The 56,988-nt window shown below is 44.4% G+C and carries 66 protein-coding genes (1 of these 66 only partly in view); 16 read left to right on the forward strand and 50 right to left on the reverse strand.

Translation table 11 applies throughout. The annotated features are described in order from the left end of the window. Positions 1–181 precede the first annotated feature (181 nt). The 3 genes from sipS to C1T29_RS13250 form a co-directional block, all read right to left on the reverse strand. Entirely contained in the window at positions 182–733 is a 552-nt protein-coding gene (gene sipS / locus C1T29_RS13240; protein ID WP_103749607.1) for a signal peptidase I sipS, read from the reverse strand. A gap of 333 nt (positions 734–1,066) precedes the next feature. Beyond that, positions 1,067–1,273, reverse strand: coding sequence for a zinc ribbon domain-containing protein (locus tag C1T29_RS13245; protein WP_003230483.1), 207 nt, complete (start codon positions 1,271–1,273; stop codon positions 1,067–1,069). 117 nt (positions 1,274–1,390) lie between these two features. Then, positions 1,391–2,698, reverse strand: a complete 1,308-nt coding sequence (locus C1T29_RS13250) for a VTT domain-containing protein (RefSeq protein ID WP_103749606.1) — start codon at positions 2,696–2,698, stop codon at positions 1,391–1,393. 640 nt (positions 2,699–3,338) lie between these two features. On the opposite strand from C1T29_RS13250, the gene C1T29_RS13255 reads away from it, so the two are divergent. Further along, positions 3,339–3,551, forward strand: a complete 213-nt coding sequence (locus tag C1T29_RS13255; RefSeq protein WP_014664471.1) for a spore germination protein — start codon at positions 3,339–3,341, stop codon at positions 3,549–3,551. Between the two features lie 139 nt (positions 3,552–3,690). Here C1T29_RS13255 and C1T29_RS13260 read toward each other — a convergent pair whose 3' ends face one another. Next, on the reverse strand, positions 3,691–4,122 hold the full coding sequence (locus C1T29_RS13260; protein ID WP_003223931.1) for a peptidylprolyl isomerase: 432 nt from the start codon (positions 4,120–4,122) through the stop codon (positions 3,691–3,693). A gap of 257 nt (positions 4,123–4,379) precedes the next feature. On the opposite strand from C1T29_RS13260, the gene C1T29_RS13265 reads away from it, so the two are divergent. Next, a complete protein-coding gene (locus tag C1T29_RS13265) occupies positions 4,380–5,252 on the forward strand; it encodes a DUF1002 domain-containing protein (RefSeq protein WP_069839189.1) in 873 nt (290 codons plus the stop codon). Between the two features lie 29 nt (positions 5,253–5,281). On the opposite strand, the gene lysA is transcribed toward C1T29_RS13265, so the two are convergent. The 23 genes from lysA to ansA form a co-directional block, all read right to left on the reverse strand. Then, the gene (gene lysA, locus C1T29_RS13270; RefSeq protein ID WP_103749604.1) at positions 5,282–6,601 is read right to left on the reverse strand and encodes a diaminopimelate decarboxylase; all 1,320 of its coding nucleotides are present in this window, start codon (positions 6,599–6,601) and stop codon (positions 5,282–5,284) included. A gap of 105 nt (positions 6,602–6,706) precedes the next feature. After that, the gene (gene spoVAF, locus C1T29_RS13275; protein ID WP_095431493.1) at positions 6,707–8,188 is read right to left on the reverse strand and encodes a spore germination protein SpoVAF; all 1,482 of its coding nucleotides are present in this window, start codon (positions 8,186–8,188) and stop codon (positions 6,707–6,709) included. Next, positions 8,139–8,750, reverse strand: a complete 612-nt coding sequence (gene spoVAEA, locus C1T29_RS13280) for a stage V sporulation protein SpoVABEA (protein WP_103749603.1) — start codon at positions 8,748–8,750, stop codon at positions 8,139–8,141. The genes spoVAF and spoVAEA overlap by 50 nt, the downstream gene beginning before the upstream one ends. A gap of 7 nt (positions 8,751–8,757) precedes the next feature. Next, positions 8,758–9,108 (reverse strand): stage V sporulation protein AE, encoded by a 351-nt coding sequence (gene spoVAE, locus C1T29_RS13285; RefSeq protein WP_014664475.1) that lies wholly within the window; start codon positions 9,106–9,108, stop codon positions 8,758–8,760. A gap of 1 nt (position 9,109) precedes the next feature. Then, on the reverse strand, positions 9,110–10,126 hold the full coding sequence (spoVAD, locus tag C1T29_RS13290) for a stage V sporulation protein AD (RefSeq protein WP_095431491.1): 1,017 nt from the start codon (positions 10,124–10,126) through the stop codon (positions 9,110–9,112). Positions 10,127–10,138: 12 nt separating this feature from the next. Beyond that, positions 10,139–10,591, reverse strand: a complete 453-nt coding sequence (spoVAC, locus tag C1T29_RS13295) for a stage V sporulation protein AC (protein WP_003223947.1) — start codon at positions 10,589–10,591, stop codon at positions 10,139–10,141. Positions 10,592–10,603: 12 nt separating this feature from the next. Then, positions 10,604–11,029 carry a stage V sporulation protein SpoVAB gene (gene spoVAB, locus C1T29_RS13300; RefSeq protein ID WP_003230463.1) on the reverse strand — a complete coding sequence of 142 codons (426 nt, stop codon included), beginning with the start codon at positions 11,027–11,029 and terminating at the stop codon, positions 10,604–10,606. Next, on the reverse strand, positions 11,019–11,639 hold the full coding sequence (spoVAA, locus tag C1T29_RS13305) for a stage V sporulation protein SpoVAA (protein WP_040083772.1): 621 nt from the start codon (positions 11,637–11,639) through the stop codon (positions 11,019–11,021). The genes spoVAB and spoVAA overlap by 11 nt, the downstream gene beginning before the upstream one ends. 126 nt (positions 11,640–11,765) lie before the next feature. Further along, a complete protein-coding gene (sigF, locus tag C1T29_RS13310) occupies positions 11,766–12,533 on the reverse strand; it encodes an RNA polymerase sporulation sigma factor SigF (protein WP_095431490.1) in 768 nt (255 codons plus the stop codon). An 11-nt stretch (positions 12,534–12,544) separates the two neighbouring features. Next, complete coding sequence (spoIIAB, locus tag C1T29_RS13315) at positions 12,545–12,985, reverse strand: anti-sigma F factor (RefSeq protein ID WP_071580440.1); 441 nt, start codon at positions 12,983–12,985, stop codon at positions 12,545–12,547. Then, positions 12,982–13,335, reverse strand: coding sequence for an anti-sigma F factor antagonist (gene spoIIAA, locus C1T29_RS13320; protein WP_040082729.1), 354 nt, complete (start codon positions 13,333–13,335; stop codon positions 12,982–12,984). Before spoIIAA ends, spoIIAB begins: the two co-directional genes overlap by 4 nt. Before the next feature lie 95 nt (positions 13,336–13,430). Then, a complete protein-coding gene (gene dacF, locus C1T29_RS13325; RefSeq protein WP_040083771.1) occupies positions 13,431–14,600 on the reverse strand; it encodes a D-alanyl-D-alanine carboxypeptidase DacF in 1,170 nt (389 codons plus the stop codon). A gap of 154 nt (positions 14,601–14,754) precedes the next feature. Continuing rightward, positions 14,755–15,570, reverse strand: coding sequence for a purine nucleoside phosphorylase I, inosine and guanosine-specific (locus C1T29_RS13330; protein ID WP_071580439.1), 816 nt, complete (start codon positions 15,568–15,570; stop codon positions 14,755–14,757). A 12-nt stretch (positions 15,571–15,582) separates the two neighbouring features. Continuing rightward, positions 15,583–16,767, reverse strand: coding sequence for a phosphopentomutase (gene deoB, locus C1T29_RS13335; RefSeq protein ID WP_071580438.1), 1,185 nt, complete (start codon positions 16,765–16,767; stop codon positions 15,583–15,585). A gap of 159 nt (positions 16,768–16,926) precedes the next feature. Next, positions 16,927–17,817 carry a site-specific tyrosine recombinase XerD gene (xerD, locus tag C1T29_RS13340; protein ID WP_071580437.1) on the reverse strand — a complete coding sequence of 297 codons (891 nt, stop codon included), beginning with the start codon at positions 17,815–17,817 and terminating at the stop codon, positions 16,927–16,929. Between the two features lie 7 nt (positions 17,818–17,824). Continuing rightward, positions 17,825–18,052 carry a YqzK family protein gene (locus C1T29_RS13345; protein WP_014664484.1) on the reverse strand — a complete coding sequence of 76 codons (228 nt, stop codon included), beginning with the start codon at positions 18,050–18,052 and terminating at the stop codon, positions 17,825–17,827. A gap of 124 nt (positions 18,053–18,176) precedes the next feature. Continuing rightward, positions 18,177–18,626 carry a ferric iron uptake transcriptional regulator gene (gene fur, locus C1T29_RS13350; RefSeq protein ID WP_003223972.1) on the reverse strand — a complete coding sequence of 150 codons (450 nt, stop codon included), beginning with the start codon at positions 18,624–18,626 and terminating at the stop codon, positions 18,177–18,179. 112 nt (positions 18,627–18,738) lie between these two features. Then, positions 18,739–19,383: a stage II sporulation protein M gene (spoIIM, locus tag C1T29_RS13355; RefSeq protein ID WP_095431489.1), complete on the reverse strand. Its 645-nt coding sequence runs from the start codon at positions 19,381–19,383 to the stop codon at positions 18,739–18,741. 33 nt (positions 19,384–19,416) lie between these two features. Beyond that, positions 19,417–19,698: a hypothetical protein gene (locus C1T29_RS13360; RefSeq protein ID WP_231516496.1), complete on the reverse strand. Its 282-nt coding sequence runs from the start codon at positions 19,696–19,698 to the stop codon at positions 19,417–19,419. A gap of 88 nt (positions 19,699–19,786) precedes the next feature. Further along, entirely contained in the window at positions 19,787–21,106 is a 1,320-nt protein-coding gene (locus C1T29_RS13365; protein WP_040082725.1) for a malic enzyme-like NAD(P)-binding protein, read from the reverse strand. Positions 21,107–21,122: 16 nt separating this feature from the next. Then, positions 21,123–22,529, reverse strand: coding sequence for a malate-H+/Na+-lactate antiporter MleN (gene mleN, locus C1T29_RS13370; RefSeq protein ID WP_014664488.1), 1,407 nt, complete (start codon positions 22,527–22,529; stop codon positions 21,123–21,125). A gap of 141 nt (positions 22,530–22,670) precedes the next feature. Further along, complete coding sequence (gene aspA / locus C1T29_RS13375; protein ID WP_014664489.1) at positions 22,671–24,098, reverse strand: aspartate ammonia-lyase; 1,428 nt, start codon at positions 24,096–24,098, stop codon at positions 22,671–22,673. A gap of 44 nt (positions 24,099–24,142) precedes the next feature. Next, positions 24,143–25,132, reverse strand: coding sequence for an asparaginase (gene ansA / locus C1T29_RS13380; RefSeq protein ID WP_040082724.1), 990 nt, complete (start codon positions 25,130–25,132; stop codon positions 24,143–24,145). A gap of 181 nt (positions 25,133–25,313) precedes the next feature. Here ansA and ansR point away from each other — a divergent pair, with 181 nt between their 5' ends. Next, positions 25,314–25,664 carry an HTH-type transcriptional regulator AnsR gene (ansR, locus tag C1T29_RS13385; protein WP_014664491.1) on the forward strand — a complete coding sequence of 117 codons (351 nt, stop codon included), beginning with the start codon at positions 25,314–25,316 and terminating at the stop codon, positions 25,662–25,664. Positions 25,665–25,672: 8 nt separating this feature from the next. Here the strand turns inward: ansR and C1T29_RS13390 are convergent, their stop codons facing one another. Further along, on the reverse strand, positions 25,673–26,836 hold the full coding sequence (locus C1T29_RS13390; protein WP_095431488.1) for a TIGR00375 family protein: 1,164 nt from the start codon (positions 26,834–26,836) through the stop codon (positions 25,673–25,675). After that, the gene (nudF, locus tag C1T29_RS13395; protein WP_014664493.1) at positions 26,833–27,390 is read right to left on the reverse strand and encodes an ADP-ribose pyrophosphatase; all 558 of its coding nucleotides are present in this window, start codon (positions 27,388–27,390) and stop codon (positions 26,833–26,835) included. Before nudF ends, C1T29_RS13390 begins: the two co-directional genes overlap by 4 nt. Positions 27,391–27,463: 73 nt before the next feature. On the opposite strand from nudF, the gene mciZ reads away from it, so the two are divergent. Continuing rightward, positions 27,464–27,586, forward strand: a complete 123-nt coding sequence (gene mciZ, locus C1T29_RS13400) for a Z-ring formation inhibitor MciZ (protein ID WP_014664494.1) — start codon at positions 27,464–27,466, stop codon at positions 27,584–27,586. A gap of 63 nt (positions 27,587–27,649) precedes the next feature. Then, a complete protein-coding gene (locus tag C1T29_RS13405; RefSeq protein WP_014664495.1) occupies positions 27,650–28,570 on the forward strand; it encodes an aldo/keto reductase in 921 nt (306 codons plus the stop codon). 166 nt (positions 28,571–28,736) lie between these two features. Here the strand turns inward: C1T29_RS13405 and C1T29_RS13410 are convergent, their stop codons facing one another. Then, on the reverse strand, positions 28,737–28,961 hold the full coding sequence (locus C1T29_RS13410; protein ID WP_014664496.1) for a YqkE family protein: 225 nt from the start codon (positions 28,959–28,961) through the stop codon (positions 28,737–28,739). A 161-nt stretch (positions 28,962–29,122) separates the two neighbouring features. Between C1T29_RS13410 and C1T29_RS13415 the strand changes: the two genes are divergently transcribed. Next, positions 29,123–30,037, forward strand: coding sequence for an alpha/beta hydrolase (locus C1T29_RS13415; RefSeq protein WP_095431487.1), 915 nt, complete (start codon positions 29,123–29,125; stop codon positions 30,035–30,037). 42 nt (positions 30,038–30,079) lie between these two features. Here the strand turns inward: C1T29_RS13415 and C1T29_RS13420 are convergent, their stop codons facing one another. From C1T29_RS13420 to C1T29_RS13450, 7 genes are all read right to left on the reverse strand, one after another. Continuing rightward, positions 30,080–30,319: a YqkC family protein gene (locus C1T29_RS13420; RefSeq protein ID WP_014664498.1), complete on the reverse strand. Its 240-nt coding sequence runs from the start codon at positions 30,317–30,319 to the stop codon at positions 30,080–30,082. Positions 30,320–30,331: 12 nt separating this feature from the next. Further along, positions 30,332–30,655, reverse strand: a complete 324-nt coding sequence (locus C1T29_RS13425) for an iron-sulfur cluster biosynthesis family protein (protein WP_014664499.1) — start codon at positions 30,653–30,655, stop codon at positions 30,332–30,334. Then, on the reverse strand, positions 30,652–31,683 hold the full coding sequence (locus tag C1T29_RS13430; protein ID WP_095431486.1) for a bifunctional GNAT family N-acetyltransferase/GrpB family protein: 1,032 nt from the start codon (positions 31,681–31,683) through the stop codon (positions 30,652–30,654). Before C1T29_RS13430 ends, C1T29_RS13425 begins: the two co-directional genes overlap by 4 nt. Then, entirely contained in the window at positions 31,676–32,020 is a 345-nt protein-coding gene (locus C1T29_RS13435; RefSeq protein WP_069149822.1) for an antibiotic biosynthesis monooxygenase family protein, read from the reverse strand. Before C1T29_RS13435 ends, C1T29_RS13430 begins: the two co-directional genes overlap by 8 nt. 9 nt (positions 32,021–32,029) lie before the next feature. Further along, a complete protein-coding gene (locus C1T29_RS13440) occupies positions 32,030–32,500 on the reverse strand; it encodes a GNAT family N-acetyltransferase (RefSeq protein WP_069149823.1) in 471 nt (156 codons plus the stop codon). A gap of 183 nt (positions 32,501–32,683) precedes the next feature. Then, a complete protein-coding gene (locus tag C1T29_RS13445) occupies positions 32,684–33,022 on the reverse strand; it encodes a YolD-like family protein (RefSeq protein WP_014664503.1) in 339 nt (112 codons plus the stop codon). Further along, positions 33,019–34,257 carry a DNA polymerase IV gene (locus C1T29_RS13450; RefSeq protein ID WP_080478242.1) on the reverse strand — a complete coding sequence of 413 codons (1,239 nt, stop codon included), beginning with the start codon at positions 34,255–34,257 and terminating at the stop codon, positions 33,019–33,021. The genes C1T29_RS13445 and C1T29_RS13450 overlap by 4 nt, the downstream gene beginning before the upstream one ends. A 166-nt stretch (positions 34,258–34,423) precedes the next feature. Between C1T29_RS13450 and C1T29_RS13455 the strand changes: the two genes are divergently transcribed. From C1T29_RS13455 to C1T29_RS13465, 3 genes are all read left to right on the forward strand, one after another. Beyond that, positions 34,424–34,630 carry a YqzH family protein gene (locus C1T29_RS13455; RefSeq protein ID WP_095431485.1) on the forward strand — a complete coding sequence of 69 codons (207 nt, stop codon included), beginning with the start codon at positions 34,424–34,426 and terminating at the stop codon, positions 34,628–34,630. Between the two features lie 538 nt (positions 34,631–35,168). Beyond that, positions 35,169–36,401, forward strand: a complete 1,233-nt coding sequence (locus C1T29_RS13460; RefSeq protein ID WP_095431484.1) for an MDR family MFS transporter — start codon at positions 35,169–35,171, stop codon at positions 36,399–36,401. Between the two features lie 50 nt (positions 36,402–36,451). Then, positions 36,452–36,610, forward strand: coding sequence for a hypothetical protein (locus C1T29_RS13465; RefSeq protein ID WP_165394434.1), 159 nt, complete (start codon positions 36,452–36,454; stop codon positions 36,608–36,610). Here the strand turns inward: C1T29_RS13465 and C1T29_RS13470 are convergent. From C1T29_RS13470 to C1T29_RS13490, 5 genes are all read right to left on the reverse strand, one after another. Further along, complete coding sequence (locus C1T29_RS13470; RefSeq protein ID WP_095431483.1) at positions 36,607–36,993, reverse strand: VOC family protein; 387 nt, start codon at positions 36,991–36,993, stop codon at positions 36,607–36,609. The genes C1T29_RS13465 and C1T29_RS13470 overlap by 4 nt on opposite strands. 4 nt (positions 36,994–36,997) lie before the next feature. Next, positions 36,998–37,957, reverse strand: a complete 960-nt coding sequence (gene coaA, locus C1T29_RS13475; protein WP_003245966.1) for a type I pantothenate kinase — start codon at positions 37,955–37,957, stop codon at positions 36,998–37,000. A gap of 71 nt (positions 37,958–38,028) precedes the next feature. Next, on the reverse strand, positions 38,029–39,378 hold the full coding sequence (dsdA, locus tag C1T29_RS13480; RefSeq protein ID WP_103749602.1) for a D-serine ammonia-lyase: 1,350 nt from the start codon (positions 39,376–39,378) through the stop codon (positions 38,029–38,031). Positions 39,379–39,452: 74 nt separating this feature from the next. Beyond that, the gene (locus C1T29_RS13485) at positions 39,453–40,232 is read right to left on the reverse strand and encodes an SDR family NAD(P)-dependent oxidoreductase (protein WP_071580426.1); all 780 of its coding nucleotides are present in this window, start codon (positions 40,230–40,232) and stop codon (positions 39,453–39,455) included. 5 nt (positions 40,233–40,237) lie between these two features. Further along, entirely contained in the window at positions 40,238–41,197 is a 960-nt protein-coding gene (locus tag C1T29_RS13490) for an MBL fold metallo-hydrolase (RefSeq protein WP_103749601.1), read from the reverse strand. A 402-nt stretch (positions 41,198–41,599) separates the two neighbouring features. Here C1T29_RS13490 and proC point away from each other — a divergent pair, with 402 nt between their 5' ends. Next, positions 41,600–42,433: a pyrroline-5-carboxylate reductase gene (gene proC, locus C1T29_RS13495; protein ID WP_103032305.1), complete on the forward strand. Its 834-nt coding sequence runs from the start codon at positions 41,600–41,602 to the stop codon at positions 42,431–42,433. A 32-nt stretch (positions 42,434–42,465) separates the two neighbouring features. Here the strand turns inward: proC and C1T29_RS13500 are convergent, their stop codons facing one another. Then, on the reverse strand, positions 42,466–44,100 hold the full coding sequence (locus C1T29_RS13500; RefSeq protein ID WP_103749600.1) for a M20/M25/M40 family metallo-hydrolase: 1,635 nt from the start codon (positions 44,098–44,100) through the stop codon (positions 42,466–42,468). Between the two features lie 172 nt (positions 44,101–44,272). On the opposite strand from C1T29_RS13500, the gene namA reads away from it, so the two are divergent. Together namA and C1T29_RS13510 are read left to right on the forward strand one after the other, a co-directional pair. Further along, positions 44,273–45,289 carry an NADPH dehydrogenase NamA gene (namA, locus tag C1T29_RS13505; RefSeq protein ID WP_040082699.1) on the forward strand — a complete coding sequence of 339 codons (1,017 nt, stop codon included), beginning with the start codon at positions 44,273–44,275 and terminating at the stop codon, positions 45,287–45,289. Positions 45,290–45,398: 109 nt separating this feature from the next. Continuing rightward, positions 45,399–46,160, forward strand: coding sequence for an alpha/beta fold hydrolase (locus C1T29_RS13510; RefSeq protein WP_014664515.1), 762 nt, complete (start codon positions 45,399–45,401; stop codon positions 46,158–46,160). 43 nt (positions 46,161–46,203) lie between these two features. Here the strand turns inward: C1T29_RS13510 and rpmG are convergent, their stop codons facing one another. Beyond that, positions 46,204–46,353, reverse strand: coding sequence for a 50S ribosomal protein L33 (gene rpmG / locus C1T29_RS13515; RefSeq protein WP_003226511.1), 150 nt, complete (start codon positions 46,351–46,353; stop codon positions 46,204–46,206). A gap of 80 nt (positions 46,354–46,433) precedes the next feature. Next, positions 46,434–47,357 (reverse strand): ribonuclease Z, encoded by a 924-nt coding sequence (rnz, locus tag C1T29_RS13520; RefSeq protein WP_095431478.1) that lies wholly within the window; start codon positions 47,355–47,357, stop codon positions 46,434–46,436. A gap of 226 nt (positions 47,358–47,583) precedes the next feature. On the opposite strand from rnz, the gene zwf reads away from it, so the two are divergent. Further along, a complete protein-coding gene (gene zwf / locus C1T29_RS13525) occupies positions 47,584–49,053 on the forward strand; it encodes a glucose-6-phosphate dehydrogenase (protein ID WP_071580421.1) in 1,470 nt (489 codons plus the stop codon). Positions 49,054–49,181: 128 nt separating this feature from the next. On the opposite strand, the gene gndA is transcribed toward zwf, so the two are convergent. After that, positions 49,182–50,591, reverse strand: a complete 1,410-nt coding sequence (gene gndA / locus C1T29_RS13530; RefSeq protein ID WP_014664518.1) for an NADP-dependent phosphogluconate dehydrogenase — start codon at positions 50,589–50,591, stop codon at positions 49,182–49,184. A 109-nt stretch (positions 50,592–50,700) separates the two neighbouring features. Then, positions 50,701–51,945 carry a DNA polymerase IV gene (locus C1T29_RS13535; protein WP_014664519.1) on the reverse strand — a complete coding sequence of 415 codons (1,245 nt, stop codon included), beginning with the start codon at positions 51,943–51,945 and terminating at the stop codon, positions 50,701–50,703. 72 nt (positions 51,946–52,017) lie between these two features. On the opposite strand from C1T29_RS13535, the gene mifM reads away from it, so the two are divergent. The 3 genes from mifM to C1T29_RS13550 all read left to right on the forward strand — a co-directional run bounded on the left by mifM (position 52,018) and on the right by C1T29_RS13550 (position 54,071). Continuing rightward, positions 52,018–52,305, forward strand: a complete 288-nt coding sequence (mifM, locus tag C1T29_RS13540; RefSeq protein ID WP_087614861.1) for a membrane protein insertion/folding monitor MifM — start codon at positions 52,018–52,020, stop codon at positions 52,303–52,305. A 29-nt stretch (positions 52,306–52,334) separates the two neighbouring features. Further along, the gene (locus C1T29_RS13545) at positions 52,335–53,162 is read left to right on the forward strand and encodes a membrane protein insertase YidC (RefSeq protein WP_103749599.1); all 828 of its coding nucleotides are present in this window, start codon (positions 52,335–52,337) and stop codon (positions 53,160–53,162) included. Positions 53,163–53,342: 180 nt separating this feature from the next. Beyond that, positions 53,343–54,071, forward strand: coding sequence for a YqjF family protein (locus tag C1T29_RS13550; protein WP_071580418.1), 729 nt, complete (start codon positions 53,343–53,345; stop codon positions 54,069–54,071). A 44-nt stretch (positions 54,072–54,115) separates the two neighbouring features. Here the strand turns inward: C1T29_RS13550 and C1T29_RS13555 are convergent, their stop codons facing one another. The 3 genes in view from C1T29_RS13555 to mce are tightly spaced (at most 17 nt apart) and all read right to left on the reverse strand, a layout consistent with a single transcriptional unit that may run on beyond the window. Beyond that, positions 54,116–55,231, reverse strand: coding sequence for a tripeptidase T (locus tag C1T29_RS13555; RefSeq protein ID WP_003230352.1), 1,116 nt, complete (start codon positions 55,229–55,231; stop codon positions 54,116–54,118). A 17-nt stretch (positions 55,232–55,248) separates the two neighbouring features. After that, complete coding sequence (locus tag C1T29_RS13560) at positions 55,249–56,772, reverse strand: acyl-CoA carboxylase subunit beta (protein ID WP_103749693.1); 1,524 nt, start codon at positions 56,770–56,772, stop codon at positions 55,249–55,251. After that, on the reverse strand, positions 56,765–56,988 hold the 3' portion of the coding sequence (gene mce, locus C1T29_RS13565; protein WP_014664524.1) for a methylmalonyl-CoA epimerase. It continues 199 nt past the right edge of the window; 224 of the gene's 423 nt are visible here — the last part of the coding sequence; its start codon lies off the right edge, out of view — the gene reads right to left on this strand; its stop codon occupies positions 56,765–56,767. The genes C1T29_RS13560 and mce overlap by 8 nt, the downstream gene beginning before the upstream one ends.

Here is a 56,988-nt window from a genome sequence, read left to right on the forward strand (position 1 = left end):
TTTTTCATGAATAAAAAACCGTAAATTCTCGTAAATTATTAATATAACGATACATAACGGGAATATGTTTCACATTTCTGCAAAAATTTCTTTTCTATAGATATACGAATTTATGTTCTGGTTTTGGGGGATAACCGTAAAAAAGATATAAAAAAAGCAGCCCCAATGGGTCTGCTTGACTCTAATTTGTTTTGCGCATTTCGTTAAACGGGTAGAAAACAAACTTTGACGTACCCGCAATTTGTTTTTTTGTGAAGAGGCCAAGTCCGTTACGGCTGTCCATGGAATTTCGACGGTTGTCACCCATCACAAAATACTTGTTATCAGGCACTTTAACCGGGCCGAAATCATCGGTCAAATGTTTACCGGCCTGTTTCGCTCTCTTTTTATTAGCTGCCAAATAAGGTTCGTCCACCTTTTTCCCGTTGATATAGAGCTGGTCATTCTTCATCTCAACTGTATCGCCGGGAAGGCCGATAATACGTTTGACATAGTGAACATCATCTCCGTTTAACACGACGATGTCTCCTCTATCAAACTCGCCGATATATTTGACTGTCATATTAACAAAGACCCTTTCACGATCGTGAAGTGTAGGTTCCATGGATTCACCGTCAACGACATACGGCGCAAAAATAAAGTTACGGATGAGCAAAGCAAGAACGACAGCAATCACAATTGCTTTTGCCCATTCTAATATTGTTTTTTTCTTCGAAACATTTTCTGATTTCAACTGATTTCCTCCAATAAATAACGGTCTTCAATTTATGTTATCACGAATCGAAAAGAAATCCCATTAGGACCATTGAAGTGATTTTACAAACTGTTAATCTTCATCTTCTTCATGCCTATTTTTTCTTGTCGATCACAACCAGGCCTTCCTCAAATGTCGCTTGAGAAATTGAACTTCAACTTCATAGTTCAACATAACCTGGGCGGCATCAACGTCAGCATCCTTATCCTGCACAGGGACAGAGGTTACGGGCAGCTTATTTCACAGGTGACATAACAGGCATCCGTTTTGCTTTCATGATATGTTTAAATCAGTGAAGCTCGAAAAACATTGTCAGCCTCCAAAAAATAAATCCAATATATTCCCGGCCGTTGAAGACTCTTTATTATAAAACTCTGAATATCCGCAGTTCTTACAGTAAACCACTAAAAATCGGTTATGCTGCACGTCAAACAGCTTTGATAAACCCGTGCCGGTTGTGGCTATTTCTTTTTGTCCGGCTTCAGTGCTGCCGCATTTTATACAGCCTTTGTTGTCCATATATAGAACCCCTTTTCATACATCACGTTTGTTTTGATTTATTTTACTACAAAATACCAATCTCAATGAATCGTACAACTTTAAAGTTTTCTTAATTTTAATCACCCGTCCTACATACTAATCGGGTTCGTTTCTCAGCTTGCTAAATCTTCTGGAGAAACGGAAGAGCTCCATGACGAAAACATTCAAACTGAGCCAAACACCGCCGAAGGCGTAGCCCGCAACAACATCACTAGGATACTGTTTATGAAAGTACACACGGCTCAGCCCGATGAGGAACAAAACGACAAGCAACGATAAAAATGTAACAGTTTGCAGACGAGCTTTGTGAGAATGACGCACAAAGAGATAAGCGCAAAAACCAAAAATGACAAATGCCGTTAACGTCTGTTCGCTTGGAAACGGGTATAAGACATGACTTTCCAAAGGAGCATGGACAGGATGAAGGGAATGAAAGAGCCGCCTGATTCCCTCTTCATAAAGCTCTCCGCCAATGACTAGGAAAAATAAGAAAGAGAGTTCGATTTTCCGGTCTTGCCCTTTAAATACTGTCCAAAGAAAAGTTACAACAATAACGGCTAATAGAACATCTCTCGACGCAAAAGCCCCGAATACTGCCATCCAATACTGCCACTGTGAGTTAAAAAGAACTGTCACAACAAGTGTAACGATCGTATCAAACGGCTTAAATTCATTATTGATATAATTTTCAACCAAGCTTCCCATTAACAGCACAAACACCAAAAACAATAAAGCTGTGAACACGATCAGAAGCCTTAAACGGCGAAGGGTGTGAAATTGTCTTGCCCCCTTCACCAATCCCGCTATGATCAACTCTCTGATCTTGCTTTTTTGCGTCTTGACCAGGTAGAAAAGAAGGAACAGAATAGCAGCAAACAAACCCCCGATCAATACATACTTTTTGATTGCGGCATGAAACTGTTCCCAGTCCGGTCCGAGTAACTTTCCAAGTGAAATGAATGTGCCGGTCCAAAGAAATGCACCGCAATACGCATAGATGGCATACTGTCTAAATCGGATATGAGTAATGCCTGCAGCATAGCCGGCGACATGGCGCACACCTGGTATAAAGTAAGCAATAAGAAATAATTTGTTTCCGTAATGTGCAAGCCAGCGTGATGTTTTTTCCATCCTGTCCTTTCCAAAATGAATTCGTTCTCCATATTTATAAATGGCAGGGCCCAGTCTATACCCGATCCAATACGAAATGCTCACTCCCGCACAGCTTCCCAATCCTGCCGCTAACATGCTTAGCGCCCAGTTTAACTTATCTTGAAACACGAGAACACCCGCATAGCCCATCAGAAACTCTCCAGGTCCAGGTAAAGCGATAAGCTCTAACATTAACACAATAAACAAGACGGCATATCCATGCTGTTCAAGTAACCCCGTCAAAATTTGCATGTGTTTCTCCTTAACCTTTTTTGTCCTTTTATCATTCCCAATCCACTTTTGTATAATCAGCTCAATTTTCTTTTCAGTAGTTCCGACGGGATCTTATCTGGATAAAAAAAACGCAACCTATCCTTGTCCATACATATTGATGCAGATTGTTTGCCAAGGGCGGTTCTGGTCAACGTCCAAGTCAGGTGTTTGTTTGGTTTGAAAAATCTAACATATACGGTTAAGGGAGTGACTACCTTATCTCCCCCATGTTTTCATTTGAGGGTCATCATAGCAAATTATTAAATTTAGGAGAAACCGTTCTCTTACAAGAAAGGAACATCTTCAGCAAACGGGACATCACGGCTTCAGCATGCGTAATCACTGGTTTGAAGAGCCGCTTGTAATGTATATCTATTTGTAGTCAACCAGAAGTTGATCTTATTGCATTATCTAGAAAAGCCGCCATTTTCAGAGAGAATAAAAGCACAGACAAATACTTGGGTTTCGGGAAGCCTTAAAGAAGCTCTTTTTTATGCACATTTTTCAAAAACCGAAAAAAAGAGGCTTCATTTAAATATTTTTACCAATAAGTTTATGCTTATTGACTCTGGCACTAATACATATAAAAAGTAGAATAATATGAAAGGAGATTAATGGTATGATTGATTATCCTATTAATATAAACAACATTTCCGGCAACGGCGTAGTTAACGTAGGCGGCGCTTTTATGATCAGGCCATTAACTTTGTCCAAATCTGTGTTTGGCTCCGGAGGTTTAAACACAGGTATTGTTTTTGAAAATAACTTCGTAAGCAAGGCTAAAATGATTAATCATCAATTTACTGATCAGAACGTCACCAAAACTTTTTAATGTATTTATTTGGGGATTGAGAAACTCCTTCCTTTAACACCTGGTTTACCAACCGCCATCAGCATTCGGCGGTTTTTTATTGACCATTTTTGGCCAACAAAAAAGCTTCCTCTCTAAGAGGAAGCCTTTTGCCTGCCGATTAGCCTTCTACGCGAACTTCTTTCATGACATCGCCGTTAGACATGTTTTTCGCGAATTCTAATCCACTTGTTACTTTACCGAATACAGTGTGAACACCGTTCAAATGAGGCTGTGGCTCATGAACGATGAAAAATTGGCTGCCGCCAGTGTCTTTTCCGGCATGTGCCATAGAAAGTGCGCCCGCCTCATGTGTATGCGGGTTTCCTTCTGTTTCACATTTGATTGTGTATCCTGGACCGCCAGTACCAGTTCCGTGCGGGCATCCGCCTTGGCTGACGAAGCCAGGAATCACTCGGTGGAATGTAAGGCCGTCATAAAAGCCTTCGTTCGCAAGCTTTTCAAAGTTTGCGACAGTACCAGGTGCAGCTTCAGGGTAAAGTTCAAATTCAATTTTGTTGCCGTCTTCTAATAAAAAGTAACCTGTTTTCAATTGTATGCCTACTTTCTTTATTTTAATTTTCAAAGGAGATTATGTATGATAGGTTATAGCCTGTCTCTCCTTGTCGCGGCTATTATACCACACCTTTCGGGGGAAAACGAATCTCCCGGCTTTATTAAAAAATAAAAATGAAACCTGAATCTCTTTATCTCCGTCTAACCTAACGGAACTGTATTTTCATTATGATTCAGGTCCTCACTACGCAGCTCTAGCCAGCTGCATGTGAAGTTGAAGGAGGTCAAACTGCTTTGAAGAAAATTTGGATTGGAATGCTGGCAGCGGCCGTTTTGCTGCTGATGGTTCCGAAGGTCAGTCTCGCGGATGCCGCAGTTGGAGATGTCATTGTAACACTTGGTGCTGATTTGTCAGAATCCGACAAACAAAAAGTGCTTGATGAAATGAATGTCCCTGATAATGCCACAACGGTAACCGTGACCAATAAGGAAGAACATGAATATTTAGGAAAATATATATCGAACGCGCAAATCGGATCAAGAGCGATTTCTTCATCGTCCATAACGATTGCCAAAAAAGGCTCTGGACTGAATGTTGAGACACATAATATCAGCGGCATTACAGATGAAATGTACCTGAATGCGCTGATGACAGCCGGTGTTAAAGATGCAAAGGTGTATGTTACAGCGCCATTTGAAGTATCCGGGACTGCGGCTTTAACCGGATTGATTAAGGCGTATGAGGTTTCTTCCGACGAAGCGATCTCGGAGGATGTTAAGCAAGTCGCCAACCAAGAGCTTGTCACGACATCAGAGCTTGGAGACAAAATTGGTAACGAAAATGCGGCAGCCCTGATTGCAAAAATCAAAGAAGAGTTTGCTAAAAACGGGGTGCCTGATAATAAAGCTGACATCGAAAAACAAGTGGACGACGCAGCTTCTGATTTAAACGTCACACTTACAGACAGCCAAAAGAATCAGCTTGTCTCCCTATTCAATAAGATGAAAAACGCTGACATTAACTGGGGACAGGTCAGTGACCAGCTTGATAAAGCGAAAGATAAGATTACGAAATTCATAGAATCAGATGAAGGCAAAAACTTCATCCAGAAAGTCATTGATTTCTTCGTATCTATCTGGAATGCGATTGTATCTATCTTCAAATAAGAAAAAGCGCCGAAAAATCGGCGCTTTTTTTATTGCTTTACACTCGTTTTAAATGGCAGATCAAGTTTTACAATATCTTCGTATGTTTCTCGCTTCACGACTAAATGAGCCTCACCGTTTTCGACAAATACGACGGCAGGTCTCGGAATACGGTTATAATTGTTGGCCATGCTGTATCCGTAAGCGCCTGTACAAAAAACGGCAAGAAGATCGCCTTCTTTTACTTCCGGCAGGTCAATATCCCAAATCAGCATATCTCCGCTTTCACAGCACTTTCCAGCAATCGATACCGTTTTGTCATGCGCTTCTCCGATCCGATTGGCTGTCGCAGCTTCATATTTAGCTTGGTAAAGCGCAGGACGAATATTGTCGTTCATGCCTCCGTCTACTGCCACATACTGGCGGACACCCGGCACTTCTTTTTGTGAGCCAACCGTATAAAGGGTTGTGCCTGCGTCTCCTACGAGAGAACGGCCTGGTTCGATCCAAATTTCCGGGATATCAAAACCGTAACGGGAAGCATTTTCTTTCACAGCTTCGATAATTTTTTCGACGTATTCAGTGGCGTGAAGCGGTTCATCCTCTTCCGTATAACGGATGCCGAAACCTCCTCCTAGATTCAACACCTTGGATACAAATGAGTATGAATCTCTCCACTCGTCTAGTTTTTTGAAGATTTTTTCTGCTGCTAACACAAAACCGGCCGTATCAAAAATTTGCGATCCGATATGGCAATGGACACCCAGCAGCTGAATGTGTTCCGATTGTAGTACTTGTTCAATCGCCCGCTCAGTTTGTCCGTTATGAAGATCAAAACCAAACTTTGAATCTTCTTGCCCCGTCGTAATGTAGTCATGCGTATGCGCTTCTACTCCGGGCGTGATCCGAAGCAGAACATCGATGGAGTGTCCCGTTTCTTTACATAGGTCTTCAAGTAGCGCAATTTCATAGAAATTATCCACCACAATGCAGCCGATACGGTGCTCAAGCGCCATCCGCAGTTCTTCCCTGCTTTTATTGTTTCCATGAAAGTGAATGCGTTCTGCCGGAAAGCCTGCCGCAACAGCCGTATAAAGTTCTCCTCCGGATACGACATCTAAAGAAAGTCCCTCTTCCTCAGCGAGCTGAATCATTGCAACTGATGAGAATGCTTTGCTTGCATATGCCACCTGTGCTTTCAGCCCTGCGGAAATAAAAGCCTGCTTAAAGCTTTTAGCACGCTCACGTATTAAAGCCACATCATATACGTAAAGAGGTGTACCATATTTCCCCGCTAAATAGAGAGCATCCACACCTCCGATTTCTAAATGACCATGTTGATTTTGTCTGCTTGTGCCGTGTAAGAACAATGTCATTCCCTCTTTCTCCGCTTATGGATGAAAGGACAGTTTTATGGACTGTCCCTTCATAATTAAGACATACATTATCATACTCTTCAGTCAGTTTCAATGCGATTATGAATTGGTAGGCTGTCTTAAGCGATTTTTGGGGTGAACGATACTGGGCCTAACTTTTGCGCCAGGTTTCGCTGTGCGGACAAGAACCTGCCACAGCGCCTTTCCGTTAAAGGGAATCAGCGGCCATAAGTACGGTGTCTGAAGGGATTTGATGCTTGCCATGGCAATAATTAGCACTGTAAATCCAATAACTAGCCCTTTTATATGAAATAAGGCAACGAGTATCATGAGGACAAGGCGGCTCATTTTGTTTGCCAAGCTTAATTCATAACTAGGCGTCGTAAAGGTTCCAATCGCCGCAAGTGAGACGTACAGAATCACCTCAGGCGAAAAAAGGCCGACTTCAATCGCAATCTGCCCGATCAGAACAGCGGCAATTAAACCCATTGCTGTCGATAAAGCTGTCGGGGTGTGAATGGCAGCCATTCTGAGAAACTCGATTCCTAAGTCCGCTAAAAATATTTGCAGGATGATCGGGATATGCGTATCTTTATTTAAACCGATAAATTTCATATTGTCCGGGAGCAGATCAGGCTGAAGCACAAAGAGAAACCAGATCGGAAGAAATAAAGTAGAAGCAAGAATACCGAAAAATCTGACCCATCTTAAAAAGGTCCCGACTGAAGGCGCCTGCCTATATTCTTCCGCATGCTGCACGTGGTGAAATAAAGTCGTCGGGGTAATGATCACACTAGGCGATGTATCCACTATAATGACAACATGGCCCTCAAGAACATGATTCGCGGCCACATCCGGTCTTTCTGTGTAGCGCACGAGCGGAAAAGGATTATAGTTTTGATTAACAATGAATTCCTCGACAGTTTTGTCGGCCATTGTTAATCCATCGACATCAATGGATGCAACTTCCTTTTCCACGATCTCAACCAGATCCGGATCAGCTATATCTTCTATATAACAAATGCTTAAATCCGTCTTTGACCGCTCGCCAACTTTCGTCATCTTGACTCGAAGGCGTTCGTCTCTGATCCGCCTTCTGAGAAGGGCCGTATTGACGACGATATTTTCAACAAATCCGTCTCTGGCTCCCCTGACTACCTTTTCCGTATCTGGTTCTTCCGGATTTCTGCCCGGATAGCTCCTGACATCAATGATAAATGCGAAGCCTGCGCCTTCAACAATGACTGCGACGAGCCCGGACAGCACTTGGTCGGTGGTTTCATCCAAGGTTTTTACTTTTTCGACCTGGGCGTTAAGCAATCTGTTTTCGACGATATCTACCAGCTCATCAGGATCTTCTTTCCGATTGTTAATGGCAACAAGCTCTCTCATTAAATGAATAATATAAGCCGTATCGCATAATCCATTTAGATAGTAAAGCTGGATCTCTTTGTCTAAAATAATGAGCTTGCGAACACCTACATCATAGCTTGTCCCCATCCCGACACGTTTTTTGAAGTACTCTTCATTTTTAGCTGGATTCCGATAAACCCGAATTTTCTCTTCCTTGTGGTCCGCCATGATATCCGCTCCTTTCTAAAATAAACTCGACCGCTTTCATGGTGATTGGCGACCCTTTTGAGATATCGTCTTTTCTGCCCATTTTCCCAATATCCCCGATACCGACAATAAGCGGGAGATCAAGTTTATCAAGGCAATAGACAGTATCTCCACTCATTCTGTGGTCATCAAATTCTCTTTCCCCGACTTTATCGACGCCATATTCAGTTACTTCTCCATTGCGGTCAATGCTTACATCGACCCTGGTCCATTCAGCCTGATGTGTTTTTGACGCGACCGCAATCACACCGAGCACTTCAATAGACGGATGGGTCGCGACATAGGTCAGAGCGGCTTCTCCCGGACCCTCTCCTTGAAGGCCGGAGTCGTCAAACATGACAAATACAGGATCATACGGTGCTGAGGCGATCAGCTTGACGAGCTCGGCGCCGCTGCGGGTGGAGGGGTTTCCTTTCGATTGTGAAATACATCGGCCTCCTACTTTTCTTGCGGCGTATTCAATTGTTTTAGCGGCATACACATCCCCGTCTGTTACCAGTATGACCTTGCGTTTTGTTGTCATGTCGGCATTATCCTTTCGGTTTGAAAATAACAGCTACGATAAAAGCGAAGAGAATGGCGGCTGAGATACCGGCAGATGTCAGCTCAAAAATTCCCATGCCGATTCCGATAAATCCGTGTATATGCGCCTGATGCATGGCACCGTGCAAAAGACTGTGACCAAAGCTGACGATCGGAACGGTGGCGCCTCCTCCGGCAAATTCAATAAATTTATCGTAAATGCCGAAACCATCTAATATGGCACCGATTACAACGAATGTTGTCATGACATGAGCTGGCGTCAATTTGAAAATGTCCAAGAGCAGTTGGCCGACGATACAAATGGCACCGCCACATACAAAAGCCAAAAGATAATCCATGTTAAGATGCACCTCCTGCACGCTCAAATACAACCCCGTGGGCGATAGTCGGGATGCTTTCTTTTTGCTGGATCATCGTCGGGCTTAACAGCGCACCGGTCGCCACGACAAATACACGGTTTAATTTTCCTTCTCTCAGCTGCTTAAAAATATGAGAGTAGGTGACAACCGCTGAACAAGCACAGCCGCTCCCCCCGGCAAAGACCTGCTGATCCGGGGTATAAATCAGAAGCCCGCAATCATCATGCTTTGTGCCTACTGGATATCCATCTTCTTTTAAGATGTCTTTTACGATTGGAGAACCGACGCCTGACAGGTCACCTGTCAGGATAAGATCGTAGTCATCCGCTGTCCGGTTTAGATCTTTAAAGTGCTGCTTAATCGTATCAGCTGCAGCCGGGGCCATAGCCGATCCCATATCAAAAGGATCTGTAATTCCTAAATCAGAAACCTTTCCGACAGTCGCACTTGTGATTTGAATATCACTCGGTGTCTGACTGATGACAACTGCACCGCTTCCGGTTACAGTGGAGGTAGCAGTGTCCGGTTTTTGGCCTCCGTATTCTGTCGGATAGCGAAACTGTCTTTCCGCTGTTGCATTGTGACTGCTGGTAGCAGCGAGTGCCCTTTTGGCAAACCCGCCGTCAACTAACGCTGATGCGACAGCCACTGTTTCCATTGATGTTGAACAAGCGCCAAACATACAAAGAAACGGGATTTTTAAATGTCTTGCCACATAGTTAGCCGTCACGTTTTGGTTCAGCAAGTCGCCTGCCAGCAATAGATCAATATCATCTTTTGTCAGATTGTTTTTTTGAAGCGCAACATTTATAGCGTCTTCCATTAGCTGCCGTTCCGCCATTTCCCAGCTTTTTTGATTGCAATGCATTTCGTCATAGGTTTTATCAAATAAAGAGCCGAGCGGTCCGTCTTTTTCCTTTGGTCCTGCTGCCGTTCCTGCTGAGTTCACAAATAAGGGATGTTCAAATACCCAGGTTTGCTTTCCTGTTAATTTCATTTTCTTCTCCTCCTATGACATCAGTTTCTCAAAAGCAAACCGAATCATTCCAACGATGTATGCAGCAACAACTCCGAAAACAATAACATTTCCTGCCAGTTTAAACATATTAGTCGCTACCCCAAGCACTAATCCTTCGCTTTTATATTCAAGAGCGGCGCTTGCCATGCTGTTGGCAAATCCTGTGACAGGTACGGCTGAACCGGCGCCTGCGAATTGTCCGATTCTGTCATAGATGCCGAACCCTGTAAGCAGGGCAGAAATTAATATCAGCGTTGCAGCCGTTGGATTTCCCGCAGTTTTTTCATTAAAATCAAAAAAATGGATGTAGAAATTTTGCAGACCTTGCCCGATTGCACAAATCAGCCCGCCCACCAAAAAGGCTTTTACACAGTTCCAGACGTAAGGCGGCTTAGGCTGATATGTTTTTACTTTTGATTTGTAATTTTCTTTAATGTTTGTCATCTTGAAACCTCCTTATGAATGGTCAATAAAGTATAGCCAATGAAATAAAGATCCCGCGATTTTCCCAATCACGATGGCCATTAACAGAATAATGATTTTACTTCTGAGCCCGATTCGTTTTGCCAAAATCGGCAGGACATTTAAAACCTCTGTAAGGGCAGCCGCTAGCATCCCGACAAACAAACCTGCCAGAAGTCCAACCGGCACAGCTATCCATTTTGTCAGATAAAGATGATTCATATGAAGCGTCTCCCATCCCCCGCAAACCGCGCCAAGAATAACAGCCGCTTCATAAGCCTGGACAAATCTCATTGTTTTGGTGAGCTGCATCAGCCGCGGAATGATCCCCATTACGGTTAAAAAAGCAACGAAACCTGCCCCCACCGTTATGCCTCCGCCGAGCCCGACAAAAATAATGAACAATACACTAACGATCATGCAGATCCTTTATGGTTTCTTGATTCTCGTGCATGGCCACATATTGATCGAGATCAAGCTGATAGTTAAACATCTCAACCTCCAGCGGGCTGGGCTCTTCATTTAGGCGCTTTTTAAATATGTGGTTGAAAAACACGATCATCCCCAGTCCCAAACCGATGCTGTATGGGATTTGAAGCAAATATGGATAGTCATTCCTCTCTCCGGTTATGATTTCATATAGTGCGATATGAACATCTCTCATGCTTACATCCTCATGAAAGTTCATGATGGCAAGACACGATCCGATAAACAGAAGCAGCCAGACACCGATAAACAGAACCGTTGATAATTTCCGTTTTCGATACTGAATTTCAACAATGGCTTCTGCTCCGCCTACTGTTTGAACATCAAGTGTCGGATCTTGTAAGTGAATGGCTTTGAGGACCTGTATGATATCCAGAATTACGATATTTTTATCTTTTTCGCTCACTTGATAAAGCGGCATAGCCGAAAGTTTCTTTTTCAGCTGAAGCTGCCCTTCTATTTGCGCGGCATCTCCAACGGTAATGATATCCCCTGGATGTGCCAGCACCCGGTGGCGAAGCCGGATAAATATTCGTCGTTCCATCATTGATCACCATCTTTCGGTGGTTATATATGTAGTATGTGGTTCGATTTTGTTCTCATTCATCCGCTCGAAAAGACCATAAATTACCACGCTTTTGCACACAAAAAAGCTAGCCTGCACTGCAGACTAGCCATCCGTATGATCCATTTGAACCTTAATCTGTTTTAATATTTTCTTTTCAAGTCTGGAAACCTGTACTTGAGAGATCCCGAGCCGTTCAGCCACCTCGGACTGTGTCTGGTCCTTATAATATCTGAGATAAACGATTAATTTTTCCCTTTCCTCCAAATCGTTGATCGCTTCTTTCAGCGCAATTTTGTCAAACCATTTTTCTTCTGAGTTGTCAGCGATTTGATCAAGCAGGGTAATCGGATCTCCGTCATTTTCATAAACGGTTTCGTGGATTGAAGATGGAGCCCTTACCGCCTCTTGGGCCAGTACAACATCTTCTGCTTCAATCTCCAAATGGTCAGCGATCTCCTGCACCGTCGGCACTCTGCCCAGTGTTTTCGAAAGCTCATCCTTGGCGCGCCGAATTTTGTTTCCGAGCTCTTTTAATGACCTTGATACTTTTACGGTTCCGTCATCACGGATAAACCGCTGGATTTCTCCGATAATCATCGGCACTGCATACGTTGAAAAACGCACATCATAGGTTAAATCAAATTTGTCAACAGATTTTAACAGCCCGATGCAGCCGATCTGGAAGAGATCGTCAGGCTCATATCCTCTGTTTAAAAACCGCTGTACGACAGACCAAACAAGACGCATGTTTTTTTCTATGAGGAGGTCTCTTGCCTGCTGGTCGCCATTTTGGCTTTGTTTGATTAACTCCTTTACTTCATGATCCTTCAGCTGAGCGTTTTTGCCGTTTTTCTTAACCTCCACATCCATAACAAATCTCCTTAATTACAAAGCGCTTTGCTTTTTGATAAGTGCTTTGTTAAGCGAATCGTTGTTCCCATTTCAGGCGATGAATCGATACTGACATCATCCATGAAATTTTCCATAATGGTAAAGCCCATTCCAGAACGCTCAAGCTCAGGCTTAGTCGTGAATAAAGGCTGGCGGGCTTCATCAAGATCTGTTATGCCCAAGCCTTCATCACGAATGGTCATATAAACGACATGATCCTCCAGCGTTACAGAAATGTAAACTTTTCCGTCACAGTTTTCTTCATATCCATGGATAATCGCATTCGTGACAGCCTCTGACACGACTGTTTTGATTTCAGTCAATTCATCCATTGTCGGGTCCAGCTGAGCTATAAATGAAGCAACTGTCACACGGGCGAATGATTCATTCTGGCTGAGGGCAGAAAACTCAAGGTGCATTTCATTTTTCATGATGCCACCCCCAGTGTAAGCAGAGCCTTCTGCTCAGATTGTTCAAATCGGATAATTTTAAACAGACCTGACATATCAAACAACCGCTTCACCGCAGGAGAGATAGCGCAAACGACCATTTCTCCGCCAATTTGCTTAATTTGCTTGTATCTTCCTAAAATGACGCCAAGCCCCGAGCTGTCCATAAAGGAAAGGTCCTCCAGGTTCAGCACGATATGACGAATATCATCCTTCTCCAATGATTGAGTCACTTTTTGTTTCAGGGTTTCAGCCGTATGGTGATCGAGTTCGCCTGTTAATCGAATACAAAGCACAGATTCTTTGACATGCATGTCAATTCCAAGGCTCATGCTCATTCCTCCTTGATATGATCGGATAATGAGTGTTTCGATTTCGACGGAATGAATTCCTTCACCGTGACAAAACTAGTGGTCATTCGGCATAATTACTTAAATTTTGTCCAGTCTCCCATCGTCCGCTTCAAGAATGTGATAAACCCGGCTTTCTTCATATCTTCTTTTGCAGCAACTGGACTTTCAGCGAGTACTTCTCCATCCTTTTTCAGAACAAGAGTGCCAAGCTCTTGGCCTTTTTGAATCGGAGCACTGATATTGTCCTTCATCTTGATTTCTTTCTTCACATTGTTCATATCCTCGCCTTTTTTCGTCAATATTGAAATCGGCTCAGATGTAGTGAGTTCGATCAATTTTTGTTTCCCTTTTTTGACCTTTACTTTTGCTACTGTTTCATTTCGTTTATATAAAGGATGCGTTTCATATTGACTAAAGGCGAAATCAAGCATCTTTGTCACTTGCGCGTTTCTTTCTTTAGGTGTGCTCGCTCCAAATACAACTGCGATGGCCCGCATGTTCCCTTTTTTAGCCGAAGCAGTCAGACAATATTTCGCTTCACCTGTATAGCCTGTTTTGACGCCGTCTACACCAGGGTAAAACTTGATCAGGCGATTCGTATTCACAAGCCAAAACTTTTTATCTGTATTTTCACGCAGGTAATCTTCATACGTGCCGGTAAACTTCGTAATTGATTCGTATTTCAATAATTCCTTAGCCATGATTGCCATGTCATAAGCAGAGCTGTAATGTCCTTCCTCTGTCAATCCGGTCGGGTTTTTGAAGGCTGTATTTTTCAATCCCAGCTCTTTTGCTTTTTTGTTCATTTTCTGAACAAATTCTTCTTCAGAGCCGGAAATAAATTCAGCCATGGCTACAGAAGCGTCATTTCCTGAAGCGATTGCGATACCCTTCAGCATTTCTTTGACAGTCATTTCTTCGCCGGGCTCAAGGAAGATCTGTGAGCCGCCCATTGACGCCGCATGCTCGCTTGTACGGACCTTATCACTCATTTTGATTTTGCCTTTATCTAAAGCTTCCATAATCAAAAGCATCGTCATAATTTTCGTCATGCTTGCAGGCGCCAGTCTCTCATTGCTGTTCTTGTTGTAAAGCACTTTTCCCGTGTCACGTTCTATCAGCACCGCAGACTTCGCTTCATGAGCAAGCTCCGATGTGCGTTTTCCGTCTTGTTTTGCAAATGCAGACGGTGCAAATGTAAGCAGCATTATACCAATCAACAAAGTGGATAAAAGACGTTTCATCTCAAAAGCCCTCCATTTCATAATCCTTTTTATTTTTTCCAAGCGGGATGGTTTTATACGCCACTGATGGAAAATGTTTCGAATTTTGGGCACAAAAAAAGACAGCTGTGTGATATCCGACACAGCTGTCTTTTGGTCTTGCTTCGATTCTTTTTTATTCGTATTGAGCGACGACCGCTTTAACAAGCTTCAAAAATCCAGCTTTTACTTTTTCGGTCACTTCCATTACTTCATCGTGACTTAAAGGCTGATCCAGAATTCCGGCTGCCGCGTTAGAGATGCAGGAAATGCCAAGAACCCGCATTCCCGCATGATTCGCCACAATGACTTCCGGAACAGTAGACATGCCGACTGCATCAGTGCCCATCGTTCTTAAGAAACGGACTTCTGCCGGTGTTTCGTAAGAAGGTCCTGTCACAGCAGTATACACGCCTTTTTGAATTGGAATATTAAGGTCTTTCGCAATCTTTTCAGCCAAGCTGGATAGCTCTTTGTCATAGGCTGAAGACATATCTGGAAATCTGGCGCCGAAATCTGCTTCGTTTGGCCCGATTAACGGGTTTGTCCCCATAAAGTTGATATGATCGGTAATAATCATTAAGTCTCCCGCACGGAATTCAGTGTTGACACCGCCTGCGGCATTTGTCACAATCAATGCTTCCACGCCGAGCGCTTTCATCACGCGTACTGGGAATGTCACTTTCTCCATTGAGTAGCCTTCATAGAAATGAAAGCGGCCCTGCATTGCAATGACGGAAACTCCTTCAAGAGTGCCCAGCACAAGCTGTCCGGCATGCCCTTCAACAGTAGATACCGGGAATTCAGGTATGTCTTCATATTTCAGCTTGACCGGATTTTCGATTTCGTCCGCCAAAATGCCAAGACCTGAGCCTAAAATAAGGCCGATCTTCGGAGATTCCGGCAGGTTTTGTTTAATAAAAGCGGCTGCGCGTTCAATTCTGTCCTTCAAGAAACAGTCCCCCTATTGTAATAAAGATAAAAAGCTTTTCCCGTATTTCGGTTTATTTGTTTGGAAATTATCAGCGATCGTTGCGCCGATATCGGCAAATGTATCTGCGAGCGGCAGCATTTGCGCTTTTTTATGTTTTTTGCTGTAAGCGAGAATCGGCACATACTCGCGTGTATGGTCAGTCCCATGATGAATCGGATCATTGCCGTGGTCTGCTGTAATAATCAACAGATCGTCTTCCTTCATTTTTTCAAGCACTTCCGGAAGCCGCGCATCAAATTCTTCAAGCGCGCGTCCGTAGCCTTCAGGGTCACGGCGGTGTCCGAATAAGGCGTCAAAATCAACAAGGTTCGCAAAGCTGAGACCCGTAAAGTCTTCTCCCAGCGTATCGATCACCTTGTCCATTCCATCCATATTAGAAACCGTTCTCCGTGAAGAAGTAATGCCTTCTCCGTCGTAAATATCAGAGATTTTTCCGATTGAAATCACATCTAAGCCGCTGTCCTTCAATTCATTCATGACAGTGCGGTCAAACGGCTTAAGCGCATAGTCATGGCGGTTTGGCGTCCGTTTAAATTGCCCCGGCTCTCCGACGAACGGCCGTGCAATAATGCGGCCAACCATATACTTCGGATCAAGCGTCAGTTCTCTCGCCGTTTCACAAATGCGGTACAGCTCTTCAAGCGGCACAACCTCTTCGTGAGCGGCAATTTGCAGAACAGAGTCAGCAGACGTGTAAACAATTAAAGCTCCTGTTTCCATGTGCTCCTGGCCAAGCTCATCCAAAATCGCCGTGCCTGAAGCCGGCTTGTTTCCGATTATTTTGCGTCCAGATCTCTTTTCCAGCTCTTGAAGCAATTCATCAGGAAAGCCTTCCGGGAACACTTTAAAGGGTTTATCAATGTATAAGCCCATAATCTCCCAATGGCCGGTCATTGTATCTTTGCCGTTTGACGCTTCTTGCATTTTTCCATAATACGCAAGCGGATGTTCTGTTTTTTCTACACCTTTGATATCTTCGATAAGACCAAGGCCGAGTTTTGCCATATTCGGCATATGTAATCCGTTCATATGCTCGGCAATATGCCCGAGCGTATGAGCGCCTTCGTCATTAAAGTCAGCGGCATCCGGCGCTTCGCCAATTCCGACTGAGTCCATCACAATTAAAAACACACGATTATATTTGTATGCAGGCATCTTGAAAGCCTCCTTTTTTTCTATACGTCTATTGTATCGCTAAGAGGTCTGACAACTCAAGTATAAACCGTTTTCATTACCGTTGACAATGCATTTGGAAATAATGAGAAACTTCAATATTTTCTGTCGCTCTAAACAAAAAGCCGCAGCCATCTGCGGCTATGCACGCGGATGAAACTGCTTGTACACATCCTTCAGCCTTGTTTTCGTCACATGCGTATAAATTTGCGTCGTGGATATATCCGCATGACCGAGCATTTCCTGAACCGCTCTTAAATCTGCCCCGTTCTCAAGCAGATGCGTCGCAAAGGAATGCCTGAGTGTATGCGGAGTCAGCTCTTTCTTAATCCCGGCTTCCAACGCGATTTTCTTCAGGTTCTTCCAAAATCCCTGGCGGCTGATCTGTTTGCCGTGATGATTTAAAAAGAGGGCATCAGACACATTGTTCTTTAACAATTTCCCCCTGGCTTTTGTCATATATTCCTCAATGGCGGAAGCGGCTGCTTCACCAATTGGCACGATCCTCTCTTTTCTTCCTTTGCCGAAGCATCGGACAAACCCCATAGATAAATGAACATCAGACGTTTTCAATTCAATCATTTCACTGACTCGTATACCTGTCGCATATAGCAGTTCCAGCATTGCTTTATCCCGATAGCCGAAAGGGCTCGTCAGCTTAGGCGTGTCCAATAATCGCTCGACCTCATTGAGTGCGAGCACTTTCGGAAGCGCCCGTTCCGTCTTTTGTGTTTCGATATGAACGGAAGGGTCCTTGTCCGTCACTTTTTCCCTGAGCAGAAATTGATGAAAAGAGCGAATGGATGCCAAATGCCGCGCCGATGTCTTCCCGGATTTCCCCGAGTCCTTCAAGTGCTTTAAGTATTGGATAATATGTATGCGGGTTGCGTGATTCCAATCCGTAACATGAAGGGTTTCTGTTAAGTAGAGAGAATAGCTTTTCAAGTCACGTTCATAGGATACGATCGTATTTTGAGAGAGCCCTCTCTCTACCATGACGTAGTGGATGAAATCCTTTATTTGATCTTTCACTCTTGATCTACTCCCCGTTTTGGTAAAAAAAGATCAACCGGTCGAACCATCCGCCTTTTTCATCCTGATCCATTTCCACAACTTTTACAGCGGAGCCTTCCGGTTTATCGTACCGATGATAGTTTTCATACTCTTGATTCACCCATATCATAGCATAATAGAACAAAGCGGTAAAACCGGTAAACAGGATGAAAACTTTCAATGCATCGACAGTTGTTTTCAGGAATCTTCCCATGTCCTAATCGATCCTTTCCCTATGGTTCCAGTTATATAAACCATATGCCAAATCAGAAAGGTTTTATACATAGAAACAGCAAAAAACCCTTTCCCCATGAGAAAAGGTTCGCGCTCGGCACCGTCTATTCAGTTTCTTTTCCGTTACAGCGATGGCAAATGCCGTGAAACGTTAATCTATGATCTTTAATCTTAAATTTCCAATCACGTTCAATGATTTCTTCCACGTCTTCAAGCAAATCTTCTTCAATTTCATCAACGGCCCCGCACTCCATGCACACCAAGTGGTGATGAAAGTGGGCTGCGCCCTCTTTCCGAAGGTCGTAACGGGATACGCCGTCTCCAAAGTTAATTTTATCAACGACTTTTAATTCAGTTAATAATTCAAGCGTACGGTATACTGTAGCGAGACCGATCTCAGGAGATTTCTCTTTTACGAGGAGGTATACATCTTCTGCGCTTAAATGGTCTTCTTCGTTTTCAAGCAGCACTCTTACTGTCGCTTCACGCTGAGGCGTAAGTTTATAGCTGGATGAGTGCAGTTGTTTCTTAATTCGATCAATACGGTTTTCCATGTCTTTCCCTCCTACGCCGCATTCCATGACTCATTATAACAAAATAAGCGCAGAGTTCCAACTATAATTATTATAAACTGATAAATAAAACGATTTTCTTTTAATAATTATTTTAAAAAAGTTTCGATGTAAGCTTTTCCATTAATACAGGAGATAAGTATGCTTCAAAGAGAGACGAAATCAGCGCTAAAAGCAGAATAACCAGCAGCACAAAGGCATACCGTCCGAACCATTGAATCGGCGCGTCATGCAGGCTTCGTTTCACGAACAGCTGCCTGATTAACTTTAAAGAAAACGCAATCGCACACGTACCCATAATGAGATACGCCGGAATCAGCAGCACATTTTGCGGCAAAACGGAGACAAATGATAGGAAAAACCCGCTCACTCCCATCTGATTGACAAGGAACCCGACAGTAAAGCCGACCACGATCCCTTTCAGAAAGATCATGATGAAAATAACCGGCATGCCAATGACAGAAATCCCCAGTATCCACATCAGGCCTAAATACTTTGCATTATGAAAGATACTTTGTCCAAACATATCAGCTGAACTTGCCTGTTTTCCATCCGAAAGCTGTCCGAAAAATTGACTTAAATAGTAGTATAAATCTTCTTTCTGGCTGATCGTCATACTGTTGACAATGATCGCGCCAAAGATGACACCCATGAAAAACAGCACTGCAACAAATATATAAAGAGAGAGATGATCTTTGACGTGCCTGAGAAACATGTCCTTATAAGAGATTTTTCGCATACCGTTTCCTCCCGCCCGCTCTATTGATTTGATTTAATAGATTGTATGAAAGAAACACAAAAAGATGCCCCTTTTCAAAAAGAAACGATAGAGAAGAATGCTAGGGGTTTTTTTGGACGAAAAAAAATCCTTATCATCAACTGCCGTATGATCATAAGGATTCTTATGCTTGCGTTTATTCAAAATCTCTTTTTTGCTTTTTGTCATTCTTTCATGTGTGCTGAAAGATGGTGTACTGCCTCTTGATGATGAGACGTCACGTCCGCCGTTTCTCAGTCGATGCTCCCGCTTCTTTTTTGCCTGGCTTTTTGCCATGTGATCACTCCCTTATTTAGTAATGATAACAAAATTGAACACGGATAAGAAAAAAACAGCACCCTGCTAAGGTGCTGTTTAGCTACTTTTATTTTACTGCTGTAAGAGCTGCATGCTCGACAGCTGCTGCTACCTCATGATGGACTTTTGAATCAAGCGGCTGAGGGACCACATCGCCTTGTTTTGTGCAGGCTGCGATGGCCTCTGCTGCTGCGACAAGCATATCATGATTAATTTCCTTGCTCTTTGCGTTAAGCGCTCCTCTAAAAATTCCAGGAAAACCGAGTACATTATTAACAGAACGCCCGTCAGCTGCATATGCAGCGCCAGCCTGCAGTGCGGCCTCCGGCTCAATTTCCGGCTTCGGATTTGATAATGCCAAGATCACCTGGCCGGAACGTACAAATGCCGGTTTGATTAACCCCGGAACTCCAGTTGTAGCAATGACAATATCACATGTTTCCATGAGCTCCTCAATACTGGAAACTGCATGTCCGCCGTATTGTTCAAGACGGTTCATTGCCGCCTCTGATTTGTCTGTTCCGTACACGGCTTTCACGCCATAGGCCATGAACATCCGGCAGATGGCGACGCCTGCTGCGCCCAGGCCGATTTGCCCCACTTTCGCTTCCTTGAGGTCAACCCCCGCACTCCTGCATGCCGAGATGGCAGCAGCCAGCGTCACTACAGCTGTACCATGCTGGTCATCGTGCATAACAGGGATGTTCAGCTCCTCTTTTAGGCGGTCTTCGATTTCAAAGCAATGCGGCGAACCGATATCCTCTAAAAGGATACCGCTAAAACCAGGAGAAATATGTTTTACCGTTTTGATGATTTCTTCAGGATCACTCGTATCAAGCAATATCGGAATGCCGCTAATACCCGCCAGCTGATCAAATAAAGCAGCCTTTCCTTCCATGACAGGCATGCCTGCGACAGAGCCGATATTTCCAAGACCTAAAATAGCGGTTCCATCGGTTACAATCGCGACAGAATTGCTGATCGTTGTATATATAGAAGCCTTTTCAGGTTCTTTTTCAATCAATCGGCACACATCTGCAACACCTGGTGTATAGACACGCCCCAGCTCTGCAAGTGAACGGATCGGCATTTTGCTTTTCATTTGGATTTTTCCGCCTTCATGTGCGGACAGAACTTCATCAGATACGGTGTGAAGTCTGATCCCTTCTCCGAGGGCCTGGACAGCCGCGATCACTTCCTGAAGCTGTTCTTCATTCTCCACTTGAACGGTAATATTCCGCATTGTGTAATTGGGGCCGACTTTTACAGTCTCCACTTCACCAATATCCCCGCCCAGAAGGCCGATTGCCGTAGCCACCCTTCCAAGATTTCCGGGAACCGAAGGCGTTTCGATCATCAGTGTCCGAATCATGTGTTTCGCTATCATTCAGTATCCTCCCCTATTAGCCTAGTTTTTCAGCTTTAACTGTATTGTTTTTCGTATACCATATAAATTTTCCTGTATAACCATAGATAATGGCAAGACCTATTGCTACAAAACTGAGCCACATAAACGGCAGATATGAGAAGGTAGAAACTCCTAGTATTCCCGCCATGTAAATCCCGTTATCAGACCAAGGAACCATACCTGAAGTTAATGTACCCCCGACCTCTGAGTTACGGGATAACACTCTTCTATCGAGATTCAAACGATCATAGCTGTCTTCCATAATTTTCGGAGTCAAAATAAGAGATACATACATCGCACAGCCGAAGATGTTTGCTAAAAACGCTACGATCAGCGTAGATAAAGTCACATTGCCCGGTGATGTCAGCTTCTTTTCAAACATAGAAACGATCACTTTTAAGACGCCAAGCTTTTCTAGCAGTCCGCCAAAACCAAGTCCAAAGATAATCACGACAAGGGAACTGAGCATTCCGACAATTCCGCCGCGGTTTAATAGGCCATTCAAAAATTCAACATCTGTTTTAATGGAGAATCCGTTGTATGCGGTAGCGATAGCGTCCGCAGGATTCATGCCTTGGAAAGCAACAGCCCAGATTGCACCAAGTAACGCACCAATCACGATAACCGGCATTGATGGTTTTTTCATCGCCAATAAGACAATAACAACAACAGCCGGGATCAGCATCCAAATATGAATGTCAAACGTATTTTGCAAAGATGATTTCAAGAAGTCAACTTTATCAAGGTCAATATTTTTCCCGCCGTACATAAAACCAGTAATTGTAAAGAGAATAGCTGTAATCACATATGCTGGCACAGATAAAAAGAGCATTGCTCTGACGTGGTCTAACACATCTACTTTAGATAGCGAAGAAGCAAGAACCGTACTGTCAGACAAAGGAGACAGCTTGTCCCCGAAATAAGCGCCTGAAAGGATAGCACCGGCTACAAGAGGAAGCGGAATGCCTAACCCCTCTCCAATTGCGATCATGGCAATGCCGGCAGTTCCGACTGTTCCCCATGACGTACCTGTTGCTACAGACATAATTGAACAAATAATAAGCGTTGCAAGTAAAAAGATGCTAGGGTGAATAAATTCTAAACCATAGTAAATCAGTGTGGGCACAATTCCACCAGCGATCCATGTTCCAATAAGCGCTCCTACTGAAACAAGAATCAGAACGGCTTCAAGCCCATTTGATATTCCATGCAGGATCGCATTTTGCATATCTTTATAAGTATAACCGAGTCTGATTCCGAGAATCATTGCGATAAACCAGGAAATGAAAAGCGCGAGCTGTATCGGCAAGTCTAAAAAGACGGTAAACGACATGACAAGTGCTAAAAATGATCCTAGTACAATAATAATTTCAAATAGTGTTGGCAGTCTTACATCCTTCAAAAGAAGTCCCCCTTCATGTAAAAAGCTAAAACGCTTTCAATAAATAGTGCAACACGTATACTATACTTCCTCATCCCTATGTTGTAAACAGCTTATTCATCGGAATATCCCGAGATGAATAAGCTGTTTTTTGTTCAAATTTTATTTTTCTAATAGTTCTTTCCCAGCGATACCTGGTTTTGTCATTTCATATGGGTTTAAAATGATATCCAATTCTTCTTCTGTCAGCACATCATGCTGCAGGCAAAGATCGCGGACAGATTGCCCTGTCATAATTGCTTCCCGGGCAATTCTAGCTGCCGCTTCATACCCAAGATGCGGATTGACTGCAGTGATGACTCCTGCACTTTTTTCTACGTATTGCTTCAAGCGCTTTTCGTTGGCTTCGATGCCTTTTAAGCAATTATCAGTGAACGAGCGGAAGCCGTTGTTCATGATGCTGATAGATTGAAGCAAATTAAAGACAAGCACGGGCTCCATGACGTTTAATTCAAGCTGTCCTGCTTCTGAAGCAAGGCAGATTGTATTGTCGTTTCCAATAACCTGGAACGCAATTTGGTTGATCAGCTCCGCCATAACCGGATTGACTTTTCCCGGCATAATGGATGACCCCGGCTGACGTGCAGGCAGAGAAATTTCCGCAAGGCCCGCGCGCGGTCCTGACGCCATTAAGCGCAGGTCGTTTGCGATCTTCGACATGTTCATCATGCAGACTTTTAATGAAGCTGATACCTCTGTATACGCATCTGTATTTTGTGTTGCATCAACAAGATGATCAGCGCCGACGAGAGGAAGACCGCTGATATCAGCAAGGTGCTTTACTACCTGTTTAATATATTCAGGATCAGCGTTTAGCCCTGTACCAACAGCAGTTGCGCCCATGTTGACTTCATACAGGTGCTGTCGCGATTGTTTGATTCGTTTGATATCACGCTCCAGAACACGGCTGTACGCTTCGAATTCTTGCCCAAGACGAATTGGAACCGCATCTTGAAGGTGTGTCCGGCCCATTTTAATAACAGAATCAAACTCCTGTGCTTTTTGCTTAAACACACTATGCATATCTTCCATTGTTTTCAGCAGTTTTTCCAAGAGATTCAATGTGGAAATATGAATCGCAGTCGGGAACACATCGTTTGTAGACTGTGACATATTCACATGTGTGTTTGGGCTTAAATGGATATAATCTCCCTTTTTATGTCCCATGATTTCAAGAGCCCGGTTTCCGATAACCTCATTCGCATTCATGTTCATAGAAGTTCCGGCACCGCCCTGAATCGGATCGACGATAAACTGATCGTGCCACTTGCCTTCCAGAATCTCATCAGCGGCTTGTACGATAGCTTGGCCAATTCCTTCATACAGCCGTTTCACGTCCATGTTGGCAAGAGCCGCGGCTTTTTTTACAATCGCCAGTGCGTTAATCATTTCTTCATGGATTTTGTATCCCGTAATCGGGAAATTTTCAGAAGCACGGAGCGTCTGAATTCCGTAATAAACATCTGCCTCAATTTGTTTTTCCCCAAGGAAGTCTTTTTCCACGCGATATTCTTTTTGGCCGTTTAACATAATCTTTAACCTTCTTTCTCTTTGCTGGTTATCGTTTTTACATTTTACAGGACAACGTCATCAGCTATCGGCGTTTCCATAATTCTCTTGACGACAGGAAGATCCGAAGACTGACCTAGTGCCCACATCAATTTTGGCACAATGGCTTCTGTGTTCATATTTCTTGATCGGATAATTAAGTCTTGGTTGACTCTGCGGCCTACCTCGTAAATGCTCATGTCTTCGCCTTCTTCCAGACATTGAGTTGTAATGACGACGACAATGCCGCTTTCAATCAGCTCATTCACTTTTGACAAAATGTCTCTGCCTTCAAACGGCACCCCTCCGCTGCCATAACTCTCAATGACAATCCCTTTGTACATGCTTTTCAGGGCATCAAGCATTTCGGGCTTTAAGCCTGGATGCAGCTTCAGCAGACATACATCTGTGCAAAGTGAAGTGTCAACTGCAAAGGTGTCGTTCTCAGGTTCCGTTACTTGTTTGTTGTATTCGATCCCGTCTTCATTGATAAAAGCGATATATGGGTAATTGATGCTTTCAAATGCGTCATAGCTTTTCGTTCTTAATTTGATCGCACGCGTTCCTTGAATGACTCTGCCGTCAAATACAACATAAACCCCGCCTACGCCTTCACAGGCAAAGCGAATGGCATCTGTAATATTTTTTTTGGCGTCGGTTTTTTGGAACGTGATCGGAATCTGCGAGCCGGTGATGACGATTGGCTTTTTGGCATGCTGCAGCATATATGATAGTGCGGCAGATGTATAGGCCATTGTATCTGTACCGTGAGTAATAACAAACCCGTCATAGGCATCATAATTTTCCTTAACGGCTTCGGCTATTTCCACCCAGTATTCAGGCTGCATATTGGTGCTGTCTATATTCATAAGCGACTGAGTTTCCATCGTGTAATCGTTATCAAGTTTTGATACGTAACTTAGTAATTCATCAGCCTTGACCGCGGGAGCCAGCCCATTTTCCCCTTCAACTGAAGCAATCGTTCCCCCAGTTGTCAACATCAATAATTTTTTCATACCATGCACCTCTTCACTGTATCTAAAGATGGGTTGCGAGAAGGTATTCGCTTTTCGCATACTTTTAATGCAATTATAGACACGGAAAATAAAATACGCAAGACATTATTATTCAATTCGCGTACACTTCCTAATACCTATATGATATAATCAGCTCAAGGTGAAAAAGGAGCGGAAGTTCATGAATCTAGATCGTTTAACTGAATTGAGAAAAAAGAAAAATTGGTCACTTCAATATACAGCTGACCTTCTAGGCATCGCAAAAAGCACATATGCCGGCTACGAGTCAGGCTACCGACGGCCTTCTCTTGAGGCACTTGCCATGCTTGCTGACCTCTTTGACACAACCTGCGATGAACTTTTAGGCCGTGAGAAACAAAAGCAGACTGCTCCCCAGACCATTGAATTGGCCACGTGGAGCAGCCTTGACTTTACCATTTCTGTTGATGGCAAGCCGCTGAGTGAAGATGAAATCATCCAGCTGATTACCTTTATACGGACAAAAAGAAAAGTACAGGAGGAACTGAGTTAATCTTTAACTCACGGTTTAATTTTACCGTAGGTTCCTCCTCCTCCGGCTTTCAATTCCAGTTTTCCGGATCTCGCTTTTACAATAAGCGCCGCGGTTTTTGGCGGGACAACGCGAGCCAAATCTTCTTCTGCAGCCTCATGAAGAACAGCCATTTCTGTTCCGAAGGCTTTTTTTAGCTTGTCCAGCGTTTTCGGGCCTACACCCGGAACAAATTGCAGGGGGATCTGATGTACATACCGCGGACGCGGGACGCGAACTTCAGGCTGATCACTCAATTCACGCAATCTTTCGCTGACTCCCTTGGTAAATCTGGCATTGCCGCAATTCGCGCACGATTTTTCCCCGCTCACTGCAGGTTCTCCGCACGCTTCGCAAGCCGTCTGATAATATTTCCCCAATAACGGGTCCAAGCCGTAATTTGCGATCATTTTCCTTTCATCTTGCCCTTTTAATGCAAGAGCAAACTCAGTAAAATCAGCTGATTGCACATATAGTTCATTATATTCTCTGCCGATTTTCCCCAACGAATGCGCATCAGAATTTGTTAAAAAAGGATACGGATTCAATTCAGATATGTGTGAAGCCATGTCTGTATCGCAGCTTAATCCAAGCTCCACCGCATCTATCATTGACGGATCAAAAACCTCAGTTAAGCTTGATTTAACCCCTTTTCCATATAAGCTTTTGTGCGGTGTAAAGATATGGGCGGGGATAAAAAGACCGCCCATTTCCTTGACTTTTTGTTGCAGGTTTAAGCCCGTTTCATATATCCGCTGTGAGCTTAAATGAATATTTTTCAGCCTGGCTGACAGCCAGTTTGAAAACTGCTTCATATCAGCCAGCTTCGGCATAAATACAAGCACATGGATCGGCCCGCTGCAGTCTTCATCATAAATCTCCAGCTCGCTCCCCAATAAAAGAGTCGTACTGCGATAACGGATTCCTCCCCCATCAAGCTCGCGATATTTTCCAGATGAAATGCCTTCCTCAAGCTCTAGAATGACTTCCGGAGAATGACAGTCGATAATACCGAGGAGTTCAATTCCTTTATGTTCACTGGCTTCAACCAAAATCCGGTCCAGCGTTAATGTTTTGGCGCCTGTTATTTTGACAGCCCTTCCTGTAAAGGTCCGGCCGATATGAATGTGCAAATCCGCGTAAATCTTTTTCATTTTTGTGCTTGGAGCGCTTCTTTCAGTTGAAGATATTGAATCGCATAGGCAGTTTTAGCATCATATACTTCACGCGATTCAACCAGCTTTAGCGCATCTTCAAGCGTCACCTCCATCACTTCAACAAACTCGTCCTCATCAAGCTCCCGTTTTTCTTCGAGTACAGAAAGCTCCTCAGCAAGAAATACGTGAACGATTTCATCAGCAAAGCCGGGAGAGGTATAAAACGCAGTTATTTTTGTCAGTTTTTTTGCTGTATAGCCGGTTTCCTCCTCAAGTTCCCGAAGTGCCGTATACTCCGGCTCCTCACCTTTTTCAAGCTTTCCGGCTGGAATTTCAACGATTGTCCGCTCAAGCGGCTTACGGAATTGTTTGACCAAGATAATGTTCCCTTCATCTGTGACGGCTAATACCGCTACTGCTCCAGGGTGTTTCACAATTTCACGTTTACTCGTTTTGCCGTTTGGCAGCTCTACATCCTCGACAAATAGATCAATAACTTTACCTGAAAAGATCTGTTCTTTGGCAATTGTTTTTTCTTCTAATGATTTCATTTCTTCATCTCCCGTTCTGTCTCTATATGATGCCCCATACATTTTATCATACTAGAGAAAAGGAGGCCTTTTCGTGAAAGTGTACCGCATGCCAAAAGGTGTTGTCTTAGTCGGAAAAGCATGGGAAATTCGGGCAAAGTTAAAAGAGTATGGACGCACATTTCAATATGTAAAAGAATGGGTGTCAGAGCCGTAAAAGTTGAAACTTTGGCTCCTTTATATTACGGTCAATACAAAGCCTAAAAAAAGGAGTGTGCACATGAGAAAGCGCAAACTGGGTACATCTGATTTAGAAATAAGCGAAGTCGGACTCGGCTGTATGTCTCTTGGAACTGAAAAAAACAAAGCATTGTCCATTTTGGATGAAGCGATCGAGCTCGGCATCAACTATTTGGACACAGCGGATTTGTATGACCGGGGACGCAACGAAGAAATCGTCGGTGATGCGATCCAAAACAGACGCCAGGATATTATTCTGGCAACAAAAGCGGGAAACCGTTGGGATGACGGGAGCGAGGGCTGGTATTGGGACCCTTCAAAAGCTTACATAAAAGAAGCGGTAAAAAAGAGCCTTACACGGCTGAAAACTGATTATATCGACCTTTATCAGCTACACGGCGGCACGATAGAGGATAACATTGATGAAACGATCGAGGCGTTTGAGGAATTAAAACAAGAAGGTGTCATCCGCTACTATGGCATTTCTTCCATCCGCCCGAATGTGATAAAAGAATATGTAAAGAAATCAAACATCGTCAGCATCATGATGCAATTCAGCTTGTTTGACAGACGCCCTGAGGAATGGCTCCCGCTTTTAGAGGAACATCAAATCAGCGTAGTCGCCAGAGGCCCTGTTGCCAAAGGGCTCTTAACCGAAAGACCCCTTGATCAAGCGGCAGACAGCATGAAACAAAACGGGTACTTGTCCTATTCATTTGAAGAACTGACAAATGCCCGCAAGGCAATGGAGGAAGTGGCTCCCGACCTTTCAATGACAGAAAAGTCGCTGCAGTATCTGTTAGCACAGCCAGCTGTCGCTTCAGTGATTACAGGCGCCAGTAAGGTTGAGCAGTTACGGGAAAACATTCAGGCAGCAAAGGCGCGGCGTTTAACAGAAGAAGAAATCAAAGCGCTTCAATCTCATACGAAACAAGACGTTTATGAAGCCCACCGCTCTTAATAGAAAAATCAGCACCCTTAAGGGTGCTGATTTCATTTTGTTGACCGCGATTGAAAACCATGCAGGTTAGAAAAGACATGCATGGAAGCTGCCGACTCACAGGCTTGACAAGGTACACAAGTGTTTGTCGACACGCTTGAAACCAGCCTCTGTATAGGTGGCCGATTTATTTATATCGATGCCAATCCATTTGGCTTTCATTTAGGAGTTGTTCAAAACTTTTATTTTTTTCGATCTCTTTTTTCTTTCTGATCTGTTCTGCTTTTTCTCTTTCCTGCCTCTTTTCATCCTCTTCCTTCAATTGGCTCTTCATCTCCATAAGCTTTGCTTTGATATCGGATTGAAGGCCGTCTTTTAGCTGGTGTTTGTCAGCGGATTTTTGTTTTTTCATGCAGACTTCCCCCATGTTTTGTTTTGAAGCCAGTTTATCACGGAGCATATAAGCTGAACAAGCAAACTCTCTTCTGATAACTTTCTCAGCGCAGCAGTGTTTAGGTATAATGATCTTAAAAACGAATGACCTATATATTTCGTTGAAAGGTGCTGTGTCTTTTGAAGAAAATCCTTTTGGCCATTGGCGCTCTCTTAACTGCTGTCATCGCGATCGGAATTGTTTTTTCGAACATGATTCTATTCATCAAGAAAAAAACGGACGAAGACATTATCAAAAGAGAGAAAGACGACGGACATGATGTGTTCGAATCATTTGAACAAATGGAGAAAACCGCTTTTGAGATTCCATCCGCTTACGGGTATACCATAAAGGGATACCATGTCGCACCGCATGACACTCAAAACACCATCATCATCTGCCACGGAGTAACGATGAATGTGCTGAATTCTCTTAAGTATATGCATTTATTTCTTGATCTCGGCTGGAATGTACTTATTTATGATCACCGCCGGCATGGCCAAAGCGGCGGAAAGACGACCAGTTACGGGTTTTATGAAAAAGATGATCTCAATGAGGTTGTCAGCTGGCTCAAAAACAAAACAAATCATCGCGGATTGATCGGAATTCACGGTGAATCGATGGGAGCTGTGACCGCTCTGCTTTACGCTGGCGCACACTGTGAAGATGGCGCTGATTTTTATATTGCCGATTGTCCGTTCGCATGTTTTGATGAACAGCTTGCCTATCTGCTGAAAACGGAATACAGGCTCCCGTCTTGGCCCCTGCTCCCTATCGCCGACTTCTTTTTGAAGCTGAGGGGCGGCTATCGCGCTCGCGAAGTATCTCCGCTTGCTGTCATTGATCAAATCGAAAAGCCGGTCCTCTTTATTCACAGTCAGGATGATGATTACATTCCTGTTTCTTCAACCGAGCGGCTTTACGAAAAGAAAACCGGACCGAAAGCGCTGTATATCGCCGAGAACGGTGAACATGCCATGTCATACACCAAAAACCGGGACACGTACCGAAAAACGGTGCAGGAGTTTTTAGACAAAATGAAGGTCTCAACATAATAAAAAAGCGAAAGGCCTCGTCGGCTCTTTCGCTTTTTTATTTCACAAAACGTCGGTAATATCATCCATATGTTCTCTGATCCATTCAATCGCAAGGTCTATCGTTGTAAACTCCTGCGTCTCGAAGGTCATTTCATCCTGCAATAGCCAAACATCTTTCTTGACGGATTCTGCTCCTCCAATTGACCAGTGAAGCAAGGTATAGGGATGGTTTTGATTCAGGAAGGATACCCACGTTTTATTTTGTGCTGTGTTCTTCATTGCTTTCAGCTTTTGTTCCACGTTTCGCGTCTCCTACTTTACTAATATGCTCATTCTGGGGCTGAGCATTTCAGCCGGGCTTTTCAGCGCCAATGTTTTGGCTTTTTCATTGTAATCGATCGTCATTTGATCGTCAAAAAACACTTTTTGCGACGATTGGATATACAGCGGAATGCCGTTCGTTTCCAGCTGCTCGCACTGTCCCGTTAATTCTTCTGTCAGCCAGATTGTCGGTACACCGCTTACCGCGCAGCCGCATCCTTCTGCATCATAACGAAGCTGGGCTTTTTTTCCCGGGTTGGCGTCGAACGCCTGCTGCAGTGCCTGTTTCGCTGCATCTGTCACATGTATGTTCATAAGGTGAAACCCCCGTTTTCATCATTTTCGCTATTGTAGCATACAACACTGCCATTCGCATGGTTTCTGCCTTTTTTCCACCGCTTCGCATTTTCTTCTGCAGCCTTGATCCATTCATCTTTCCCTTGCATGTATTGTTTGATGCTATCGGAATGCTGGGCCGCCAGCCGTTTTTTGAGAACGGCGTATTCTTTCGCTATGCTCGGATGAGCTCTGAGATAATCTCTGAATAACAGATGCCTTTCAATAGCAGGGTTTCCCTGTTCGTACAGATGGACATGATGGGTTCGTTTATTTCCGCCCTTTTGGAAATAACGCCTGCCCGCTATGCCGTTCTCACCTTTTGGCATATAGCCGACAGCCTTCATTTGTTCATCAAATTGGCTCACGGCCTCAATGCTTCTGACTTCAATTAACATATCAATGATTGGCTTCGCTGCCATGTTCGGTATCGATGTGCTTCCGATATGATGAACGGCGATCATCTCCGGCCCGAACACCCGCTTCAGCCGTTCTTTTTCTTCATCGAAACCTTTCGTCCATTTTTCGTTGTAGGGAACGACCTCAACTTTTCTTTTCGGATACAAATGAAAGACCGACAGCAATAGATCCTGCGCTGCTTTGACGGTTTCTGCTTTTTGGAATCCAGCCTGTGTATAGAGTGACACGGCCGGGATATTTTTCTCGGCTGTGACTACTTCGATTTTCTCAGCGTCTTCGTTCTGATCAATGACAAATTGCAGAAGTGCTCGTCCAATTCCTTTTCTAAAACCGTCAGGATGCACAACAAGCCTGCAAATGGTGAGATGATGCATGTTTTTCTCATATGAAATGACACCGATCAGCTTGCCGTTTTTCCGATATCCCGCAAACCGTTCATGAGATGCTTGAATATCCTTCACCTTCTCTTGTAAAGCGGGAATGCCGTCAAAACCGATAATCTCTGTTTCCTTTATGTAAGATGGGATCTGTACGGCTATAATCTCACGGGCTATTGTGTCTTCCTTATGCTGAAGAAATTCAATCATTCGTGTTCTCCTGAAACAGCCGCTGTCTTTCGACTTTTGAGACGCGGACTGCATACGACTCGTACCAAACACTTTTTCCTTTTTCTTTTGCCGCTTGATGTTCAGTGTGATGCTTCCAAAGGATAATTGCGTTCATACTGTCCCAATAGGAAACTGTGATGCCCCTTCCATCCGCTTCACGAACGCTTTCCACGCCTAAAAATCCAGGCTGATCCGCTGCAAGCAATACCATCCGCTCTGCCGTTTCTCCATATCCTGTGTCAGTTTCGCTTTTGACAGAAGAAAAAATGACGGCATAGTAAGGAGGCTCAGGTGTTTTTGATAAAAAATCCATCATATTTCCCCCTCATATGTTTTTGACAAACAGTACCCTGTCTTGGCCAGGGCCATCATAGTTTGCAAACACTGAGATGCCATTTACCGTCTTGGTGCCCTTTTCAATATCAAACCCCAATTTTGTGTGATATGCGATTGATACTTTATTCACTGGTGAAGTGACGCACTTCACCCGGGTGCATCCTCTTTGTTTTACTGTTTCAATAAATACATCGTATAATTGTTTTCCAATTTGCATTTTTCTGAAATCCGGATGCACACCGGAAAAATGAATGTACGCCGTTTCAGGATCCGATTGCGATTGAAACCCGATTAAAAATCCGGTCATGCTATTATGTTCAGATGCAAGAAAGCTTGTGTCCTGAAAATGCTCAAAAAATAGTCTCGGCAATTTTTCTTTCAGCTGTCTGCCGCCCCACCATTCATTCATTACAGACGTTACCATTTCATAATCTGAAGACGTGATTGTTCGAATATCCATTACGATTTGATCTCCCTCCGTCTGGCAAAACGAATGTTAGCTCTTTTTCTCACAATATAAAAATTATATTTTGCCTGGCTGGAATTGTAAATGCCTTCTTTCCTGTATCATACGTTTCCAGACTGCCGAGGGAACAATATTTGATCATTTTACACATTTCTCCCCCAAGCAGGAGGAGAGACTTTACAGCACAATATCAAGCACTTGATCAAGTTTCAGCTTATAAAGCTGGTCCTCATCTCCTTTTATCCATACTGCTTTTTCAAACTCTTCATACCGGCAGATTTTCCCGGTGCAGCGGACAATTTCACCGTCCTGAAAGCAGCTGACAGTGATATCCTGAGCAAACTCCATCGCGGTGCAAAGCGTTTGATTCATCTCTTCCAGCTTATCGGGATCAAGGGTCGGCTTTTGCAGCTTCTGTTTATGCCGCTTTCTCTCCAGCAGGCTTTGCTTATGTTCCGGCAGAAACATCCTGCTTCCTTCCCACAGCAGGTTGCCCCTTTTTAAATGATCGTTCATTTATAGTGCCCCCCTATTTTAGCCGCACGTTCAAATGCCTGGCCTGCCGCTGTCAATGACGCCGCCCTGATGATTGCTGTATCGCCGAATCGATTTTTAATGCCGTCCATCACATAGCCTAGGCTCATTTTCTTTGCATAATCCTGAAATAAATTGAGCTGCCATATGTCATCAGATGAGAGCTGAGACAGATTGACACCGAGGCGGCGGACGGGTTTCCCGTCCCAAAATGTAAGAAACAGCCGGCATACAGCCTCATATACATCTTGCGTAGAATTCGTCGGTTCCGCCAGCTTCACTTGCCGATTGAAGCCCGTCGGCCAATCAAAATCAGCACCCCGGCAGCTCACTGACACCGTCTGCCCCATTACTCCGGCGTTTCGGCTTCGCCTGCACACTTCTTCACTCAGCTCCAGCAATACGACCTTGATTTCTTTGTCAAAGTGTTCGTAGTCTCTCGGGAGAGTCATTCCATGGCCGATCGCCTTTTGCCCGTCTAGAGATGAAGTTGATACAGGGGAATAATCAATTCCGTTTGCCGTCATCCACAGCACGTGGCCGTTAATGCCCCATTTCTTTTTTAAAAGATCGAGCGGAAAAGCCGCGAGCCCGCCGATCGTGCTGATGCCCATTCGATTTAAATGATGCTTCATGCGGCTCCCGACGCCAAACATGCTGCCCACCGGGAGCGGCCACATTTCGGTTTTTATATTTTCTTTCGTTAAGGTAAAAATACCGTTCTTATTCTTTTTGGCAAAATTGTCACACGCAATTTTGGCCAGCGCTTTGTTAGGGCCGATTCCAACCCGCGCATAAACGCCGATCTCCCGCATGATTCTGCCCTGAATGCTTTTCGCGATCTCCATCGGCGTCCCAAACAGCTTCTGGCTGCCTGTAATGTCCATGAACTGTTCATCGATGGAATAAGGCTCCACAAGGTCTGTATACTCCTCTAGAATAGCCGTAATTTGCAGTGATACATCAATATACCGCTGCATACGCGGCCGGAGCACAACAGCCTCAGGACACTTTTCCTGTGCCTCCCACAGCCGTGAAGCATTCACCACACCCTTTTGTTTCGCCAGCGGGCAGGCAGCCAGTACAACTCCGCCCCTTTTTTCAGGATCCCCCGAAACAATGACGGGCTTATTTTTCAAATGTGGATTTTCCGCTTTCTCTACAGATGCATAAAACGATTGCATGTCAACGAGAAAAATCACTTTTTCTTTCATCATACACACCTCTAAAAAGAACTTATGTTCGTTTTTCTATTATATGCGAAAGTATGTTCGTTTTATACTGGTAAATGATTCTTGTCTGACAGAAAATATGATCCAAGGGTTTGAGAGAAGAAAAACATTTAGTAGAATAAAAGCGAAGCATAAGGATAGGAGAGTCATAATGGAGAAATTTGTTGAAAAAATGATGGAACAGGCACTGCGTCAATACGGCAGAAACGTTGCTATAGATCCGTTAAGCCCGTATGAAAAACAAAGCCTGAAAGCAGCTCTAGAAGAGAGACGGAATGAAGAACCAGATGAGGATTTGCATGCGCATATAGAAGATATCATTTATGACTATGTCACAAACCAAGGCCTGTTCTCTTAAACGTATGACTGCCAGTGCTTTCAGCCGCTGATGCGGCTTCCCTTTAAAAACACCGCCTGATAACAAAGAAACAGTCTCAAAGCCATACGACAGCCCTTCAATGCTCGCGCAAAACGGAATAAGCTGTCCACGAACACGCGTGAATACACGATTACCATCCTTAATTCAACCGAAGAGATGCGCGCGCTCTTCTGTCATGCGGCATGACGGTTTTCCGCGTACTTCTTGATCTCATATCCGGCTTTGCTGCCGATATGCTCCGGCATCCCGGCGGCTTAAACTCCTTTACTGTTTCAAACAGACACCCTCCTGACCAATCGCTTTGCTTTTCATCGGATATATCATGATCTTCCTTCTGGCATCACCCTCAATTTCAATACGTAGCCATGTACGCCGTCAACACATAATGTATTGCCATCCAAACAATCTACAGACATACGACGTATCAATAACGAAATATTTTGAATCATCTATTGGATAAGGGAATTTTTTCATATATGATAGAGAAAGATCTTACCTACAGGAGAGAATATAATTCATGAAGCAATGGAAAGATATCCACCCGATCAGCTGGACAATTATAATCGGAACCATTTTTGGCAGAATGGCAACATCGATGAGCATTCCTTTTTTAGCGATTTATTTGACAGCCGTCCAAGGTGCATCAGCTTCCTATGCAGGACTGGTCATTGCCGCAAGCTCCTCAGTCGGCATCCTCGCAAGCTTTTACGGCGGATATATCTCCGATACATTCGGCAGAAAAAACATGATGCTTGTGTCCATTTTCGGATGGATGCTGGTATTTATGGGGTTTGCGGCAGCATCTCATCTCTGGGTGTTTTTTGTAGTCAACGCATTAAACGGCCTTTGCAAATCACTGTTTGAGCCCGCTTCAAAGGCTTTGCTGTCTGATATGACAGAAGAAAAAACAAGACTGCTTGTTTTTAATTTACGCTATGCAGCTATTAATATCGGCGTTGTCTTCGGACCCGTGCTAGGCCTGTATTTCGGCTCATCGCAATCGACCACGCCCTTTTTGGTGCCTGCAGTCATTTACGGACTATACGGACTTGTGCTTGCCAGCCAATTTAAAAAACATCCTTCTTTATCAGCATCAGACCAGTCCCGACATATGAGCGTAAGGGAAGCGTTTATGGTCACGCAAAAGGATTATCTTTTTACAATTGCTTTGGTTGGCATTACGCTATGCACCTTTGGCTACTCACAATTTAGTTCCACATTCCCTCAATATATGGCGCAAAACCCCTTGATCGGCAATGGAACGAAGCTGTACGGACTGATGCTGACATTAAACGCAATCGTAGTGTTGGCGACGCAATTTCCCATTGTCCATTTTGCAAAACGTTTTTCGCCGCTTTGCTCTCTGATGCTCGGTAATGTGATGGTTAGTATCAGCATGGCCATTTTCACCGTATCACACGGTGTTTCATCACTTGTGATGATTGTCATCACTTTTACAATCGGCGAAGTTCTTTTGTTCTCTATGATGGATTTGTTTGTAGACCAGATTGCAAAACCAGGATTAAAAGGCACTTATTTCGGGGCCATCGGTTTTTCCCAGCTCGGAAACGTCATCGGCCCCTGGGTCGGAGGGATATGTATAGACCTGTTTGGCGCTGGTCGGCCAATTTTTATTTTTTCTGTCCTGAGCGGCATTACCCTGCTCGGACTGCCATTTTTAGCGGTCGCCTATCGGCAGATGAAAACGGAAACCACAAAACACGGTTGCCGTCTGGAAAAACAGCTTTAAATAAAAAACGGGAGAAAATGAATCTCTCCCGCAAACATGAGGTGAAGAACATGAATATAGGCGATGTGATGTTTCAGCTGTTTGTATTTATCATATTTGCCGCTGTCATCTTTGCGGCTGTTACAGGCTTCAAGTATGCGAAAAACCGAAAAGCGCAGCTGGATCGCATTGAGAAAAAGCTGAACAGCCTGTCCAAAGATCACGATTAACAGCTTGGGGCAACGAGCTCTACCTTAATCCGGTCCGGATCCTCACAATAGACGGCATAATGCCCGTCTCCTCCGGCAAAAGGATGCCTGTCTCGGTACAACACACGATAGCCTTTTGCCGTTAATTTTTCGGTCATCTGATCGACTTGATGCTTGGATTCAGCATGAAATGCGAGATGGTTCAGACCGACTCGGCATCTATGGTATTCCGGCTCTAGAAAAGGCTCTTTCGCCTGCACAATTACTAGGTAAAAACCATCTTTCTTCCAGCTGATGCCTGAGCTCCATTTTTGGTACTCTTTATAGCCAAGTTCTTTTAAGAACCAGCCCCAAAACCGCCTTGACGTCTCCAAATCAGAGACATACAGTTCCAGATGATGCACAGTTTCATACCCTCCTTACCAGCACTTCCTCGACCTTATGCCCGTCTCCCTTACGCAAAATGAGATCTGATCTGAATTTAGTCGGCAGGATATTTTCATATAAATTCGGCCGGTTAACACTCTCCCAAATCGAGGCTGCCATCTCGTCAGCCTCCTGATCGGACAAGTCTTTAAATTTATGAAAATATGAATCAGGATTTTGAAAAGCAGTTTCCCGAAGCAGACGAAAACGCTCCAAATACCAAGTGAAAATCCGGCTTTCCTCCGCATCCACGTAAATCGAAAAATCGAAGAAATCGGAAACAAAAATACGCGGGTTTTCCCGGTCATCCTCCAAGGTGGGGGACTGAAGCACATTAATGCCTTCAATAATCACAATATCCGCCTGTTCTACAACCTCGAACACACCTTCCTCGCGGTCATAGGTTAGATGGGAATACACCGGGGCCTTTACGCTGTCCTTTCCTGATTTTAAGTCATTCAAAAATTCGAGCAGCGCCTTTACATCATAGCTTTCAGGAAACCCTTTTCTTGACATCATATTTTTCTTTTTAAGCTCGGCAGTAGGAAATAAAAAACCATCTGTTGTGATAAGGCTCACTTTGGGACGGTCAGGCAAACGCGAAAGCAGCTTCTGCAAAATCCGCGCCGTCGTGCTTTTTCCAACTGCGACACTGCCGGCGATGCCGATAATAAACGGGATTTTGGCTGAATGCGGGTGCTTCAAAAAAACATTGACATGCTTATTGCGTTCAGCAGCAGACTTGACATGCAAATGGAGCAGCCGAACAAGCGGAATATAGATCGTTTCCACTTCTTCAACAGATAGATAATCATTGAGCCCTTCCACCGCTTTTGCCTCTTCTTCAGATACAGCAATCGACAAATGTCCCCCAAAACCAGACCAAGACTCTCGATTGTGCTGTGTATATAAAGTATGTAAGTTAAGCTCTTTATTTTTCACTGTTTACACCTGACTCTCTGTAGGTTAAAACCCTTACAAAGATTGTAACGGAAAACCTTTTCACTGTCTGCTTATTTTTTCATTTCGTTTTTTAGCAAATCAGCACCGATTCGGTTATACGCAGCCATTTCCTCTTTTGGAACCATGCTTCCTCCCGTTCCCCAGACGATATGTACGGCATGCTCCATATTATATTTCTGACTATAGCGCCTTCCCTCTTCTGTCGAATAAAGTTGAACCGGCCCCAACATGCCGGCAAGAGCAGATGGCTCTAAATATTGATTTTCAGATACAGCCAGCATATGAAGCAAAGTATAAAGCATATTGTCCTCTACCGTATAACAGCCGCTCAGAAGCGGTTCAATCAGCTTGCCGACAAACCCTGACGGCCTCCCTACGGCAAGTCCGTCAGCAGCCGTCCGATTATCCAGACCGATATCCTGGACGGAGATCTGCTCGTGAAGTCCTGAATAAAGCCCTAACAGCATACACGGTGAATGAGTTGGTTCTGCGAAAAACACGTGAACATGATCTCCGTATAAAAGCTTCAGCCCAAAGGCTACACCGCCCGGTCCTCCGCCGACTCCGCACGGCAGATACACAAACAAGGGCGTTTCGAGACTTGGCTGTATATTCATATTGTCAAGCTGTGTTTTTAATCGGCTTGCAGCAACAGCATATCCTAAGAACAGCTGACGAGAATGTTCATCATCAATAAAATAACAGAATGGATCTTGTTCCGCCTGCCGTCTCCCTTCGTTCACCGCTTCACTGTAATCTGTTTCGTACTCCATAACAGTGACACCCTTTTGGCGGAGGAGATCCTTTTTCCACTGCTTAGCATCGGCCGACATATGCACTGTCACGCGAAACCCGAGTGCCGCGCCAATGATGCCGATGCTTAAACCCAGGTTTCCTGTTGAACCGACAGCAATCGAATAGCGGGAGAAAAACGCGGCAAACCGGTCTTCCCGTAAGATGCGGTAATCATCGGTTTCCTGAAGTATGCCTTCTTGAAGCGCCAGATCTTCTGCAAGCTTTAATACTTCATAAATCCCGCCCCGCGCTTTAATCGATCCTGAAATCGGTAGTTCGTGGTCGCACTTTAACAGCCATCTTCCCGGGAATGGCTGCTGATATGCCGCTTCCAGCTTTTCCTTCATATCCTGCATCTCAAAAAGCGGAGACTCGATGATCCCTTTAGCGCCTTTCGTCTCAGGAAACACCTCGGCAATATAAGGGGCAAAGCGCCGCAGTCTTTTTTCCGCTTCCGCGATCTCGGTTGCCCACTCATCTGCATGGGGTAATGGCCGCTTCTCTTTCTTGCCTGAATTTGCCCAGAATACAGGCTCTGCATCAATCAGTTTCTGAATAAACGGATCTTTGAGCAGAACATGAAGGACATCTGAATGAATTGACATTCAACAATCTCTCCCTTCCACTATCAAAAACTGCCTCGTGAGAAACAATCATTCCACCACAGGCAGTTCCATCATTATTTTTTCATGAGCGCGCGTCCTGCCAGCTTTTCAACGAGAGCTGGAAACAGCTGATACAGCTTAGTGCCGGCATTCATTAAACGCGGAAGATTGATCTCCCGTTTGTTCGTAAAAATTGCAGCTGTAATTTGAGCTGCCACGTCATCAGGATCAAGCATCCAGCGGCCGACATTTTTGACGTAGTCCCCGCCTTTATCAGCAATGGAAAAAAAGTCCGTCTGAATCGGTCCTGGATTGACTGTTGTCACATAAATGCCGGTTCCCGACAGCTCCATCCGCAAAGCATTTGAGTATCCTAGCACGGCATGTTTTGTCGCGGAATACAGGCTCGACTTCGGTGTTGCGATTTTCCCCGCTTGAGAGGCGATATTGATGATATGGCCCTTTTTTTGCTCAAGCATTTGCGGGAGCACCGCTTTTGTACAGGCGACCAGGCCGAACACATTTACATCAAACATTGCTTTCATGTCTTCCAATGTCGAGTCTAAAACCGTTTCAAATATACCGAAGCCCGCATTGTTGATCAGGACATCAACCGAGCCGATCTGATCACGGACCCGGGCGATATCCTCTAGGCGGCCGACATCCAGAGGAAAGATCTCACACTGTCCGCTCCATCCCTCTGTTATTTTCCTTTTGATTTCTATCAAACGATCCTCACGTCTAGCCGACAGCAGGACATGGGCTCCTTCAGCCGCGCATAAGTATGCGATTCTTTCTCCAAGCCCTCCTGAAGCACCGGTTATCCAAATCCTTTTTCCCGCTATATGTTTCACCCATTTCACCTCTTCATTGTTCTAAAGTATGCGATGTTTCCTTCCCAATATGACGTGATGGCTTCTTCAGCCTCCAACACATCAAGATGCCCTGCCGTTTCTGACATCGTTAAAAACAATTCCTTTTCATATACAGCAGGAAAAAGCTGCTGACAGACCTGAAAAGCGGTCATCGGCTTTTCAGCCAGCATGCGACGCACATCCTCCGTCCTGTTCCTCTGCTTGTCAAAACGCTTCTCAATCAGCGCTTGGACACTGGTGATAGGCTCGCCGTGACCAGGAAATACGATTGTTGGCTCAAATTGAGACAGCCTTCGCAATGACCGCTGATAGTCCACTAAAGGCTTTGACCTGACGTCTCCCGCTTTCGGCGCTTCTATAATCGGATTAGACGAGCTGTTGGCCAGCAGTAGATCTCCGCCAAGCATCCTTCCGCTTTTTTCATGGAAAAGAACGATATGCGATTCAGCATGTCCAGGCATCTCCAACACAGACCAGCCCTCAAGCCCGTCAATGCCCATACCTTCACTGATTGTTTTTGTCAGAGATCTCGTACAGGAAAATGCATACGCTGACCGAATCAGCTTTTCCGCCTTCCCCGTATCAAATGGAACGCCTAATTCAGGCAGCAACTTTTGAAAAAAACGTTTTTGCCAATCCATAAAGGCTTGATTTCGGCTGATATAAGGTTCGTTGAAGGCATGCCCAATCACTTCGATTTCATCTGAAAAGACATCAAGCAAGCCTGCATGGTCAGCATGATGGTGAGTCAGTACAACCTGCTCGATATCTGACATTTTCACATTTACAGCAGCAAGCTGCTCTTGTAAGGCGCTGGCAGCCTCTTTTGTATTCGGCCCGGCATCGATAAGTGTCAGCGCATCACCTTTTACGAGGTAAACGATAACATCGCCGACAGCAAACGGCGTCGGGATGCGGATCGCAATTACATCTTCAGTTGTCATCCTTTCGCTCCTTGTCTTCATTCATTATTCATATTTTAGCTTTTTCTCGGTCTTATGTCATTATTGCTGAATGAGAACAGACCTTTTTGAAAAAGCTATTGACATGAGCTTGTCCGCCATTGCATAATGAACAACAAACTAAAACGAGAACATTGGAACGCTATGACGAGGAATAGTATACAAGGCAATGGCCTAAGAGAGCGATACCCCTGGCTGAAAGGTATTGCGGCCCGCTTGTTTGTAGAACCTGCCCTCAAGTCGCGGTTAGGAAAACCTAAACGTTTCCCGCGTTACGGGATTTGAGCTGAGCACAATTTGTGCTAATGAGGGTGGTACCGCGAACCTTTTCGTCCTTTACGTGATGAAAAGGTTTTTTGTTGTTCTGATAGAAGGAGGATATCAATGAAAAAAATAGGATTTGTCGGCGCCGGGTCAATGGCTGAAGCAATGATCAACGGTATTTTGCAAAGCGGCATCACAAAATCAGAACATATCTATATTACAAACCGCTCAAATGACGAGCGTCTAATTGAATTAAAGGAAACGTACGGCGTGCGTCCATGCAGAGATAAAAATGAGTTTTTCACTCACACCGATATCATCATCCTCGCTTTCAAACCGAAAGACGCGGCGGAAAGCATCGACAGCATCCGGCCGTATCTCAAGGACCAGCTGGTGATTTCAGTACTTGCAGGCCTTACCATCGAAACCATTCAGCATTATTTCGGCAGAAAGCTGGCTGTCATTCGCGTCATGCCGAATACATCAGCGGCAATCAGAAAATCAGCAACCGGATTTTCCGTAAGCGCGGAAGCAAGCCAGGACGATATTGCTGCTGCAAAGGCTCTATTGGAAACAATCGGTGATGCCACACTGGTTGAGGAGCGTCACCTTGACGCCGTCACTGCAATCGCAGGCAGCGGTCCGGCCTACGTGTATCGTTATATTGAGGCGATGGAAAAAGCGGCGCAAAAAGTAGGATTAGATAAAGAAACGGCAAAAGCACTCATTTTGCAGACAATGGCGGGGGCAACTGATATGCTCCTTCAAAGCGGCAAACAGCCTGCACAGCTGCGCAAGGAAATCACCAGTCCTGGGGGCACTACAGAGGCAGGCCTTCGCGCTTTACAGGACTCCCGCTTTGAAGAAGCGATTATTCACTGTATTGAAGAGACCGCTAAACGGAGCGCAGAAATCAAAGAACAGTTTGCCGGAGCGGCTTTAGAGAGGCATTAGACAGAAGGATAGGGCCTTCTGTCTTTCTTTTTCTACAACTGCTGGCCGGCTGTTTCCGGTTGCTTCAATAGCGCGGAAATCGTAAATGAAAGCAAATCGGGAAGCACTTCAAAGGAATAAGGCATATACAATCTTTCCGTCCATTTGTGCGGGTCTTTACCAGCCGGACCGACATTTAAAACGGGGACATATAGAGCCTGTTCTTTGCCGCTTGGCAATGAATATCCTCTGTTAAAGAGCGGCATATTGCTTGTGTATGCTTCAACCTCCTGCTTTTCCAGCTGAAGATAGCTCAAGTCCGATAGTCCGGGGAAGTACTGAACCTCCCGCAACGCAATGCCGTATCTGTTAGCCGCATACTGCATAAGCTGATCAGCTGTATGTCTAATCAATTGATCGTCCTTTGAAGAAACGGCCGGATAAAACGGAGGACTATAAAAAAGAACGATAAGCGGAGCATCCTCCTTACAAAGCGAAGCAATCTCAGAAACAATTTTCGTCGAAAAATCCCTGTCTCCAAGCTCCCCCCTGTTAGCAAAGGCATAATTAAGAGCTCGGTCTGTTTCCGAAATTCCAGCACGTTTTTTTGCACGCGCAACCAGCTCATCAAATGTCAAAACAGTGACGGCCCGTTCAATCGGCTGAAAAGGCTCAAATTGTTGAAAGTCCTGTGTTTTCTTCCGAACGTTCGACATGATTTCCGCCGCCGCCTGTTTTGCGGTTTTCAGCAGCATCTGATGCAGCTCACTAGCCGAGCGTTTCATTGACAGCACATTAAATAATGTGACAGCTGTATGCGGTGTCTGAACTGAATATGCCTCTTTCAAGTCCTTTTGCATTAAGTTTACCGGCGGCGGAGTGACCTCACCATCAACCTTTTCACAATAATCAGCATTCAGTTCAAGCAAACGGTTAATCTCAGATACCATTAAATTCGCGTTTAGGCCTGAAAACGGCTCTCCGACATGTGTCTCAATTCCCTTGCAGAAAAATCCCGCAAGCACCTTGCCAATGCTTCCTGTATAAAAATATTGCTGCTGGTCGCCGGGGAATTTTTCAAACATCGGTTCAGCATTCAGGCAGGCGGTTAATGTGATATTATGCTTTTTCTCCATTTCCTTCAATACAGGAACCGCCTCAATCATGCCTCTTGAATTCACTTCCTCGTCCGGAACTGTTATCAACAGCAGATTGCCCTCAAAATGGCCGTTCATTGCCCGCTCCAGCATCGACAACTGAACACAAAGCCCCGCTTTCATATCCATCGTCCCTCTGCCAAACAGCCAGTCTCCGCTTTCAGCATCTCTTCTCACACGTTCAGGAAGCAGCTCTTTTTTCTCTAAAAAGGAACTCAAAAGCTCAGCAGGCTTGCAAGCCATATGTTTAAATTCTCCGTAATCCTCTATGTCAACGACATCAAAATGACTCAACAGAAGCACTGTCTTTTTGACCTTCTTCTTTTTGACTAGAGCCGTAAGAAAAGATCTGCCATCGTCCATCGTATGAAGAGTTACATCATCTGGATGTTTTTGAAAATAAGGCTTGTCTTTCAAAATAAAATAAAGATATTCCGCAAGTGCTGCCTCGCCCTTCGAACCGGTGATGCTTTCGTATTGCACAAGAGAAGTTAAAAGTGCCCGCAATTCGTCCTTCGTCTGCCAATTCATCGATTTCCGCCCCTCCTATGTATAAAAACGCTTCTAGCTTGAAAAATAAGATGATTCCCTGTCTATTATACAGAAATGTTTGACAAAAACGGTTCTTTTGAGCAGTTTATATGACGCGAAAGAAATGACTTGATATAATCAATCTCTAAAAACCTTACGGGAGGCGAAAGAAATGGCCAGAAAATTATTCACACCTATTACAATTAAAGATATGACATTAAAAAATCGCATTGTTATGTCGCCAATGTGCATGTATTCTTCTCATGAAAAGGACGGGAAATTAACGCCGTTCCACATGGCGCATTACATATCGCGTGCAATCGGCCAGGTCGGACTGATTATTGTAGAGGCGTCAGCAGTTAACCCTCAGGGTCGAATCACAGACCAAGACTTAGGCATTTGGAGCGACGAGCATATTGAAGGCTTTGCCAAACTGACTGAGCAGGTCAAAGAACAAGGTTCAAAAATCGGCATTCAGCTTGCCCATGCCGGACGTAAAGCTGAGCTTGAAGGAGACATTTTCGCTCCATCGGCGATTGCGTTTGACGAACAATCAGCAACACCAGTAGAAATGTCAGCAGAAAAAGTAAAAGAAACGATCCAGGAGTTTAAGCAAGCGGCTGCCCGCGCAAAAGAAGCCGGCTTTGATGTGATTGAAATTCATGCGGCGCACGGATATTTAATTCACGAATTTTTATCTCCGCTTTCCAACCATCGCACAGATGAATACGGCGGCTCACCTGAAAACCGCTATCGTTTCTTGAGAGAGATCATCGATGAAGTCAAACAAGTATGGGACGGGCCATTATTTGTCCGTGTATCTGCCTCAGACTATACAGATAAAGGATTGGACATCGCCGATCACATCGGTTTTGCAAAATGGATGAAGGAGCAAGGTGTTGACTTAATCGACTGTAGTTCAGGCGCCCTTGTTCACGCAGACATTAATGTATTTCCCGGCTATCAGGTCAGCTTCGCCGAGAAAATTCGTGAACAGGCGGACATGGCGACTGGTGCCGTCGGCATGATTACAGACGGTTCAATGGCTGAAGAAATTCTGCAAAACGGACGTGCCGACCTCATCTTTATCGGCAGAGAGCTTTTGCGGGATCCATTCTTTGCAAGAACCGCCGCGAAACAGCTCAATACAGAGATTCCGGCCCCTGTTCAATACGAAAGAGGCTGGTAATGCCTATGAGAGATATCCACTGCCGGATATCTCTTTTTTTATTTTTAGAGAAACGATCGGCTAAGGTTCTCCGTCTCCCTAGTAGAACCAATTAGAGGAGATGACTCCAATGAAATCAGCTTGGATGGAAAAGACATATACAATTGACGGATGTGCGTTTCATACACAGCACCGGAAAGGAACAAGCGGTGTAACGATTGTCTTTGAGGCCGGCTACGGTACTTCTTCTGAGACGTGGAAACCATTAATGGCGGACATTGATGATGAATTTGGCATTTTCACATATGATCGGGCGGGCATAGGGAAAAGCGGGCGAAGCAGAGCGAAACGAACAGCTGAACAACAAGTGAAAGAATTGGAGAGTTTGCTTAAAGCAGCAGATGTAAAACCTCCTTATCTGGCTGTTTCACACTCATACGGAGCTGTCATCACCGGCTTATGGGCCTGCAAAAACAAGTATGATATTATCGGTATGGTCCTTCTTGATCCAGCTTTAGGAGATTGCGCCAGCTTCACCTTTATACCCGAAGAGATGCACAAATCATATACGAGAAAGATGATGCTTGAGGGCACACCTGCAGAATTTTCAAAAAGTCTGCAGGAGCTCAAACAGCGGCAAATCCATTTAGGAAACATGCCTCTCCTTGTATTGTCATCAGGAGAACGGACTGAGAAATTCGCTGCTGAACAGGAATGGCAAAACTTGCACAGCAGCATATTGTCTCTATCCAACCAAAGCGGCTGGATTCAAGCTAAAAACAGCTCCCACAACATCCATCATGATGAACCTCATATCGTTCATTTGGCTATCTATGACGTATGGTGCGCAGCGTGCCAGCAGGCCGCCCCTCTTTACCAGGCAGTCAATTAACGTAAAAAAAGACCGGGCCGTAAGAGACGCCCGGTCTTTTTTGTTATTTTGTTTCACGGTGAAGGGTATATTTCTTCAGACGCGGTGAATATTTTTTCAGCTCCAAACGATCTGGATTGGTGCGTTTATTTTTTGTTGTAATGTAATTTCGGTCTCCCGTTTCAGTGCAAGCTAAAGTAACATTGACTCTCATCGTTCACATCTCCTTTTTTAAAACGTAATGATTACGCTTTATTATACAACGTAATGGCAAATTGTCAAATAAGTATGCCTTCAGCCTCGCTGGATGGGTACCTCTAAGAAATCATATGCCGCCACACTATTTTGGAAAACGTCAACCGCTTCTTTTTGAAGCTCCAAAGAGGCATCTCCCTGATATCTTGCGCTGATATGGGTTAAAATGAGCTGCTTTGCTCCTGCTTCTTTCGCTGTTACAGCCGCTTGTTCCGTTGTGCTGTGATAATAATCATAAGCCAGTTTATGATCTTCCTTAGCAAAGGTTGCTTCATGAACAAGCACATCGCAATCTCTTGCAAGCTCTTTTAGTTTGTCGCTAACTCTCGTATCTCCGGAGAACACAACAGATCTTCCTTTTTTGGGAGGCTCCAGAAAATCACTCCCATTGATGATGCGTCCGTCTTCAAGCGTTACCGTTTCGCCTTTTTTGATTTTCTGATACACGGGTCCGGGCGGGATGTTCATTTCTTTTAATACATCCGCCTTCAGGGCACCCGTTACGTCTTTTTCCTGCACACGGTACCCGAAGGCTTCTACGCCATGAATAACAGAAACCGCTGTGACAATAAACTGATCGTCTTCAAACACGATGCCTTCTTCAATTTCCTGGACCGCAAGCGGATATGTCAAATGGGTTTTCGTGACGGCAAGGCTTGTTTCAATAAACGCTTTGATCCCTTTAGGTCCGTACACTGTCAGCTCGTCCTCTCCGCCTTGAAAGGAACGGCTCCCCAGAAGCCCCGGAAGTCCGTATACATGGTCACCATGCATATGTGTAATAAAGATTTTCTCTATTTTACGAGGTTTAATCGTTGTATGTAAAATTTGATGCTGTGTGGCTTCCCCGCAGTCAAAAAGCCATACCGAACGCCTTTCTTCAAGCAATTTCAATGCGATAGAGGTGACGTTTCTCGTCTTGGCGGGAATGCCGGCTCCCGTCCCTAAAAAAAGTAATTCCACGTTTCCTTCCTCCTACTAGAACCAGATACCTACAAGAATACAGGATCAAGCGCAAAATGTGAATCTTGCCTCTCAAAAGAACAATCCTTTCGTGCTAGAAACATTTTTTCAGCATTCTGCTTAAAAAAGGGCTTAAATGTTTGCTTTCGTTGAATTTTAGATTTAAAATGAAGGAAATATACGGGGTGTACTAAAATAAAGCTTCGAATAAAGTGAGGTACTTTTAGTGAAAACAAACCAACAACCAAAAGCAGTAATTGTCATATTCGGTGCAACTGGAGATTTAGCAAAACGAAAATTGTATCCGTCTATTCACCGTTTATATCAAAACGGACAAATCGGAGAAGAGTTTGCAGTGGTAGGAGTTGGAAGAAGACCTTGGTCAAATGAGGATCTTCGCCAAACTGTTAAAACATCCATTTCCTCATCTGCAGATAAGCATATAGATGATTTCACGTCTCATTTTTACTATCACCCTTTCGACGTGACAAATCCTGGATCTTATCAAGAGCTTAACGTATTGCTTAACCAGCTGGAAGATACATATCAAATTCCGAACAACAGAATGTTCTACCTGGCAATGGCTCCTGAATTCTTCGGAACAATTGCAAAAACATTAAAATCAGAGGGTGTAACAGCTACAACAGGCTGGTCCCGCCTTGTCATCGAAAAGCCGTTCGGCCACGATCTGCCAAGCGCACAGGCATTAAACAAAGAAATCCGTGAAGCGTTTACGGAAGATCAAATTTACAGAATCGACCATTATCTAGGCAAACAAATGGTTCAGAACATTGAAGTGATTCGATTTGCCAATGCGATTTTCGAACCGCTCTGGACAAACCGCTACATCTCAAACATTCAAATTACGTCTAGCGAATCACTTGGCGTAGAAGACCGTGCAAGATATTACGAAAAATCAGGCGCCCTGCGCGACATGGTGCAAAACCATATTATGCAGATGGTTGCCCTCCTTGCAATGGAGCCGCCGATCAAATTGAACACAGAAGAAATCCGCAGCGAAAAAGTGAAGGTGCTGAGAGCACTGCGCCCTATTGCAAAAGATGAAGTGGATGAATACTTTGTGCGCGGACAATATCAAGCCGGTGAAATTGACGGTGTACCTGTTCCTTCTTATACAGAAGAAGATAATGTCGCTCCTGACTCCAATACAGAAACCTTTGTTGCCGGCAAGCTCTTGATCGATAACTTCAGATGGGCTGGTGTTCCATTCTATATCCGTACCGGAAAACGAATGAAAGAAAAGTCCACAAAAATTGTCGTTCAATTTAAGGACATTCCGATGAACCTGTACTACGGCAATGAAAACAACATGAATCCGAACTTGCTTGTCATTCATATTCAGCCTGAAGAAGGCATTACCCTTTACTTAAATGCTAAAAAGCTTGGCGGTGCAGCACACGCGCAGCCAATCAAACTCGATTATTGCAGCAATTGCAATGACGAGTTGAACACCCCTGAAGCATATGAAAAACTAATTCACGACTGTCTTCTTGGCGATGCAACAAACTTTGCACACTGGGATGAAGTTGCCCTTTCTTGGAGCTTTGTCGACTCCATTTCTGAAACATGGGCAGCAAACAAAACCTTATCTCCTAACTACGAATCAGGCTCAATGGGACCGAAAGAATCAGATGATCTTTTGGCGAAAGACGGCTTGCACTGGTGGAATATATAATAAGAAAAAAGCCGAAAATGCTTTTGAGCATTTTCGGCTTTTTTGCAGCTGTCACAGAGGTATAGCACTCTCTTTAATAACAAAACCCCCCCGAAGCGCTTGCGGTTCGGGGGGGGGGGTTCTATTGATTACTTCATCCATTCAGTATGGAAAATACCTTCTTTATCAGTACGCTCATACGTATGAGCGCCAAAGTAGTCACGCTGTGCTTGGATTAAGTTTGCAGGCAGTACGGCTGTACGGTAGCTGTCATAATAAGCTAATGCGCTTGAGAATGATGGCACCGGCACACCTTGGGCAACTGCAAGTGAAATCACCTGGCGAAGCGCTCCTTGGTAGCTTTCTGCAATATTCTTGAAGTAGCTGTCAAGAAGCAGGTTGTCAAGCTCAGGCTCGCGATCGTAAGCTTCTTTGATTTTCTGAAGGAACGCTGCACGAATGATGCAGCCGCCACGGAAGATCATAGCGATTTCACCATATTTCAGATCCCAGTTATATTCTTCAGAAGCAGCTTTCATTTGGGCAAATCCTTGCGCGTATGAGCAGATTTTACTCATGAACAACGCTTTTCTGACCGCTTCAATCAGCTCTTCTTTATTTTCCGTAACAGGCTTCACTTCCGGTCCTGAAAGAAGTCCGCTCGCTTTCACACGCTCTTCCTTCATAGCTGAGATAAAACGCGCGAATACAGATTCAGTAATAATCGGAAGCGGAACACCTAAGTCAAGTGCGCTTTGGCTTGTCCATTTTCCTGTTCCTTTTTGTCCTGCTTTATCGAGAATCACATCAACAAGCGGTTTGCCTGTCTCTTCGTCTTTTTTCGTGAAGATGTCAGCTGTAATCTCAATCAGGTAGCTGTCAAGCTCTCCTTTATTCCATTCAGCGAAAACTTCATGAAGCTCATCAGCTGAAAGGCCCAGCACCTGTTTCAGAATGAAGTAAGATTCAGAAATCAGCTGCATATCTCCATATTCAATACCGTTGTGCACCATTTTTACATAATGGCCGGCACCATCAGGACCGATATATGTCGTACAAGGTTCTCCGTCAACTTTTGCAGAAATGGCTTCAAGAATCGGTTTCACAAGCTCATGTGCTTCTTTTTGTCCGCCAGGCATGATAGAAGGCCCTTTAAGCGCCCCTTCTTCTCCGCCGGAAACGCCTGTTCCGATAAAATGAATACCGCTTTCAGCGAGTTCTTTGTTACGGCGCTGCGTATCTTTATAATATGTATTTCCGCCGTCAATTAAAATATCATCCTTCTCTAGATGAGGGAGAAGAGATTGAATTGTCGCATCTGTTGCAGTTCCCGCTTTAACCATTAATAAGATTTTGCGCGGTGTTTCCAAGGATTGGACAAATTCTTCAATGCTGTATGTGCCAACAACATTTTTTCCTTTTGCCTCCTGCAAAAACTCCTCAGTCTTACTGCTTGATCTGTTGTAAACAGAAACAGAAAATCCCCGGCTTTCGATATTTAAAGCCAGATTTTTACCCATGACCGCAAGTCCGATAACGCCGATTTGTTGTTTTGACATATTCTAACGTCCCTTCTGCAAACGTTTAATCATTTTAAAATTTAAATTAAAATAAAATGATATTTATAATAAAGAAATTACCATACTTTCACCCTTTTTTTCAAGCGATTCAGCTTTTCTTTTCATCCTGAAAAAAATCTTTATTAAAGCTTGTTCCCTTCGTTTTGCTCTCCTCTTTTTTTAACCTTGCCCCTTTTCTGATCAGTTTAGATCCGTACTTTTCATTCAGCTTTTCCATTATCTGCTGAATGGGCTCATCCCTCGCATCCTCATTAAAGCTGAACAAATCGAGCTGCTTATAGGCCTGCTCTTTTTCTACCAAATCGGTTCCGGTAATGCCAAGCAGCCTGACAGGATTTTTATTCCAGTGTTTAAAAAAGAGGTGCTCTGCTTCTTTCAAGATTTCATTTTTTTGATCAATCGGATTTCTCAGCGTAATGCTTCTCGTGATGGTTTTCCAATCCGCATATCTAATCATAATAAATAGCTTTGAAGCCATGACTTCCTTGCGCTGTAAACGGTCACTCACGGAAGCGGCAAGTTTTCTAAAAACGCCTAACAGCTCCTCTTCATCACTGGAATCATGTGAAAGTGTCGATGAGTTGCCGACGCTTTTAAATTCGTAAATGCGCTCCGGGTCAACCGGCGCATGGTGAATGCCGTTTGCTTTATTTTTAAGGCGCGGACCGTTGATGCCAAGCAGGCGCTTCAGCGAGTGTTCATCAGCTGCAGCTAGCTCTCCGATTGTATGAATGCCGAGTCCTTTCAGTTTTTCCGCTGTCTTATTGCCAACTCCGTGCATCTCTCCAACAGGAAGCGGCCAAAGGATGTCGGGCACTTGCCTCTTTCTTAAAATCGTAATTCCAAGCGGCTTTTTCATATCAGACGCCATCTTAGCGAGAAATTTATTCGGCGCGATTCCTATGCTTGACGGAAGCAGCAGCTCTTTTTGCAATCTGCTTTGGATTTCTTTTGCCGTCTCCAGCGCTCGGCTGCTGTATGGTGTATCGGTCATGTCCATATAGCCCTCATCAATGGAGACAGGCTCCACCAGGTCAGTATATTCACGGAGAATAGTAAACATGGCTCTGGAAGAGTTTCTATAGCGGTCAAAATTTGGCGGAAGAACGATGAGCTCTGGACAATGGCGCTTCGCTTGCCAAACCGGCATTGTTGTTTTGACGCCGCGCGCCCTTGCTTCGTAGCTGCATGTCACCACAATGCCCTTTCGCTCCTTTACGTTTCCGGCAACTGCGACCGGCTTTCCCCGGAGAGCCGGATCATATGCCATTTCAACCGATGCATAAAAGCTATTCATATCAATATGGAAAATAATTCGGCTCTTTCCCGGCATAAACAAATCTCCTTTTCGTTCATTAGACAACGGCTTGTACATATAGTAAAATGAAGGTACTGAATGGATGTGATTAAAATGTTTGTGGAATCGATAAATGACGTTTTATTCTTAGTCGATTTTTTCACAATTATTCTTCCTGCTCTGACGGCAATCGGGATTGCATTCCTCTTACGAGAGTGCCGTGCCGGCGAGCAATGGAAATCAAAACGAACAGATGAACATCAGACGGTCTTTCACATTAACCGAACAGACTTTCTTATTATTATATATCATCGCATTACAACTTGGATACGTAAAGTCTTCCGCATGAATTCGCCTGTGAACGATGAGGAAGACGCGGGTTCTCTTCTTTTATAAACCGCATTTATAAAAAGGAGGAGAACAAATTGGTAAAAACATATCAAAAACTTTTGGCTATGGGTATCTTTTTGATCGTATTATGCTCGGGCAATGCTGCGTTCGCAGCGACTAATCAGGTGGGGGGCCTCAGCAACGTAGGGTTTTTCCATGACTATTTAATTGAACCGTTTTCTGCTCTGCTTAAGGGTGTTGCCGGGCTGTTTCACGGAGAATACGGACTCTCTATTATCCTCGTAACCATTATTGTGCGTATGGTTGTACTGCCTTTGTTTGTTAATCAGTTCAAAAAACAGCGCGTGTTCCAAGAGAAAATGGCCGCTATTAAACCTCAGGTTGACAGCATTCAGGCCAAATTGAAAAAAACGAAGGACCCTGAAAAACAAAAAGAGCTGCAAATGGAAATGATGAAGCTGTATCAAGAGAACAACATCAATCCGCTTGCGATGGGCTGTCTTCCAATGCTGATTCAGTCTCCGATTATGATTGGGCTTTATTACGCGATTCGCTCCACACCTGAAATTGCGTCACACTCGTTTTTATGGTTCAGTTTAGGGCAATCTGATATTCTCATGTCTCTTAGTGCAGGGATTATGTATTTTGTCCAAGCCTATATCGCTCAAAAACTGAGCGCGAAATATTCCGCTGTCCCGCAAAACCCAGCGGCGCAGCAATCCACAAAATTGATGGTGTTCATCTTCCCTGTGATGATGACGATTTTCTCGCTTAATGTTCCGGCAGCGCTGCCGTTGTACTGGTTCACAAGCGGACTATTCTTGACAGTGCAAAACATTGTCCTGCAGATGTCGCACCATAAAAGTAAAAAATCTGCCGCTCTTACTGAGCCGGTGAAATAATAAAGCAACCCCGCGCGAAAAGCCGGGGTTGTTTTTTGTTACTTGCAAAGCATACCGCGCCAAACAGTCTTGTTTATCATGGCTGAAGCAGAAATGGCCCTCCTAAAAAATAGCCGTATCGTTTAAAAAGAAGGAAATAGGGAATACCTTTACTCACCTCAAACGAAAGGAGCATATACGTTGACGGAACACTTTCAGCAAAAAAACATTTCTATACCTGAAGGAATCTGGATCATGAGACAAACCTGGAATGACATCTTATTTGCCCACTGGCCTGTTGATGTTTCTATCCTTCGCGCTTTAGTACCGCCAGTTTTAGAATTAGATACATATAACGGGCAAGCTTGGATCAGCATGCTTCCCTTTATGCTCACGAACCTAAGGGCGCGTTACCTTCCCCCCATTCCCGGTGCGCGTGCATTTCCTGAGCTTAACCTCCGCACCTATGTCACATATAAAGGCAAGCCCGGCATTTATTTTTTCAGCTTAGATGCCGATCATCGGCTGGCGGTTTTGGGCGCTCGCACGTTCTTTCATTTGCCTTATGTTCACGCTGATATGAAAGCTGAAAAAAACGATGATGGCATTGACTATGTCAGCAAGCGGAGAGACGGCAGAGAAGCAGTATTCCGCGCCGCATACCGGCCCGTTTCAGCTCCTTTTACAGCGGAAAAGGATTCACTCGATTATTGGCTGACGGAACGGTATAGACTCTACACTGCCTACCGAAACAAACTCTATTACGAAGACATCCACCATCACCCATGGCTGCTGCAAAACGCTGAAGCGAAAATTTCAGTCAATACGGTGACAGATGCTCACGGCATTACGTTGCCAGAGGCAGACCCCTTGCTTCATTACGCTAAAAAACAGGACGTGTTATTTTGGCCGCTTAGGAAATGGAGCTAAAAAAACCCGATGCGGGAAATCAATCGCATTCGGGTTTTCTTTTTTTATTTTGCCGCCTCTTCAATAATGGCAACAACCATTTCTGCCGTTTTGACGAGTTCTTCGATCGGCATTTTTTCATTCTTTGTATGAATTTGCTCATAACCGACAGCAAGGTTGACCGTCGGGATGCCATGACCTGCGATTACGTTCGCGTCGCTTCCACCGCCGCTTGTTTGCAGCTCGCTTGGACGTCCGATTTTAGCAGCCGCTTTTTTCGCGATTTCAACAACTTGGTCGCCATCTTGATATTTGAAGCCAGGATACATGACTTCAATTTCGACTTCTGCGCGTCCGCCCATATCAGCAGCAGCCTCTTCAAAAGCAGCTTTCATTTTTTGAACCTGAGCTTCCATTTTCTCAGGAACTAAAGAGCGTGCTTCAGCAAGAATATGGACTTCGTCGCACACAATGTTTGTTTGCGTACCGCCTTCAAACCGGCCGATATTTGCTGTTGTTTCTTCATCAATACGGCCCAATGGCATTTTTGAAATGGCCTTGCTAGCGATTGTAATCGCAGAAATGCCTTTTTCAGGTTCAACCCCGGCGTGCGCGGTTTTCCCGAAAATTGCCGCTCTTACCTTTGCCTGTGTCGGCGCAGCCACAATGATATTTCCGACTTTCCCGTCTGAGTCAAGGGCATAGCCGTAGGATGCTGTAATCATAGAACGGTCAAGCGCCTTCGCTCCGATCAGGCCAGATTCCTCACCTACTGTGATGATGAATTCAATCGTGCCGTGTTCAATGTTTTCTTCTTTCAGCACCTTAATCGCTTCAAACATTGCAGCCAGTCCCGCTTTATCATCAGCACCTAAAATCGTCGTGCCGTCTGTTTTGACGTAACCGTTCTCTACAACTGGTTTTACACCGTTACCGGGTACAACTGTGTCCATATGAGATGTAAAGTAGATCGTATCTGTTTGCTTTGTCCCTTTTAATGTGCAAATCAGATTACCGGCTCCGTGGCCAGTAATATCCATTGTATCGTCTTCTTTAACGTCCACACCTAAATCAGAAAATTTTCGTTTCAGCACTTTGCAGATTTCTGCTTCGTGTTTTGTTTCTGAATCAATTTGGACAAGCTCTAAAAACTCTTCCAGCAGGCGTTTTTCATTCACCATTTGTAAGTCCCTCCATATTAAAGCGGTATGTTACCGTGCTTTTTTTTCGGTCTCTCTTCTGTCTTATGTGCAAGCATATGAAAAGCTTGAATCAGTCTTCCCCTTGATTCTTCCGGCAAAATAATGTCATCGACCATTCCACAAGCGGCCGCTTTGTATGGGCCGGCGTTTTGCTTTTTGTATTCAGCTGTTTTTTGGCGTTTCGCCTTTTGCGAGTCAGCTGAAGCTCTGATTTCCTTTTCATACAAAATCGATGCCGCACCTTCTGGACCCATCACCGCAATTTCAGCATTCGGCCATGCAAATACAAGGTCCGCTCCAATTGCTTTGCTGTTCATGGCTACATAGGCGCCGCCATATGCTTTTCTGATAATGAGCGTGACTTTTGGAACAGTCGCTTCTGCATAAGCAAACAATAATTTTGCTCCATGCCTGATGATTCCGTTGTGCTCCTGCTGAATACCGGGCAGAAATCCCGGGACATCCTCAACAGTCAACAGCGGGATATCAAATGCGTCACAAAAACGGATGAACCTTGCTGCTTTATCAGCAGCGTCAATCGTCAGGCTTCCCGCCAGATGCTTTGGCTGGCTCGCAACAATGCCGATTGCTTTTTCACCCAGCCTTGCAAATCCGATGACAATGTTCTTCGCAAAAAATGGCTGAACCTCAAAAAAAGACTGTGGGTCGGCCAGCTCCTTAATCACCGTCCGAACATCATACGGCTTTGTCGTGTCAGCAGGAACGAGACGGTTTAATAACGGCCTGGAGGCCTCTTTCTCTGGCTTCGGCTCTGTTGTCCGGCCATTCAGCGGCAAATAAGACAGCAGTTTTTTCACCCCTGTCAGAACCTCCTTCTCCGTATGTCCGGAAAAGTGGGCGTTTCCGCTGACGGCATTATGTATCCCCGCTCCGCCTAAGCTCTCCGCATCGACCTGTTCCCCTGTCACTTTTTCAATCACCTTCGGGCCGGTAATAAACATCCGGCCGGTCTGTTCAGCCATAAATATAAAATCTGTGAGTGCCGGAGAATATACAGCGCCTCCAGCGCACGGCCCTAAAATAACCGATATTTGCGGAATGACTCCGGAATATAAGACGTTTCGGTAAAATATGTGACCGTATCCATCTAATGATACCACACCCTCTTGAATTCTCGCACCACCTGAGTCATTCAGCCCGATAATCGGCGCCTTATTTTTTGCTGCCAGATCCATCAAAGCGCAGATTTTTTTGGCATGGGTTTCGCCAAGCGCACCGCCAAACACAGTGAAGTCTTGCGCAAATACATAAACTGAGCGTCCGTCAATTGTGCCGTACCCTGTCACGACCCCATCCCCTAACATGCGCTGTTCTCTTGTTAACACTTGACTTTCCATGAAGGGGTGTAATTCGATAAAGCTGTCCTGATCTAGAAGAAATATGATCCTTTCCCGGGCGGTGAGCTTTCCCTTTTGCCGCTGCTGAGCCTGCTTTTCCAGTCCACCGCCCTCTTCTGCCTGTCTGCGTTTCGTGTATAAATGATCAATGTGCTCATTCATGTTCATTGTGTTGGTCTCCTTTCGGTTCACAAAGCTCTACAAGAACACCATTTGTTTCTCGAGGGGAAATAAACGCGATCTTTTTCCCGTTCGCTCCCTGTCTTGGATACCTGTCAATCAATTGAACTTGCTGGTCAGACAATGCTTTGAGCTGTTCAGATAGGCTGTTGCACAAAAATGCAATATGATGCAGCCCCTGCCCTTTCTTCTCCAAAA

It is taken from the genome of Bacillus sp. MBGLi79, assembly GCF_002953915.1.

Coding starts and splice junctions, on each gene's coding strand:
- C1T29_RS13245 (WP_003230483.1), bottom strand. CDS start 1,273: ATGGACAACAAAGGCTGTATAAAATGCGGCAGCACTGAAGCCGGACAA.
- C1T29_RS13250 (WP_103749606.1), bottom strand. CDS start 2,698: ATGCAAATTTTGACGGGGTTACTTGAACAGCATGGATATGCCGTCTTG.
- C1T29_RS13255 (WP_014664471.1), top strand. CDS start 3,339: ATGATTGATTATCCTATTAATATAAACAACATTTCCGGCAACGGCGTA.
- spoVAF (WP_095431493.1), bottom strand. CDS start 8,188: ATGGCGGACCACAAGGAAGAGAAAATTCGGGTTTATCGGAATCCAGCT.
- spoVAEA (WP_103749603.1), bottom strand. CDS start 8,750: ATGACAACAAAACGCAAGGTCATACTGGTAACAGACGGGGATGTGTAT.
- spoVAE (WP_014664475.1), bottom strand. CDS start 9,108: ATGGATTATCTTTTGGCTTTTGTATGTGGCGGTGCCATTTGTATCGTC.
- spoVAD (WP_095431491.1), bottom strand. CDS start 10,126: ATGAAATTAACAGGAAAGCAAACCTGGGTATTTGAACATCCCTTATTT.
- spoVAC (WP_003223947.1), bottom strand. CDS start 10,591: ATGACAAACATTAAAGAAAATTACAAATCAAAAGTAAAAACATATCAG.
- spoVAB (WP_003230463.1), bottom strand. CDS start 11,029: ATGATCGTTAGTGTATTGTTCATTATTTTTGTCGGGCTCGGCGGAGGC.
- spoVAA (WP_040083772.1), bottom strand. CDS start 11,639: ATGGAACGACGAATATTTATCCGGCTTCGCCACCGGGTGCTGGCACAT.
- sigF (WP_095431490.1), bottom strand. CDS start 12,533: ATGGATGTGGAGGTTAAGAAAAACGGCAAAAACGCTCAGCTGAAGGAT.
- spoIIAB (WP_071580440.1), bottom strand. CDS start 12,985: ATGAAAAATGAAATGCACCTTGAGTTTTCTGCCCTCAGCCAGAATGAA.
- spoIIAA (WP_040082729.1), bottom strand. CDS start 13,335: ATGAGCCTTGGAATTGACATGCATGTCAAAGAATCTGTGCTTTGTATT.
- dacF (WP_040083771.1), bottom strand. CDS start 14,600: ATGAAACGTCTTTTATCCACTTTGTTGATTGGTATAATGCTGCTTACA.
- deoB (WP_071580438.1), bottom strand. CDS start 16,767: ATGCCTGCATACAAATATAATCGTGTGTTTTTAATTGTGATGGACTCA.
- C1T29_RS13345 (WP_014664484.1), bottom strand. CDS start 18,052: ATGGGAAGATTCCTGAAAACAACTGTCGATGCATTGAAAGTTTTCATC.
- fur (WP_003223972.1), bottom strand. CDS start 18,626: ATGGAAAACCGTATTGATCGAATTAAGAAACAACTGCACTCATCCAGC.
- spoIIM (WP_095431489.1), bottom strand. CDS start 19,383: ATGCGAAAAATCTCTTATAAGGACATGTTTCTCAGGCACGTCAAAGAT.
- C1T29_RS13360 (WP_231516496.1), bottom strand. CDS start 19,698: ATGGCAAAAAGCCAGGCAAAAAAGAAGCGGGAGCATCGACTGAGAAAC.
- C1T29_RS13365 (WP_040082725.1), bottom strand. CDS start 21,106: ATGATAGCGAAACACATGATTCGGACACTGATGATCGAAACGCCTTCG.
- aspA (WP_014664489.1), bottom strand. CDS start 24,098: ATGTTAAACGGCCAAAAAGAATATCGCGTGGAAAAAGACTTCCTTGGG.
- ansA (WP_040082724.1), bottom strand. CDS start 25,132: ATGAAAAAATTATTGATGTTGACAACTGGGGGAACGATTGCTTCAGTT.
- ansR (WP_014664491.1), top strand. CDS start 25,314: ATGAATCTAGATCGTTTAACTGAATTGAGAAAAAAGAAAAATTGGTCA.
- C1T29_RS13390 (WP_095431488.1), bottom strand. CDS start 26,836: ATGAAAAAGATTTACGCGGATTTGCACATTCATATCGGCCGGACCTTT.
- nudF (WP_014664493.1), bottom strand. CDS start 27,390: ATGAAATCATTAGAAGAAAAAACAATTGCCAAAGAACAGATCTTTTCA.
- C1T29_RS13405 (WP_014664495.1), top strand. CDS start 27,650: ATGAGAAAGCGCAAACTGGGTACATCTGATTTAGAAATAAGCGAAGTC.
- C1T29_RS13410 (WP_014664496.1), bottom strand. CDS start 28,961: ATGAAAAAACAAAAATCCGCTGACAAACACCAGCTAAAAGACGGCCTT.
- C1T29_RS13425 (WP_014664499.1), bottom strand. CDS start 30,655: ATGAACATACATGTGACAGATGCAGCGAAACAGGCACTGCAGCAGGCG.
- C1T29_RS13430 (WP_095431486.1), bottom strand. CDS start 31,683: ATGATTGAATTTCTTCAGCATAAGGAAGACACAATAGCCCGTGAGATT.
- C1T29_RS13435 (WP_069149822.1), bottom strand. CDS start 32,020: ATGATGGATTTTTTATCAAAAACACCTGAGCCTCCTTACTATGCCGTC.
- C1T29_RS13440 (WP_069149823.1), bottom strand. CDS start 32,500: ATGGATATTCGAACAATCACGTCTTCAGATTATGAAATGGTAACGTCT.
- C1T29_RS13445 (WP_014664503.1), bottom strand. CDS start 33,022: ATGAACGATCATTTAAAAAGGGGCAACCTGCTGTGGGAAGGAAGCAGG.
- C1T29_RS13450 (WP_080478242.1), bottom strand. CDS start 34,257: ATGATGAAAGAAAAAGTGATTTTTCTCGTTGACATGCAATCGTTTTAT.
- C1T29_RS13455 (WP_095431485.1), top strand. CDS start 34,424: ATGGAGAAATTTGTTGAAAAAATGATGGAACAGGCACTGCGTCAATAC.
- C1T29_RS13460 (WP_095431484.1), top strand. CDS start 35,169: ATGAAGCAATGGAAAGATATCCACCCGATCAGCTGGACAATTATAATC.
- C1T29_RS13465 (WP_165394434.1), top strand. CDS start 36,452: ATGAATATAGGCGATGTGATGTTTCAGCTGTTTGTATTTATCATATTT.
- dsdA (WP_103749602.1), bottom strand. CDS start 39,378: ATGTCAATTCATTCAGATGTCCTTCATGTTCTGCTCAAAGATCCGTTT.
- C1T29_RS13490 (WP_103749601.1), bottom strand. CDS start 41,197: ATGACAACTGAAGATGTAATTGCGATCCGCATCCCGACGCCGTTTGCT.
- proC (WP_103032305.1), top strand. CDS start 41,600: ATGAAAAAAATAGGATTTGTCGGCGCCGGGTCAATGGCTGAAGCAATG.
- C1T29_RS13500 (WP_103749600.1), bottom strand. CDS start 44,100: ATGAATTGGCAGACGAAGGACGAATTGCGGGCACTTTTAACTTCTCTT.
- namA (WP_040082699.1), top strand. CDS start 44,273: ATGGCCAGAAAATTATTCACACCTATTACAATTAAAGATATGACATTA.
- C1T29_RS13510 (WP_014664515.1), top strand. CDS start 45,399: ATGAAATCAGCTTGGATGGAAAAGACATATACAATTGACGGATGTGCG.
- rpmG (WP_003226511.1), bottom strand. CDS start 46,353: ATGAGAGTCAATGTTACTTTAGCTTGCACTGAAACGGGAGACCGAAAT.
- gndA (WP_014664518.1), bottom strand. CDS start 50,591: ATGTCAAAACAACAAATCGGCGTTATCGGACTTGCGGTCATGGGTAAA.
- C1T29_RS13535 (WP_014664519.1), bottom strand. CDS start 51,945: ATGCCGGGAAAGAGCCGAATTATTTTCCATATTGATATGAATAGCTTT.
- C1T29_RS13555 (WP_003230352.1), bottom strand. CDS start 55,231: ATGGTGAATGAAAAACGCCTGCTGGAAGAGTTTTTAGAGCTTGTCCAA.
- C1T29_RS13560 (WP_103749693.1), bottom strand. CDS start 56,772: ATGAATGAGCACATTGATCATTTATACACGAAACGCAGACAGGCAGAA.